This window comes from Hyphomicrobiales bacterium (genome assembly GCA_002869065.1).
Classification (GTDB): domain Bacteria; phylum Pseudomonadota; class Alphaproteobacteria; order Rhizobiales; family Rhodobiaceae; genus Rhodobium.
The window spans coordinates 288,358-345,063 of the sequence record PKTR01000006.1; the positions used below are offsets into that span (position 1 = coordinate 288,358).

Here is a 56,706-nt window from a genome sequence, read left to right on the forward strand (position 1 = left end):
AATTGACCAGCGCGCCCATGCGCGCAAGACCAAGGACAAGCTGGTAGAGCCCCGCAAGCAATGTGAGCGTCAGGGCCATGGAGACGAATTCCGGCGTGCCGACCGTGGCATAGCGGCTGACGGCGGAGAAGACGACGATCGAAATCGCCGTTGTCGGACCGGAGATCAGGTGCAGCGATGAGCCGAACAGTGCGGCGATCACCGGCGTCACCATCGCGGTGTAGAGACCGTATTGCGGTGGCAGGCCGGCAATGGTGGCAAACGCTACGCCTTGCGGCAGCACGATGACCGCGCCCGTGAGGCCCGCAAAGGCGTCCGCTCGCAACGTTTCCCTGTTTACCCTCGGTAACCACGAGAGAAACGGAAACACGCGCTCGAACGGAAACGTCATCGAACTGGCCCTTTATGAGTAGCATTGTACGGACACGCCCGGGCACTGGATGATGCCAAAGGCGATGTCATGATTTTTGTTCGCGCACGAACCGGCGTTGTTGTCACTTACGCAGAAACTTCTGAAAGAACAGAAAATTTTCCACGCTTTCGCCGGTGGCAGCGAAACGGTCTTCTCCCACGCAAGGGAAATAAGTCTGGAACCGGTCAAAAGTCCAGTGGGATTAGCCCTCGTATATGCTTTTTTTCGAATATTAGCGTCGCGGGCGGTTCAAGTGAGGCTTTCTCACGGGTTTTCGCGCGCCAATACAGCCGCGGATGGCTTTGCCGGAAAAAACTCTACGGCGTCTGCCGTCCGCCGAGTCGCAGGCCGGGAGCGGGGCGTTCGCGCAGCACGTCGCGGCGGAAGCGGAACAGCGCGGCAGGTCGACCGCCGGTCTTTGCCGTCGATTGCCCGGTCGGCTCGACGAGCGCGCCGCCTTCGACCAGCCGGCGGAAATTCTGCTTGTGCAGATGCCGTCCCGAAACCGCCTCCACGGTCTTCTGCAGCGCGGTCAGCGTGAAGGTGTCGGGCATCAGCTCAAACACCACCGGGCGGTATTTCAGCTTCGCCCGCAGCCGCGAAATGGCGGTCGCCAGGATGCGCCGGTGGTCGAACCGCATCGGCTTGCCGAGCGTCGGCAGCTTGTTGCGGGCAAGCGCGGCACTGCGCCCGTCGCGCAGCGCTTCCTCGACCAGACCGGCCTCGTAGAGCAATTCATAGCGCTCCAGCACCCGTTCCTCGTCCCAGGGGACGTCGTCGGTGCCGAAGGCGAGATCGATGCGCTCCGGCCGTCCGAGCGCTCGCTGTGGTGCGCCGGCACGCGGCGGTTCGCTTGCCCAGATTGCGAGCAACGGCAGGATCATTTCGTCGAGAACGGCCGGCCGGCCCTCACGCCAGTCTTCCCACGGGAAATAGCCGTACCACGACCGCCACGCGGCGCCCTGGCTGGCAAGCGCCGCATCGGAACGATCGTTCTGCCGGGTGAGCGCGAGGTACCCCACGGAAAGGACATGCGGTCCGGCGTCGCCCGGCGACATATGCCGGCCGCGGTCGCCGAATGTGTAGAGCTGCTCCACATAGCCGAGCGACAACGCCGTCTGTTCTTCCACCCACGATCTGAGGCCGGCCTCCAGCGTGCGGTGCGCCAGCGGATCGAACGGACCGAAGGGCAATCCGTCGGGCTCGCCGGAACGATCATCCGTACCGACGGCAAGGATCAGCGGCGTCGGATCGGCCACCGCGACGATGGCGGCGTTCAGTTCGATCTCGATCGTCGTCTTTACGGGCAGGGAGGGAGCGGACACGCGGTTCATGCCGCAACTGTTACCGCAGTTTTTCCGCTTATGACAGGGAGAGCCCGAAGGGAGAGCCCTCGAAGGCCGATGCACCGCGACCGATGCTGGCGATCGCCTCGCTCATTGCCCCGCCGCGCCCGAGAATGTCGTCGGCGATCTTCACGAACAGCGAGTTTGGCGTTGCCTGCGGGGCAGCGGCGCGCAACTCCGCGGCAATGGCCGCTTCCTGCCCCGCGCCGCGTTTCATGCATGCCACGACATAGGCCCCCGCGGTGGAGCGGCTGATGCCGGCCCAGCAATGCACCACCATCGCACGCTCCTGCGACCAGGCGTCGGCAAAGGCGATGAAGCGGCCGACGATGTCGTGGTTCGGCGGCAGAAAGCCGTCCATCGGTTCTGTGATGTCGTTGAAGCCGAGGAACAGGTGATTCTCGGCGGCAATGCTTGGCGGACGGGCAACCGGCGTGCCGTCGTTGATCAGCGTGACCATGTGGCTGGCGCCGCTGTTTTCGACCGTCTCGTGAAGCCGCGACAGCGGACAGACAAAGAGCATGCGGGTATCTCGTTCTTGTTCCAAAGGCGAGCGAAGGCACTTAAGCCTTTCGGCAGGCCGCTTCAAGGGTCTCGAAACGCGCGAGGAAACGCTCCTGCGCATCGCGCACCGGCCAGCCGGCGAGCCCGAGCCGCAACCGGCCCTCCGCATCGAGCGGGAATCCGCGCGGACGCCCGAAGATTCGCGCTGCCTCCGTTTCGTCGAAGCCGGCAAGTTCCGTCGCCTCGAAATAGGCGGAGATGATATCGGCCCGTTTCGACAGTTTCGTGATCTTCGCCGGCAGTTTCGCCGGCAGTCCGAAGCGGATGTGGATGGCGGCGAGCAGGCGCAGTTCCAGCGCCTTGTAGTCGCCGCCGATGACTGCCTTGAACGGCGAGATCATGTCGCCGATGACGTATTCGGGCGCATCGTGCAGCAGCATCGCAAGCCGCCATTCAGGCGTCAGATCCGGCTCGATACGTCCCGCGATTTCTTCCACCAGCAGCGAGTGTTGCGCGACGGAAAAGGCGTGCTCGCCATAGGTCTGGCCGTTCCAGCGCGCGACGCGGGCAAGCCCGTGCGCGATGTCCTCGATTTCGATGTCGAGCGGCGAGGGGTCGAGAAGGTCGAGCCGGCGGCCGGACAGCATGCGCTGCCAGGCACGCGGCGGTGCGCCCGCGCGATCAGCCATGGTTTTCGGTCTTCACTCGGAAAGGGCGGTGAGGGGACGAACAAATCATTCGGGCGCCTCGTCGCTCGGCCACTCGAATTTCGCCCAGGACGGCAGCGACAGGGTGATGGCGACGCCATCGGCCTCGATCGCCGCACCGCGATCCATCGCCGCCTTCGCCCGGTCGATGCGCACCAGTGCGAGACCTTGTCCGCCGTCCGAGCTGCCGAGCGTACCGATCGCCTTGCCATCGGCCGCAATTTCGGTGCCGGCTGCGGGCAACGCCGCGTCGGCGGTGGCGGCGACGATGCGGCGGCGCGCGGTGCCGCGATGTTGCATCCGCGACACCACTTCCTGGCCGACGTAACAACCCTTGTCGAAAACGACGCCGCTTAACTGATCCATGTCGATGTCGTGCGGGAATACCTCGCCATAGGCGTAGTCCTGGCCGGCTTCGGGGACGGTGAGCGCAATGCGGTGGCTGTTCCACAATGCCGCGTCGCTTTTTCCCGCGGCTTCTTTCGGCACGACACCGCGCCAGCCGAGTTCGGCCAAGCGCGGATCGATCGCGAACGGCCCGTCGGCGGGCATCGGTTCGCCCCAACCGGCGACAACCGCATGGCTTTCGCTGAGATCCTCGACGGTGACCTTGGCGCGCAACTTGTAGAAGGTCAGCCGTTTGGCGAGCGCTGCGGCGGCCTCGGCCAGTGTGTCGAGCAGAAAGTCGTCGCCGTCTTTGAAGACGAGGAAATCGAACAGGATTTTCCCCTGCGGCGAAAGCAGGGCACCGTAGCCGGCGCCTGTTTCTGTCACACGCTCGATATCGGCGGTGATCAATCCTTGCAGGAAGTGGGCGGCTTCCGGCCCGCCGACGCGGACCGCGGCCCGATCGGGAAGATGTACGAAAGTCATGGTTCACCGGGCGTGATTCTTGATGTCGCCACCATATGTAACGCAGATGGGCCGCATTGCCATGGCACGAAGCGCTGTCGCGCCGCCGGTCCGGGCGATGAGTGCGGAACTGGTAAAGCGGCTGGCCGCGCGTCGATGGTCTCGCTATAAGCGGGGTGAAAGATAGGAGAGGGCGATGACTGCAACGTACGATAGGCTTTTCACAAACGGCACAGTCGTCAATCAGGACGGTATCGGACAGGCCGACGTCGCCGTTCGCGACGGGCGCATCGTCGCCATCGGCAAGATCGATCCGGCCTCGGCGGGTGACGTGGTCGACTGCACCGGCCTGCATGTCCTGCCCGGCGTGATCGACAGCCAGGTGCATTTCCGCGAGCCGGGCAACGAGCACAAGGAAGATCTCGAAACGGGGTCGCGCGCTGCCGTGCTCGGCGGCGTCACTGCCGTCTTCGAGATGCCGAACACCAATCCGCTGACCACCACGGCCGAGACGCTCGCCGACAAGGTGCGGCGCGGAACCAACCGCATGCATTGCGACTTCGCCTTCTGGGTCGGCGGCACCCACGACAATGTCGACGATATCCCCGAACTTGAACGCCTGCCCGGCGCCGTCGGCATCAAGGTGTTCATGGGTTCCTCGACCGGCAATCTGCTCGTCGAGGACGATGCCGGCGTCACCGCGATCCTGTCGAAGACCCGCCGTCGCGCGGCCTTCCACTCTGAGGACGAGTACCGGCTGGAACAGCGCAAGGGTGAGCGCGTGCCGAGTGATCCCGCATCACATCCGATCTGGCGCGACGAGGAGACGGCGATGTCGTCGACCCGTCGTCTGGTACGGATCGCCCGCGAGACCGGCGCTGCCATCCACGTGCTCCATGTGTCGACGGAAGAGGAGATGCACTTCCTCGCCGATCACAAGGACGTCGCTTCCGTTGAGGTCACCCCGCAGCATCTGACGTTGACCGCCGACGACTATCAGCGGCTCGGCACCCGGCTGCAGATGAACCCGCCGATCCGCGCCCGCCGTCACCGCGACGGCCTGTGGTGGGGCGTTCAACAGGGTATCGCCGACGTCATCGGGTCGGATCACGCCCCGCACGGCCTTGACGAAAAGGCCAAGCCCTATCCCGAGAGCCCGTCCGGCATGCCGGGTGTGCAGACGCTGGTTCCCGCCATGCTCGACCACGTTGCCGCCGGCCGCATGTCGCTACATCGCTTCGTCGATATGACCTCGGCCGGCCCGGCGCGTCTCTTCGGCATAAAGGCAAAGGGCCGTATCGCCGTCGGCTACGATGCCGACTTCACTATCGTCGATCTCGCGCGTCGCGAAATGGTGCGCGACGAGTGGATCGCCTCGCGCTGCGGTTGGACGCCCTACGACGGCACGACCATGACCGGTTGGCCGGTCGGCACGATCGTGCGCGGCGCGCGGGTGATGTGGGAAGGCGACCTCGTCGAGGATAGCCGCGGCGCCGCCGTCCGCTTCTGGTAGGTGGCGCGAGGGGCAAAGCAAACCCGGACCCGAGCGGGTCCGGGCGTAGTTTGCTATCAGCCTGAGCTAGATCAGGAAATCAGAGCTCGAAATATCGCCCCAGCCGTGACCGACGAAGGTGATCTGATCGCTGCCGATCTGGGCGACCGCATAGCCGTCTGAATCGGTGCTTTTTACGATATCGGCGAAAGACGAAATCGCGTCGTGGTCACGCAGGTCGATCTTGTCGGTGCCGGACAGGAAGCCGCTGACCCTGTCGCTGCCGAAGCCGTCATCGAAAACCATGCGATCGCGACCGCTGCCGCCGCGTAGCGTGTCGTCGCCCGTTCCGCCGATCAGCACGTCCCGTCCGCCCGAACCGATGATCAGATCGTTTCCGCTGCCGCCAAACAACCAGTCATTGCCTGCGCCGCCATCCACCCGGTCGTTGTGGGCGCCGCCGTTCAGGTTGTCGTTGCCGCCCTGGCCGAACAGGCGATCATTGCCGAGCTGGCCGAACAGCTTGTCGTCGCCGTTGCCGCCACGCACCGTGTCGCGCCCGACGCCGCCGCGGATGATGTCCTTGCCGTTGTCGCCGCCACCATTGATCAGATCGTTGCCGCCTTCGCCGAATAGCCGGTCCGGCCCGCCGCCGCCAAGGATGGTGTCGTTGCCGGTACCCCCTCGTACGATATCGCCGCCCTTTCCGGCATCGATCATGTCCTTGCCGGGTCCGGCGAGGATTTCATCCTTGCCGCCGCCCGCATACACGGTGTCGTCGCCGCCGAAGACCTTGAATGTCTGATCGCGGAAGTTGCCGTATTTGGCGTCGTTGCCTTCCGTGCCGAGGAACGGCTGCACCGTCGAAAAGACGTTCGGGCGGAACTCCAGACCATAGTCGAGACTTTGCGCACGGAACGTATCGTCGTCGCCCGCGAAGCTGATCCCGGAAACGCGAACGGTCTGTTCCATGTCGTTGGTGACGGCGTAGTTCTTCACCCAGTCGTCGCCATCGCCCTGGGTCGGATTGCGGACGATGCTGTAGCCGGACGCGTCGGCAAGCGCCTGCACAACAGGCTGGATCATGGCGTTGCCGTTGGCGGTGTTGTACCAGCCGCTCGTCCAGTAGACGACGATGCCGGCCCCGGGGATCGGCGTTTCGCCTTCGCCCATGAAGTCGAGCACGACAATATTGCATTCGCTGTTATCGCCAGTGCCGAAAGCGCTGGCATCGACCCGCACCTGCATCCGCGAGAGATTGTAGGGGGTTACGGAGAACCAGTCCTCCGGGTCGCTGCCGTCGATCTCCAGGCTGTCGAATTCCAGCATCCCGCTGGACGAGGAGATCATGATCGGCCCGTTGCCGGCAAAGGCGAGATAGCCGAGTTGCGTACGCGTCGCGAAGGTGTTGTTGGAAAAAATGTCGGACATGACGCACCTGTATGGTCGGGATTTTAAACCTTTTGTAACGAATGGTTTCTGGTGCGGATTTGATATCCATCAAAATGCGCAGGAAAAGTTCAATAAAAACAATGGTTAATTTCGAAAACCCTGACGTGCATGACGCGGCGTCAGACAATTGTTTCCCACGTTTTGTGCGAGGTCACACGATGACGCCGCGTCGGAGCGCGGTACGTGAGGGGGGGTCTAAATAAACAAGTGTGGACGGCTCAGTCGCCGGCGACGAAATAGTGCCAGGTGCCGTCCGGGCCGATGCCGATACGATAAAAGATGTAGGCGCCGTAGGTCCGCATTTCCTGCACGTCCGCTGCCGTGACGATCCGGTAGAGTTCGACCATCTGTGGCGGCGTCAACGCGTCGAGCGGATACTCGGCGAAGTACGGCCAGACGTATTTTTCCTGCGGCTTGCCGGCGTCGATATGCACCCAGCCTGCCTCGAGCACTTCGGTGAGGATCGCAAGCAGTTCCTGGCCGGCATCGTCGCCCGACGACTTCTTCAGGAACTCGATCGGATCGCCTGTTTCGCCAAACGAGAGCGTTGGCATCACCTCGTTTGATTCCAGAACAGCGCGCAGGTTTTCCGGGTCGCCGCTGCGCGCTGCCTCGAGGATTTCCTGCCGCATCTTTTTGACCCGCTCCGGCAAACCTTCTTCGCCATAGTGGACTTCCGGCAGGGGGCCGAGGTCGGCAGGCGGCGTCGCGGCGTCGACCGGCGGTTCCGCCGCATCGGCGGGCGCATCGTTGATGTCGGCGTTTTCATCCGGCTCCGCCGGGCTCGGCACCGCGGTATCCGACGGCGCGGTTTCCGGTGCCTTGTAATCCTCATTCGGCGTAATCGTGATGCGTTCGGTTCGCACTGCCGTCGCCGCCGATACCGTATCGGCCGGTCCCGCAACGAAGGCGAGGCATAGCAATGAAACAAAGACCAGCGGCCGGGACATAGGATCACTCCGGATCAACTGCGAACACATCGCGGCCATGCTAGCGCAATCGCCGGATTGACCAAACCCGCTTTTGGGGCAATGACAAATTGGCTGGCGCAAGCCGGACGGTAGTGTGTTGGCATTCGCAACGGTGATCGCCGGAAAGGTCGATAAGGTCGGGCACGGCTGTGTGGCCGAAGGGGAGACGATGTTCGCACTGCAATTGATCGTTATCGGCTTTGGCATCGGTATTGCGACGGCCGCCCCGGTCGGTCCGGTCAATATCGTCGCCATCCAGCGCGCGTTTCGCTACGGCTTCACCGCCGGTCTGATTGCCGGTCTCGGCGCGGTGATCGCCGACACCCTGCTTGCCACCGTCGCCGCGTTCGGCATTTCCGCGATTTCCGGTTTCGTGTCCGGCAATCAGGATATGATCCAGATCGTTGGCGGCCTGATCATCGTTGGCTTCGGCTGGCACGTGACCCGCGTGCACCCGCATCTCGATCTGACCAGAACCGGACCGCCCGGGGTGCTCGGCAGTCTCGTGACCACGTTCCTGGTGACGATCACCAATCCGGGGCCAGTGCTCGGTTTTCTCGGGATATTCGGCAGTCTCGGTAAATACGCGCCGGGGCCGGGCGACTATCTCGCCATCGCGCTGCTCGTTGCCGGCGTCGCCGCCGGCGGTGTCGCGTGGTGGATGTTCCTGTCCTGGGCGGTTTCTCACCTGCGCCAGAAGGTCGACGACACCTGGCTCGACCACGTCAATTCCGTCGCCGGCTGGGCGCTCGTCGTCATCGGTCTGGGTGTCGCGGGACGCGCACTCTTGGTCACGCTGACCTGATGGCCGGCGCGCGGTGGAGGTTTGCTCTATGCAGGTGGGCCGTGAGTTCGCGCGCTCGCGCTATTGGACGACGCGCTTGACGGAGAACTCGCCGCTCTGGATGCGGTCCGGCAGCCGCGCCGCAAATTCGCTGACCGCCGTCTCGCCATAGACCTCGACCAGTTCCGACAGCACGACGAACAGGGCCGTGTGGACGAAGACGTCGCTTTCGATGCCTTCCGATGCGGCCTCGTTCCAGGCATCGAAAATCAGGTCCAGAGCAGCCTGCTTCTGTGCCGTGAGGACCTCGTCCTCTTCAATCGCATGTGTTTGCATCGACGTCCCGTACCCTAGTAAGCGCGCCGTTTTGTCCCCGGCGGCCGAAATCCAAGGACGACCCTATCACGGGTTTTGCCGCACGTGAGCCCGAACGTGAAGAAAACGTTAACGCGATCCTAACGTTTCGAGGATTTGCGTTAACTCTTTGTGGAAAAGACCATGCGGTCGCGCCTCAGCGGGAATAGCGCGTCGCGATTTCCTTGGCGAGTTTCGCGCCTTCGTCACGGTAGCGCTGAAGCGCGCTCTCCGCCGATGGCGTGCAGCGCCTGTAGACCTGCGCGAAGCCCTTGTAGCCGCGATTGAAGCGATCGATGTAGAGACGCTTGCGCTCGCGGGCCGGGTCTTCGGCATCCATCAGCTCGCCCATCATGTCGCGCCACGGGCTTTTTTCGTCCGCCTCGCAGACGGCCGACAAATGGTGCATGGCGCCGAGAATTTCCGACAGCCTGAGCATCTGTTCTTCATAAGGCGGCGCCTCGACGCGCGGCGGCGGAGGTGCGGCGGTGTCGGTTTGCGCGAAAACGGAAAGGGGAGCGAGCGTGATGACCATCGCGGCCAATGCGATCACGCGACTGAGGTTCGCCGAAATGCGTCGCCCGGGAAAATACACGCGCCGTCCTTCAAATTGATCGATCGCCCGCCTCCTTCATGGCAAAGAGGCTCACGAGGCGCAAGCGGGGTTTATCCAACAAGATCGCGCGAGCGCAGGATGAGCGCCGCCGTGCCCTCGGTCAGGGCCATGTCGTTGAGTGCCTCCGGCGCGACCCAGGCAACGGCGGCGGCATCGTCGCCGGCGTGGGGTTCGCCTCCCGTGTAACGGCCAGCAAAACAGGCGACCGCATAGTGGCGCTCAACCGCGCCGGTTGGCGTGCGCACGATGATATCCGCAATATCGACGAGTCCGGCGATTTCCGCCGTCACCGCTGTCTCTTCCCGCAACTCGCGCAACGCTGCTTCCGCCGTCGTCTCGCCAAGCTCGACGAGACCGCCGGGCAGACTCCAGAGACCGGCGCGTGGCGGCTTCGCCCGTTCGGCAAGAAGCACCTTGCCGTCGTGCCAGACGGCAATACTGGCGCCCAGAAGCGGATGTCGTGGGAAATGGCGAATGTCGTTGCTGTCGCTGCTGTCGCCTGCGCCGGCCATGATCTGTCGCGTGCCCGCCGTTCGGGTCAGCCGAACAGCAGGTCGATATCGGCCTGCGCGCCGTCGCCGAGTGTGGCGCTGTCGGGCGCCGCGCCGCCATGAATGATGCCGCTCGTCTTGCTGACGGCGGGCTTCAGCGTTTCTTCAAGAGCGCTCGAAAGCAGCAGCTGGACTTCCGGGTTCGCCGGATCGCTTTCGCGCAGCATGGTCTGCAAGGCGGCAAGGCAGGCGTTGAATTCGTCGAGCACCGCTTCAAAGCTCGCCCGCACCATCGGGTCCGCCGCTTGATAAGCCTCGATCGCCAGTTCCTTTTCCTGGAAGTTGGTGTCCTCGAAGTGCTGGGCGTAGGTCTTCGGCTCCCATTCGAGCACCTCGGCCGCGCAATCGGGCATCGCCGGCACCATTTCGATGAGCATGATCGCTTCGTTGAAATGGTTGAGATAATCGGTCGCCAGCCATGTTTCGGGATGAATATTGGCCGCCGCCAGACGTTCCGGCGTCAGCCTGTCCTCATCCATCGTGCCTGCCGGCATGGCGTTCATCCTGTTTCCCCGGCAAAAGCCGTCTCCCTTGAGCCAGACACTATAGACGGGCGCGGTTGCGAAATGCTTACCTTCCCGTAATCATGTACGGGAGATGACGAATGTGTGGACGATTTGCCCTAACGGCGACGCCTGACGAGGTGCGACGCTGGTTCGGCTATCCCGAAACGCCCAATTTCCCTGCCCGCTACAACATCGCCCCGACACAGCCGATCGCGATTGTTCGCACCGAAGGGGGTGGTCGCCACTTCGCGCTCGTGCGCTGGGGTCTCGTTCCCTCCTGGGTGAAGGACCCGAACGAGTTCTCGCTGCTGATCAATGCGCGCTCGGAGACGGCGGCCGAAAAACCGTCCTTCCGCAATGCCATGAAGAATGGCCGCTGCCTGGTGCCGGCGAGCGGCTTCTACGAATGGCGCCGGCCGGATAGCGGCCCGAAGCAGGCCTACTGGATACGCCCGCGCGATGGCGGTCTGGTGGCCTTCGCGGGGCTCTGGGAAAGCTGGGCCGACCGCGACGGTGGTGACGTCGAGACCGGCGCGATCCTGACGACCAACGCGTCGCCGACGATTGCCGCGATCCATCACCGCATGCCCGCCGTCATCGCGCCCGAGGATTTCGATGCCTGGCTCGACACCGCAACGGTGCCGGCGCGCAAGGCCGTCGAGATGCTGAAACCCGCGCCCGACGATCTGTTCGAGGCGATCCCGGTCTCGAACCGCGTCAACGCGGTCCGCAATGACGATCCCGACCTGTTGAGCGAAATCGAGATCGAGGAGGGCAGCGAGCCGGCCCCTGCGCCGAAACGCGCCGCAGCTGGTGGCAAGAAGGCGTCAGCCAAGAAATCCCCGCCCGACGACGGCCAGATGAGCTTGCTTTAGCGCCCGCCGCCGCTACAAAATCCGCCCCGGATTGAGGATGCCGTTCGGGTCGAAGGTCGCCTTGATCCGCCGCATCATCTCGAGTTCGACCGGGCTTTTCACGCCGGGCAGAAGGTCACGCTTCAGGCGGCCGATGCCGTGTTCGGCCGAGATCGAGCCGTCGAGTTCGGCGACGATGGCGTGCACGACGGTGTTCGCCTCGTCCCAGCGGGCGAGGAAAGCTTCCTTGTCCGCGCCGACCGGTTGGGAAATGTTGAAATGGATGTTGCCGTCGCCCATGTGGCCGAACGGCACCGGGCGGCAGCCCGGAATGAGGTCGGTGACGGCGGCGATGCCGCGTTCAAGCAAGGTCGGGATCAGCGCGACGGGCACCGACACATCGTGCTTGATCGATCCGCCTTCGTGTTTCTGCACTTCTGACAGCGCGTGCCGGACTTTCCAGAACGAGGCGGCCTGATCGAGCGACTGGGCGACCGCGGCGTCCTCGACGATGCCGGCCTCGAAGGCCTCGGTGAAGATCTCTTCGAGCAGCGCCTGCGCTTCTTCCGCCGAGCGGCCCGAGGTCAGCTCGGTGAGCACATACCACTCGTGCTCGCCTTCGAGAGGCGAGCGCGCGCCCGGCGCGTGGCGGACCGCGAAAGTGAGGCCGATGCGCGGCATCAACTCGAACGCGGTGAGCTGCCGGCCGGCGCGCTGCTTGGCGATCTGCAACAGCTTCAGCGCATCTTCCGGCGAGGCGAGGCCGGCGAAGGCGACCTCCTGCGATTTCGGCGCGGGTTGGAGCTGCAGCACGGCGGCGGTGATGATGCCGAGCGTGCCTTCCGCGCCGATGAACAGGTGCTTCAGATCGTAGCCCGTATTGTCCTTGTGCAGCTTGCGCAGCCCGTTCCAGATCTCGCCGGTCGGCAGCACGACCTCGAGCCCGAGCGCCAGCGAGCGCGCATTGCCATAGGCGAGCACCGCGGTGCCGCCGGCATTGCTGGAGAGGTTGCCGCCGATCTGGCAGGTGCCCTGCGAGGCGAGCGTGAGGGGAAACATCCGTTCGACTGCGAGCGCTTCCTCATGGATGCGCTCGAGTGTGACGCCGGCCTCCACCGTCATCGTGTCGCTGTTGAGATCGATCTCGCGAACTTTGTCGAGGCGTCCGAGCGAGATGACGATCTCGCGCCCGTCCGGGTCCGGGATCTGGCCGCCGACGAGACCCGTATTGCCGCCTTGCGGCACCACCGCGACGCCAAGCTCGTTGGCGAGTTTGAGGATCGCGGAGACCTCTTCTGTGCTCCCCGGGCGCAGCACGACGGAGGTGCGTCCGGTGAACAGATCGCGCCACTCGCGCAGGTAGGGCACCTGGTCGGTGGGGTCCGTGACGGCGTAGCGCTCGCCGACGATTGCGGCGAAACGGGCAACGATTTCAGCGCCGGGAATGGCCGGCGAAGGGGAGGGCATTTTGTTCATGTCCGCTACTCTAGTCTGCCGCCTGCAATTCGTCGATGGCGGCGCCCGGACGCGGCGCCCGTCGAATCGATTTCTTCACTGCAAAGTGTAACCACCTGATATTGCGCGGTAATATTACGAACCTGAATCAATTTGTGAGCGCCATGTTGAATCGGTTTGCGAACAGCCGAGACTGCGCATGAAGTCGTTGACTCAATCCGTGAAGTGTTGCCGGGAGACCGCTCGCACCGCTTGCCTGACAAAGCGGGTTTCGCAGTGTTTGTCCTGATAATTCAAATGGTAACCCTCCGGCGCGCCGAGCGGAGCGAAATTAGCCGCCAAATGAAAGGCTGCCGCAGCCTTGCTCGCACCCCCTCGCCGTGAAATTGCCTCGCAGTCGCTTCGTGGGCGCTGGCGCTGGCGGATGGGCCCTCCGTCGCCTTGAAGCCCCGGCAAGCCTGTGCGATAGAAGCGCGCCCGCTCGTGAAGCGGGATGAAATTTGCGGCAAGGGGTACGGAATGGCCGAAGCGCATGGATTGATGGCGGGCAAGCGCGGTCTGATCATGGGCGTAGCGAACAACCGTTCGATCGCCTGGGGCATCGCCAAGGCACTCAGCGACAACGGTGCGGAGCTCGCTTTCACCTATCAGGGCGAAGCGCTGAAGAAGCGGGTCGAGCCACTGGCCGCCGATCTGAATGCGATCGTCGCCGGACATTGCGACGTCACCGACGAAGCCTCGATCGACGCGGTCTTCGCCGAGCTCGAGAAGCAGTGGGGATCGATCGACTTCCTCGTCCACGCCGTCGCCTTTTCCGACAAGGGCGAGCTGACCGGTCGCTATGTCGACACCTCGGCGGAGAACTTCGCCTCGACGATGATGATCTCCTGCTATTCGTTCACGGCGGTGGCGCAGCGCGCCGAGAAGCTGATGAAGAATGGCGGGTCGATGCTGACGCTGACCTATTACGGCGCCGAGAAGGTGATGCCGCATTACAATGTGATGGGCGTCGCCAAGGCCGCGCTCGAAGCGAGCGTGCGCTATCTCGCCGTCGATCTTGGCGGCAGCAACATCCGCGTCAACGCCGTCTCGGCCGGGCCGATCAAGACGCTCGCCGCCTCGGGCATCGGCGACTTCCGCTATATCCTGAAGTGGAACGAGTACAACGCACCGATGAAGCGCACCGTCTCGATCGAAGAGGTGGGCGATAGCGCACTCTACCTCTTGTCCGATCTCGGTCGCGGCGTCACCGGCGAGGTGCACCACGTCGATTCCGGCTACCATGTCGTCGGCATGAAGGCCGTCGACGCACCGGACATCTCGGTCGTCAAGGACTGAGCATTTAAAGCAACGCCTGCTTTCAAAACCCGCCGCCATTCGCGGCGGGTTTTTTATTGGGCAGTGAGCGCGTTGACGATAAGTATGAGGAATGTCTCCCGCTCGGCCGGCGGTGCATAGACGTCGGCGCCTTCCGAGATCTGCCGGTCGAGCAGTAGCGACGCATAACCGTGCAGCGATGCCCAGAATGTCGAGGCGAGCATCTCGTCTGCAATGTCCCTGGTGATGATCCCGCCTCCGCGCGCCTTCTCGATGACGGCAACCAGCGCCAGAAACGCCTCGTCGGCAGCATTCGCCAGCGCCGGGAAGGGCGCCCGGTTGCACACGTCGGGCCGAAACAGGATGCGGTAGGTTCCGGCATTGTCGACGGCGAAGGCGATATAGGTGCGCCCGACCTGCAGCAGCAACTCGTGCAGATCGGCATCGGGATCGCTCAGCCGGTCGGCTGAGTCCTCCAGATGCGCCTGCAGCGCGCGGAACCCGCGTAGCGCGATTTCGGCCATCAGCTCCGTCTTTGACGAAAAGTGCCGGTAGGCGGCAGTGTGGCTGACGCCAACCGCTCCTGCGACTTCGCGTAGCGAGAAGTCGGCGGAGGCGCGTTCGGCAATCATCTCGGTTCCGGCGACCACCAGAGCATCGGCGAGGTCGCCATGATGAAAGCTTCCACGCGCTTTGCGTCGGGCCGGCGCGCTCCCGTCCTTGCCATTGCCCGCGCCTGACTTGTCTGCGCCTGACTTACCCGCGCTGGATGTCCCTTCGCTCGGTCTTCGCCGTCCCGCTTCGCCGCCTTCGTCTGTCATCGCGTTTCCGTGTGCTGATTTAATGTTGACAGTGGTAACTTCACTCTCTATGTAAATGTAACCACTGGAAACATCAAGCATTCAAAACGCCGGGCGTCGCCGCTGCACTTTCTGCGGAACGATGTCCGCTCATTTTTCTGACAGGACGCGGGGATGCCTTGGACGGGCCCCGCGCGAAGGAGTTCGCCATGACGAAGATACTGGTTCTGACCGGTCACCCGAAGAACGACAGCCTGTGCGCGGCGCTTGCCGAGCGCTACGCGACGGCCGCCGAAGCGGCCGGCCACTCTGTACGCCGGTTGCGCCTCGGCGATATCGAGATGGATTCCGCCCCGCCCGATTTCAGCAAGTCGGAACGGGAATGGCTTGCCGACTGGGTGAAGGACGCGCAGGACGACATCTCCTGGAGCGAGCATCTGGTGCTCGTCACCCCGATGTGGTGGGGCAGTGTGCCCGCCGCGCTCAAACACTTCTTCGATCGCGTGCTGATGCCGGGTTTCGCGCTGCGCTACACCAAGGGCGGGTCCGGTTGGGCGCAATTGCTGAGCGGCCGCACCGCGCGCGTCATCATCACCGGCGACACGCCCTGGTTTTTCCTGCGCTGGCTTTACGGCAAGCCGATCGTCAAGGAGCTCCGTGCCCAGGTGTTCGAGTTCTGCGGTTTCAAGCCGGTGCGCACGACCTATTTCGGCCCGGTCGTTAAGTCCACGCCCGCGGGGCGCGAAAAATGGCTGACAGAAGTTCAGGGCCTCGCCACCGCCGCACAGTAGCGCTTTTGGGGAATATTTCGCCGCCGCCCTTGCATCCCGACGAACGCCTGTCATCTTTCCTGCGCTAGACAAGAGCGGCGTGTGGGAGGACGACATGAGCATCACGAACAGAACTGTCCGGCTGGCCCGCCGGCCGGTCGGCATGGTGACGGCGGAAGATTTCACCATCGCCGACGAGGCGTTGGAGGAGCCGGGCGAGGGGCAGTTTCGCGTTCGTCTCGACTATGTCTCGCTCGACCCCGCCATGCGCGGCTGGATGAACGACGCCAAGAGCTATGTTCGTCCGGTCCGCCTCGGCGAAGTGATGCGGGCCTATGCGGCGGGTATCGTCGACGTTTCGAACCATCCCGATTTCAAGCCCGGTGATGCGGTCACCGGGCTCTTCGGCGTGCAGCGCTACGCCATTTCCGATGGTCGCGCGGTGGCTCGTGCGGACACTAAGATTGCGCCGCTACAGACCTGGATCGGCGGCCTCGGCATGCCCGGCGTCACCGCCTATTTCGGCCTCCTTGATGTCGGCAAGCCGAAGGCCGGCGAAACCGTCGTCGTCTCGGCGGCGTCCGGTGCCGTCGGCGCCATTGTCGGCCAGATCGCCAAGGTTCTCGGCTGCCGCGCCGTCGGCATCGCCGGCGGGCCGGAGAAGTGCCGCCGCGTCGTCGAGGAATATGGCTTCGACGCCTGTGTCGACTACAAGGGCGGGGCGCTCGCCGAAGATCTGCGTGCCGCCTGCCCGGACGGTATCGACGTCTATTACGAGAATGTCGGCGGCGAGGTGCTCGAAGCCGTGCTCGGCCAGATGAATACCTTCGGGCGTATTCCCGTCTGCGGCATGATTTCCGGTTACAACGCGACCGAACCGTCACCGGCGCCGCGCAATCTGCGCTCCGTTCTGGTCAATCGGCTGACCATGCGCGGTTTCATCGTCTTCGATTTTGCAGAGCGTTACGAAGAGGCAATCACCGCGCTGACCATGTGGTTGGGCGAGGGGCGGCTGAAGATGCCCGAGGACATCCGCGAAGGCGGTGTCGATGCCTATCCGGACGTGCTCAACCTGCTGTTCACCGGTGGCAACCAGGGCAAGCTGATTTTGAAGCTCTAGATCCAACCTAAACCAAGAACGATCGACATAACCCGAGAGCGATGACCAGCATTCCCTTCTATTTCATCCGCCATGGCGAGACCGACTGGAACGCCGAGAAGCGCTATCAGGGCCAGACCGATATCCCGCTGAACGATACGGGAAGAGCCCAAGCGCACCGCAACGGCGTCACGCTGGCCGCCTATTTCGCGGAGAACGGGATCGATACGGCGGAGCTCGATTTCGTCGCCTCGCCGCTTGGGCGCACGCGCGAAACCATGCGGCTGGTACGCGAGGGACTGGGCCTGCCGGTCGACGATTTTGCGCTCGATGCACGGCTGATGGAGATCAGCTACGGGCTTTGGGAGGGCAACACGATTCCCGAGCTTGACGAAAGACTGCCCGGCGAAGTCGCGCGGCGTCGTGCCAGCCGCTGGGCCTATCGCCCGCCCGAGGGCGAGACATACGCTGAACTGACGGCGCGCGTCGAGGAATGGCTTGGCGAATTGCGCCGACCCGCCGTCGTCGTTGCCCACGGCGGCACAAGCCGGGTCTTGCGCGGGCTGCTGCTCGATGTCGAACCGGACGACATCCCGATCCTCGACGTCCCGCAGGACAAGGTCTTCGTCTGGCGCGGCACCGACTACCTCTGGATCTGATCCTGAACGGCGCACTCAGATCGTTCGAGCGGGCGGACCGTGCCGGGCGTCAAGCTGGCGGCACGGCCTTCGTTGGGTCCGGCTATTCCGTGATGGCGACGTCGAGGGCGATCTTTTCGCCTTCCACGACCTCATAGTCGACCAGAACCTTGGTGCCGGGCTCGAGGCCTTCCACGTTGAATTCTTCCGGCAGCAGGAATTCGGTGCCGTCGGTCAGCATTAGGATACCGTCGTCGTTGATGCCGGCGATGATGCCTTCGAGTTCGTCGGCGCTGGCCGCGATCGGGGCAAGGCCGAGCGTTGCGAAGAGGGTGAGCGAAGCGAGGAGCTTGCGCATGGATGTGTCTCCAAAAAAGAAAAGCACCGAACGCCATCGCCGCCGCTGAAATGAGCGTGCCGGATCGAAGGTCGGCAAATCGCTATTGATGGAAAATCCGGCACGGCGCAATTGACTGAAAAATATATTTTTTTGCTCCGAAAAAAGCCGCAATTCTTGCTCGTTCGATGAGCCGTTTCCCGTCGCGACCCCATGCCCGCTTTCAAGGAGACTGCGACATCTTGTGGGTGGTCAGCTCCCGCGAGTTGCTCTTAAAACGTGCTTGAAACTGCAATTTCGGGGGGAAATGACGAGATGTGCGCAACGAAAAAGGCAATTGGCGTCCTTGGGATGCTGATTTCGCTGGCGTTTCTGGCGGCGGGGCCGGCCTATGCCGAGTCGGCCAAGGACGTGACTGTGCGGGCAGGGCGGACGACGGCCGTTCATGGTTTCATCTACTACCTGCTCGGCTCGTGCAGTACGGCTCTGGCAGTTGAACCTTCCATCCGCACGGCGCCGCAGCATGGAACGACGAAGTTCATTCGCAAACAAACCGTCCGCCCGAAAGATGCAACGCACTGTCCCGGCAGGAAAGTGACCGCCCACTACGTCCTGTACACGCCGAAGCGCGGATATCGCGGCCCCGACTCCCTCGTGGTCGACTACCGCTACCACGCGAATGTCGTCACAGCGCGCATGGTCACCCGGTCCTTCGCCGTCAACATCACGGTGAAATGACGGCGCGAAGTCGTCACCGTTCAAGTCGATGTGAAGTTGGATATCCGCTCGTTCGCACTATCTTGGGTCTCATGACGATCCACTGCAAAAGTGGACGTTGAGATGCGCATCAACACGAGGGGAACCGCGATGTGTGACGAAATTGGATGTGGTGCCGACTTTTCCCATATGCCGCCGATCGAGATTCCGGACGCCGACCGGCGCGCCTTTCTCGCCGGCGTCGCCGCATTGCCGCTGGCGGCCGTGCTGTTCGACCCGACGCTCGCCGCCGCCGCCGCCGACGGACTTGAGGAAGTCTCGGTAACGCTTTCCGGCGGCCAGACGGTCAAGGCCTCGCTCGCGATGCCGGCAAAGACGCCGGCGCCGGCCGTTGTGCTGATCCACGAATGGTGGGGCCTCAACGATCAGATCAAGGCGGTTGCCGCCGAATACGCCAAGCAGGGCTACGTTGCCCTTGCCGTCGATCTCTATGGCGGCGGTGTCGGCACCAACCGGGATGAGGCGATGTCTCTGATGAAGGGTCTCGACCCGGCGGTCGCCACCGAGACGATGGTCGTCTGGGTCGACTGGCTGAAGAACAACGACAAGACGACCGGCAAGGTCGGCACCGTCGGCTGGTGCTTCGGCGGTGGCTGGTCGCTCAATACCTCGCTCGCAACGCCGGTCGACGCCACCGTGATCTATTACGGCAACGTCGCCAAGACGGCAGACCAGCTCGCCTCGCTGCAGAGCCCCGTGCTCGGTCATTTCGGCACGCTCGACAAGAACATCAACGAGGAGATGGTCGGCGGTTTTGAAAAGGCGATGGCGGATGCCGGCAAGGCCGGTCAGTTGACGGTGCACTGGTACGAGGCGAACCACGCCTTCGCCAATCCGAGTGGCGCGCGCTACGACGCCGAGGACGCGGCGCTCGCGTGGACACGGACGCTTGAGTTCCTGAAAGCCAATCTGTCCTAAAAAGATCCGGCCGGCGCTCGTTGCCACAAAGTAACGGGCGCCGGTCACTACCGTTTCAGCCTTATTCCGCCGCGGCCATGTCCTGCGTGTCCCGCTGCTGATCCCGGTAGAACTGCCCCCATTCCGACATTGCGACCAGAACAGGTTTGAGCGTCTCGCCAAGCGGGCTCAGCGAATATTCCACGTGTGGCGGCACCACTTCGAAGACCTGGCGCAGGATGAGGCCGTCAGCCTCCAGCTCTCGCAAGCTGAGGGTCAGCATCCGCTGCGTGATGTTCGGCAGGGTCCGACGTAGCGCGTTGAAGCGGGCCGGCTTGTCGTAAAGATGATAGAGGATCAAAGGCTTCCAGCGTCCACCCAGAATTTCCAGCGTCGTCGTCACCGGACAATTCTCGAATTCGTGCTCAACGGCCATGGCATCGCTCCAATTCCGGGCGGTTCATCGAACGCACCCGAGTAGTATACTTTCTGTGCCTACATATCAAAAATGTGCGTAATTGCCAAAAAGATCCTGTCTCCCAACTATGGAGGGCAACGGTTCAACACGATCGCTCGCCCAAACCGGCGGCGGCTTAGAGACAGGAGAAAGTTTACATGGCAAATGGCGTGCAGGCGGAAGTCGCAATCGTCTTCCATAGCGGCTACGGCCACACCCGGGTTCAGGCGGAAGCGGTTCGCCAGGGCATCGATGACGTCGAAGGCGTTACCGCCCACTTCATCCCGGTCGAGGAGGTCGACGACAAGTTCGAGCTGCTCGAAACGGTCGATGGAATCATCTTCGGCGCACCGACCTATATGGGCAGCGCCTCGGCGCCGTTTAAGGAGTTCATGGACAAGAGCTCGAAGGTCTGGTTCGAGCAGAAGTGGAAGGACAAGCTCGCGGCCGGCTTCACTAACTCCGGCAGCCAGTCGGGCGACAAGCTTTCCACCCTCAATCAGTTCGCCATCTTTGCCGCCCAGCACGGCATGAACTGGATCAATCTCGGTCTTATGCCGGGCAACAACTCGTCGAAGGGCAGCCCGGAAGATCTCAACCGCATTGGCGGTTATATCGGCGCGATGGCGCAGTCGGATGTCGATGTCGGCGCCGATGTCGCACCGCCGCTGGCCGACCGCAAGACCGCGCAGCATCTCGGCAAGCGCGTCGCCGAATCGGCACTTCGCTGGAAGGCTGGTGCGAGCGCCGTGAAGGCGGACTAAGTCACGGAAAACAGGTTCCCCGCGCGAGCGGAAGACGCGGCGCGAATTGACGTGACCGCGTCTTCCCCCATAAAAGGTCGATCGCAATGAGAAAGCACCTGATCGACCATGTCGCATAACACCTTCGGCCACCTTTTCCGCGTGACCACCTGGGGCGAGAGCCATGGGCCCGCGATCGGCTGCGTCGTCGACGGCTGTCCGCCGCGCCTTGCCGTGTCCGAAGAAGAAATCCAGGCCTTCCTCGACAAGCGTCGTCCGGGCCAGTCGCGCTTCACCACGCAGCGCCAGGAGCCCGATCAGGTGCGCATTCTGTCGGGCGTCATGCCCGATGCCGAGACAGGTCAGTTGCTGACCACCGGCACGCCGATTTCACTGATGATCGAAAATGTCGATCAGCGCTCGAAGGACTACTCCGAGATTTCCGAGCGCTATCGCCCCGGCCATGCCGATCTCGCCTACGATGCCAAATACGGCATCCGCGACTATCGCGGCGGCGGCCGCTCGTCGGCCCGCGAAACCGCGATGCGGGTCGCTGCCGGCGCCATTGCCCGCAAGGTTGTGCCCGGTATGTCGATCCGCGCCGCGCTGGTTCAGGTCGGCCCGCTCAAGATCGACCGCAGCCGCTGGAACTGGAACGAGGTCGACAACAATCCCTTCTTCTGCCCTGACCCGGTGATGGCGGAAGAGTGGGCGACCTATCTCGATGGTATCCGCAAGGCCGGTTCCTCGATCGGCGCCGTCGTCGAAGTCATCGCCGAAGGCGTCCCGGCGGGGCTTGGCGCGCCGATCTACGCCAAGCTTGATCAGGATATCGCGAGCGCGATGATGTCGATCAACGCCGTCAAGGGCGTTGAGATCGGCGCCGGCTTCGATGCCGCCGCGCTGACGGGCGAAGAAAACGCCGACGAAATCCGTATCGGCAATGACGGTCGGCCGATCTTCCTGTCGAACAATGCCGGCGGCATTCTCGGCGGCATTTCGAGCGGCCAGCCGATTGTCGCCCGTTTTGCGGTTAAGCCGACCTCGTCGATCCTGACCCCGCGCCGCTCGATCACCCGCTCCGGTCAGGAGGTCGAGGTGTTCACCAAGGGGCGCCACGACCCGTGCGTCGGCATTCGCGCCGTGCCGGTTGGCGAGGCGATGATGGCCTGCGTCATCGCCGATCACTATTTGCGTCATCGCGGCCAGGTTGGTCCGGCGGACGCGTGAACAGTCTCCACGATTGAAAGCCCGTTTCCACGATTGAAAGGATGAGCCGATGACGGCCGACATCGCCCAGGTGATTGAAGCGATCCGTGCCTTTGAGCGCGGCGAAATCGTGATCGTGACCGACGACGACGACCGCGAGAACGAGGGTGACCTCATTCTGGCCGCGGCGCACGCGACGCCGGAAAAGCTCGCCTTCATCGTGCGCCACACCTGCGGCATCGTCTGCGCGCCGATGACTCGCGAGGAGGCCCACCGCCTGCATCTGGAGCCGATGGTCGCGACCAACGATTCCGCGCACCGCACCGCCTTCACCGTCACGGTCGATTATCGCCACGGCACCACCACCGGTATTTCGGCGGAGGACCGCACCGCGACCGTGCGTGCGCTCGCCAATCCCAATGTCGGCGCCGATGATTTTGTTCGTCCCGGCCACATCTTTCCGCTGATCGCCCGCGATGGCGGCGTGCTGATGCGCTCTGGCCATACCGAGGCCGCCGTCGATCTGTGCAAGCTCGCCAGCCTGCCGCCGGTCGGCGTGATTTGCGAGCTGGTCAATGACGACGGCACGGTCATGCGTGGTCCCGAGATCGAAGAGTTCGGCAAGAAGCACGGCATTGCCCGCGTGTCCGTTGCCCAGCTCATCGCTTATCGCCAGGGCAAGGAGCGCCTTGTCGAACGGGTCGCCGAATTCCCGATCCAGACCATCGCGGGCCCGGCCAAGGCCTACACCTTCTCGACCCGCTGGGATCCGATGCAGCATCTCGCCGTGGTGTTCGGCGATGTGCGCGATGGCCGCGATGTGCCGGTCCGTCTGCATCTGGAATCGGTCGTCGGCGATGTCTTCGGCAAGGAGCAGGCGCTCGACGACATCATCAACCGCATGGCGACCGGCGGTCGCGGCATCATCGTCTATCTGCGTGAGGGCTCGGTCGGCGTCGCCGCTTCGCCGGAACGGCCGCGCAACGCCATCCCGGAGGCCGAGAGCGAGAACGAAGACCACACCTCGGCACTCGCCCGCATGGAAAACTGGCGCGAAATCGGTCTTGGCGCACAGATCCTGAAAGACCTCGGCGTTTCGTCGATCCGCCTGATCGCCTCGCGCGAGCGGCGCTACATCGGTCTCGAAGGATTCGATATCGAGATCGAGGAAACCGAGATCATCGACGGCTGATCTCGTCGCCGTTCGAAATTTCTGCCGGTACCGGTTTGACGATCGGGCCGACCCGCGGGCGCGTGCGCAGGAGCGTTGCCGCGAAGCGCCCGCCCGTGCGCTTTTCCACCCAGCGAAATACGTTGTCGAGCCAGCGGACTCGCCGCCGCAACAGCCGGACGAAACAGGAGAAGCGGCGGTTCGACGCCATCAGAATGAACAGCGCCAGCGCGATGAGCGGTACGCCTGTCGGCAACGGCAACAGCAGGGTCGCTGCTCCCAGAAGAAAGCAAATTGCCGCAAGGCCTGTGAGAAGAAACGCGCGAATGGTCGTTCCCCGGATTTGGTGGTCGCCGAAATTGCCATAAGCGACCGAAATGACGGTTTGACGACGCAGCGGTCGTCAGGCCGGTGTCGGCGGTTTTCTCATGCGAACAACTTGGGCACTGGTCGGTTCTCGGCCCGATACGCCCGTTGCGGCCGCGGCGCGTTTAATCTTTGTTAATGGTGCGGGAGACTTCCAGACCGGTCGCCGGATCGGGTGCGCAAGAAAAAATCCTGCCGAATGACTTGTAGTCGGGTCGTCGCCGGAGCGCCAAAAATCGTCATGCGCCATCCCGAAATACTTGCTTTTCCACACAAGGAAATTCCTGAAAGGTGAAAAAATTTCTGTTTTGCGTTGGATTTTCGTTGAAGCGAGATTTTGTCAAAGTAATCCGTGAGAGACGCCAGCGAAAGCTGATACGATGAAAGCGAAATCTTTTTATAGCAATGAATACTTGATAATGTAATAATTCGTGATCAGGGCGGTCATTGAATTTCAAGGCATGAAGTATTTTATGCGAGAAACATCTTGGATGTGCCTTGCAACCCCCGATGCCGCAGAGGGGCCGGATATGAAAACCATCGCACGCCTTTTCGGAGCCTCCCGCAAGCCCGGTCACAAATCGGTGCACGCGCCGCAGAGCGCATTGAACAATGACGTTACGCGCCAGTTCGCGCGCGCCGGGGTCATGTTCTGGCGCTAACGGGTGATGGACGCGCCGAGCGTCCGCATTCTGTTTAGACGCGGGAAAAAACAGCCACACATTCGATATGCGGCGACCAGAGAAACTGGTCGACCGGCTGCATGCGCATGATGCGATAGCCTCCATCGACGAGGAGCTTTGCGTCGCGGGCAAGCGTTGCCGGATTGCAGGACACCGCGACCACGGTTGCGACGGGGGATGCGGCCAGCATTTCCGCTTGCGCGCGCGCGCCTGCCCGTGGCGGGTCGAACACCACCGCATCGAAGGTCTCGAGCTCCTTGCCGGCAAGCGGAACTTCGAACAGGTCGCGCCGTTCCATAGTCACCGGTTTCAATCCAGATACGTGTCGCGTCGCGTTTTCGAGCGCAGCGAGCGCTGCGCCATCGCCCTCGACCGCATGCACCGCTGAACGCTTCGCAAGCCGTAGTGCAAATGTCCCGACACCACTGAACAGATCGGCAATTCGGGTCGCTCCGACCGTCGCTTCGTCAATGATTTTCGCCATCGCTCGCTCGGCGTCGGCACTCGCCTGAACGAAGGCGCCGGGCGGCGGCACGACGGCGATGCTGTCGAAATCGAGCACCGGCTCGACCGTTGCGACGAGCAGTTCATCGTCGAGCGAGAGCCGCGCGAAGCCTGCCTTGATCGCGATGTCGATGAGTTTCTGTTCGTCCCGCCGCGAGAGTTTCGCCGCGTCGCCGAGCGCCACATCTAGGCCGGATCCTGTCGCGAGAACCGTCAGCCTGAGGCCACCGCGCTTCGGTGCTGCAATCGCTGCGATCTCTCTCAGCGCCGGCAAGGCGGAAACGATCGCCGGCATCAGCACCGGGCAGAATTTGAGGTCGACGACCTGATGGGTCTGCGCCGCGTGATAGCCGAGCGCGATCCGTTTGCCCGCACGGCGGGCCGTCAGCACCGCGCGCCGCCGCGTACCGGGTTCGGCTGCGGTCAGTGGCGCGATTTCGACATCAAGGCCACGCTGGGCAAAGGCGGCGGCGACCTGTTGGTGCTTCCAGTCGCGATAAAGGGCGCCCGACATGTGCTGCAGCATGCAGCCGCCGCAATGGCCGAAATGCGGGCAGGGCGGATCGGCCCGCTCAGCGCTCGGCGAAACGACCTCGACAAGCCGGAGCCGATTGCCGTCCCGCTCGACCGTGACGGTTTCGCCGGCGAGCGTCAGCGATACATAGGCAGGCCCGTCATCGGTGAAGGCCACACCGTCGCCGCGATGGCCGACGTGGTCGATGGTCAGAGTAATCCGATGATCGGCCATTGGTTTCAGCCCTCCTTGCGGGCGCCGAGAAGATATTCGCGGTTGCCGTCGCCGCCGGAAATAGGCGAGGGAACGAGTCCCTTGACCCGCCAACGATGGCGGCCTTCAAGCCAGGCGGCAATTTCTTCCGCGGCTTCATGCGCACGAACGGGGTCGCGCACGATGCCGCCCTTGCCGATATCGGCCTTGCCGACCTCGAATTGCGGTTTGACGAGGAAAATCCCCCAGGCGCCGGGCGCGGCGAGCGCCAGCGCCGGGTCGAGCGCCAGTTTCAGCGAAATGAAGCTGAGGTCGCTGACGACCACCTGCGGCGCCTCGCCGAGATCCTCAAACGTCAGCGCGCGTGCATTGATGCCCTCGAGCGCATGGACACGCGCATCGTCGGCGAGCAATGCGTGGAGCTGTCCATGGCCGACATCGATCGCGTGGACCCGAAGCGCGCCGCGCTCAAGGAGAACCTGCGTGAAGCCCCCTGTGGACGCGCCAAGATCGAGCGCGATGCAGTTCGTTGGGTCGTAGCCGAAGTGCTCCAGCCCGCCGACCAGCTTCAATGCCGCGCGTGAGACGTAGCTACTTGCCGGATCACTGCAAGAGATCTCGGCATCGTTGGCGACCGGCTGGCCAGGCTTGCTGGCGACCGCGCCATCGACCGTGACATGGCCCCGGGTGATGGCATCTCGCGCCCGCGCCCGGGTTTCGGCCAGACCGCGCGCGACCATGGCCTGATCGAGGCGCTGGCGGGACGAGGTCTGGGCGGTCATCGCGGAGCGGGCAGGGGAGGCCGTCAGGAGCCGGCCACCAGGCGCTTCAGCTTGGGGAGTGCGGTCTTGGCGTCTTCCCGGAAGGCAATGGTGCCGACGAACTCGCCCTTGCGGTTGAGCAGATAGACCGCTGCGGTGTGGTCCATCGTGTAGTCGCCGCCATCGAGCGGGACCTTCTTGCGGTAGACCCGGAAGGCATCGAGCATCGGGTTGAGCTGCTCGAGCGTGCCGGTGAGGCCGACGATCCGCTCGTCGAAAGAAGACAAATAGAGCTTGAGCTGTTCCGGTGTGTCGCGCTCGGGGTCGACCGAGGTGAAGACGACAGCGAGCTCATCGCCGGCCGGCCCGAGTTCCTTCAGGTAGTTGCTCATCTCGAACAGCGTCGTCGGGCAGATGTCCGGGCAATAGGTGAAGCCGAAGAACATCGCCCGCGGCCGGCCTTCGAAGTCCTTGTCGGTGACGGTCTTGCCATTGGTGTCGACCAGCGAGAACGGGCCGCCGATCTCGGCGACCGGCTGGCTGAGGTCGCTCGGCGTTCCGGCGAACTCGCTCTTGTACCAGCCGAAGCCGAGCACCGCCGCGCCAATGAGCGCTATGCCAACGAGACCCCATAGGACGTATTGCAGGATCCTGATCGGGGACATGGCGTTGGCTCCGTCGTTGAGTGTGCAGGGCCGGCGGAACGATTGGGAAGTCCGTTGCCGGCAGGTCGCCGCCGGATTTATCCGGCGAAAAAAGTCGTGCCTGCTAAATGCGCTGTCGCGTTCGGCTATGCAACCCCTTCATTGCCGGATGGGCGCGTCACAGGCTCACACTGGGGTGGGCGGTTGGCTATGACGGAGGATTTGCGGAATCCCGTGAAGCTTGGGATCCGTTCGTCCGCGGAGGTTCCGGTTCGGCCGCTTCCTGCGGTGTTTCTGTGAAGGGCATCGCATCCGCGATGTCCTCGTCGGAGAAGAAGCCGCTCGCTTCCGGGACGTAGACATCCGGGTCCTCGGTATCGAGCGGTTCCGGGGTAATGGCGCCGCCGACCGGTGCCGTCGAGCCGAGATCCCAGTCGGTCTTTTCTTCCGGAGCCTCGCGAATGCCGAGCCGCATTGCGAGATAGGCGATCAGCGAGACCTGGACGACGGCGACCATGACGAAAAGCCAGTTCGGTCCGCCGGCCTTCATCAGCATCGAGGCGATGATCGGGCCGCCGACCGAGCCGGTGGCAAATGCGAGCAGAAGACCGGATGAGGTTTCGACATAGCTGTCCGGCTCGGCATAGTCGAAGGCGTGCGCCACCGCGATCGCATATGCCGGCTGGCTGAAGACGCCGAACAGGCCTGCGATGATGATCAACGCCCACGGCGTACTCGGCGGAATGAACGCGAAGACAAGGCTGACGCCAAGGGCGGCAGCGGTGATGCCCATCAGCACGAAACGGCGATCCATGAAGTCCGACAGGCGTCCGAACGGCCATTGCCCGAGGCCACCGCCGACGATGATGGCGGTCGCGAGAAACACCGCGTCCTGTGTCGACAGCCCGATGCGGGTGCCGAAGATCGGCGCAAGAGTCCACACCGCGCCATTGGCGATGCCGATCATCATTGCGCCGATCATGGCGGTTGGTGACGTCCGGTAGAGATGCCGTGGCCTGAAATGGACCAGCATGATCGGCGCAGGCTGCTGTGAGCGGGTCAGCGCGACGGGAATGACGGCGAGCGACACGGCGATCGAGGCAAGGGCGAACGGCGCGAAGGAGGTCACGTCGACCGTGTTGGTGGCCACCTGCCCAAGCGACAGCGCGGTGAAGTTCACGACGATGTAGATCGACATGACGGTGCCGCGGTTCTTGTTGGTTGCGCGCTCGTTCAGCCAGCTCTCGACGATGATATAGAAACCGGCGACGGCAAACCCGGAAAAGGCGCGCGCGACGATCCACAGGGACGGATCGAGAAACAGGGGATGGGCGAGCGCTGCGGCCGATCCGAGCGAGACGATGGCTGCGAAGGCGCGGATATGTCCGGCGCGCAGAATCGCATGCGGGGTCAGAATACAGCCCGCGATGAAGCCCGCGAAATACGCCGACGAAATCAGGCCGATCTGCAGGTCGCCGAAGCCGATCATGTCGGCGCGGATCGGCAGAACCGTCGTCTGCAGCCCGTGGCCGACCAGCATCATGGCAACGGCAATCAACAGGGCGGTGATGGGGGCGAGTGTCGCGGCCATGGGCGATCCGTCTGGCGGTGTTTACAGGTGGTCGTTCTGGCAACGTTGTCGAACAATGACAACACGTAATTTCGTCCGGAAAAAGGAGCCACGTTTGCGACAGGGCCTGGCAACGACGCTGGCGTCGATGCGCGTTCCGGTTCTGGCTTCTGTCGTTCAATCGGTGCGCGGCAACGCGTCGGATTGCGACGCCCCCTTTGCCAAAGGCGCCATTGGCGGATTTCTGCATGCCGATGCGCATTCGATGGTCTATCGGGCGAGGCTCGGAGGATTAAGGAATATAGTTAATATATTAACAAGTAATATTAATAACATATGAAAATACAGAGTTATTCAAAGACAAATCGCGGTCATGTACAAGAGGGGTGAGTATTGGCGCATGGTCGGGGCGGTAAAAGCGGATTCATGTCCGTTGAGAGGCGTCGGTCGACAGAAGAGGCACAGGACGCGTTATGGCAAAGGCAAAGACCACTTTCGATATCCATGATGAGTTGTATGGCAGCAGCAGCGACGACTGGATGGACGGTCTGGCCGGTAACGACCTGATCGCCGGCCTCGCCGGCAACGATGTGCTCTTTGGCCGTGCCGGCAACGATACGCTCTACGGCGGCGCCGGCCACGACAAGGCACATGGCGGTATCGGCAACGATCTTCTGTTCGGTTACGCCGGCAACGACACCCTGTTCGGCAATGGCGGCGACGATTATATGCGCGGCGGTATCGGTTCGGACCTGATGGCCGGCGGCGATGGCAATGACGGGCTGTATGGCGAGGGCGGCAACGATACGCTGAGAGGCGGCGCCGGCGACGATACCCTCGCCGGCCATTTCGGCAACGACCGTGTTTTCGGCCAGGCCGGCAATGATTTTCTGCGCGGCGATGCCGGCAACGACACCCTGAAGGGCGGTTGGGGCGCAGATCGCCTCGAAGGCGGCAACGACGCGGATTTCCTCGCCGGTAACCAGGGCACCGACGTTCTTTATGGCGGTGCCGGCAACGATACGCTCTATGGCGGTCTGAATTCCGACACGCTGATCGGCGGTGCCGGCGACGACAACATCATCACTGGAGCTGGCTTCGACCGCGTCCGCTTCGACGGCAACAGCGGCCATGATGCCGTGCATGATTTCGAGGATGGCGTCGATCTGATCGACATGACCAAGCTCGGCCTCACCGACAGCAACCTGTTCGACAAGGTCTCGGTTTCCCAGGATGCGAACGGCGCGGTGATTTCCTACGAGGGCGCGACTCTGCTTCTGGCGGGTGTCGATGTGTCTGACGTGGATGCCAGCGACTTCCTGATCTAGAGTGTATTCCCGAAAAGTGGGAACCGGTTTTAGGATAAGAATACGCGTTAAAACAAAAGGGTAGAGCATTTCATGTGACTCGGAATTCACAGGAAATGCTCTAGCTTTTTCTTTCGCCGGACGTTTCCACCGGCAGGGGCAACGACGAAAAAGGGCTTCCTGGAGCGAACCGGGAAGCCCTTTCTTTCGTGCCGGCGATGCCGAAACGGACCTACATCAGGCGCTCCTGCGGCGGCTGTTCGGCGACGTTCTGGCCGACGAAGCCTTCCGTGTGGATCAGCTCGTCCTTGGCGCCAAGTTTTTTGACCGCGACTGTGCAGTCGTCGACGAACTCCGGGCTGCCGGCGATGTAGATGCTGTGGCCGGAGAGATCCGGGAACAGGCCCGGCAGGATATCCGGGATGCGCCCGCTGAGGTCGCCGCCGTCTTCGCGGGTCAGCGTCGTGCGGAAGCGGAAATTTCGATACTTGGTCTCGAGGAAGCGCAGCATGCCTTCCTCATAGACGTCATCCTTGTTGCGGGCCGAGAAGATCATCGTCGCCGGATTGCGGAAGCCGCCGCGCATCAGCGCCGCCGTCGCAAGCGCCAGGATCGGCGCCATGCCCGATCCGGCGGCAAGACAGAGCACTGGCGTCTTCGCGGTCGGATCGCCGATGAAGGTGCCATACGGCCCCGAGACCCGGATCTTGTCGCCGATCTTCAGCGTTTCATGCACCCAGCGGCTGGTCTGCCCGTCGTCGATCCGGCTGATATGCAGGATGATCTCGCCGTCCTGTTGCGGCGGATTGGCGACCGAATAGCAGCGGTTCGGAATGCCGTTGCGCTCGTCGCCGAGCGTCACGTATTGCCCCGGCCAGTAGCGCATCGGATCGCCAACCGGGCGCAGGCGGATCTCCAGGATCCGCGGTGTACGCTGGATACGGTCGGTCAGGACGAAGAACATACCCTCGCGCGGAGGAAACAGTTTCGGCTGCGCGTCTTCCGTGCCCCACTCGATCTCCAGCACCTCGGAGGTCGGCTTGGCCATGCACATCAGGCCGAAACCCTGTTCGCGCTCCTCCGGCGCAAGCGCCATGTCGAGCACCATGCCCTGATCGAACTCGCCGGATTTGACCTTCACCTTGCACTCGCCGCAGGCGCCGGCGCGACAGTTGTTGGGCAGCGCGTAGCCGGCCTTCTCAAGCGCGCCGAGGACGGTATCGCCGTTGGCGCATTCGACTTCCTGGCCGGAGGGCGACAGGCGAATGATGCTCATGATGCACTCTCGTATTGCTGTGTGCGGGGATGGATGCCTCGCAACTGAGCCAGTTTTCCGACAGGAGCGGGGGCAAAGACAAGTCCGGACGGGAAATACCGCGTGGTTTTTCCCCGATTTGCCCCCATGGACGGCAAAACGCGCCGGGTCGGCGCGTTCGCTCGTCTCGCATTGCCGGACACCGCGAGGGCGTCCGGCCTGTCTCCGTTTCGGCTCGATCAGAAGACCGGGATGATCTCGTCCATGTCGACCTCGAGGATTTCGCGGCCACTGATGCCCACTTCCGGGATCGCCGGGAATTCCGTGTCGTACTTGTCGAGGACGGCCTTGAGATTGAGCATCGCCTTCTTCCAGTTTTCCTTCTTCTGCTCGTAAGTCGGAATACCGAAGCCGGCGCCGCGCGCAACTTCCTCGGCCTCGCGCTGCGTGGAGATGAAGTCGGACGGAACGTCCCAGAACTCGGTCGGCGGCTCGAACAGCACGGCCGACAGGAACAGGTAGCCGGCGCGGATCTGCTTGGTGATGATCGGCTTTTCTTCGTCCGTCAGGTTCGGATAGTCGCGCTCCATCAGCGACATGCAGATCGCCATGTGGCGGCCTTCGTCACGGCCGATGTTCTTGAATGCTTCCTGGAAGACCGGCTCGCTGGCCGCGGCTGCCATCTGGTGGAAGATCGTCGCCGCCGCGATTTCGCCCATCAGGAACGAGGAGAACAGGACTGCGAGCGAGTATTTCGGCACCGCCTTCTTGTAGCCGTTCCAGTAGCGGCTGCCATTGTAATAGAGCCACTTGGCATTGCGCTGCAGGCGCCGGCCGAGATCGGTCTTCGGCTCGTAGGTCATCGGATCGTCATGGGCGAGCAGCTTGGTGATGGCCAGGCCGCACATCTGCTCGTGGTTCTGCTCGTCGCGGGTGACGGAGAAGAAGCAGCGCCGGACGGGATCTTCCTCGTGCACTTCGTAGCACTTGATCAGCGCTTCCGCGAAGACCGGCGGGGCGGAGGCGTCAAACACCGAGAGAATGGTCCACCAGTAGGCGATGGCCTCACGCTCTTCCCACGAATAGCGGTCCGCATCGAACGTGTCCCAGGGAAGCTTCTTGGGATCCCAGTTTTCGCGCTGCGCGGCGTCCCAGATTTCTTCCATCTTCTCGGTCTTGGAAACCCAGCTCAGCGGAAACACGTTCGGCTGCTCGATCTCCGGCGGGAATTCCATTTTGTCGGCCAGCTTGTCGTGATGTGCCATGGTCAATTCTCTCCTTGGGACTGTCCGGTGCGGTGGAGACCATTCGCGGGCCTCTCTGCGTCAACTCGCCGCATATCCGTTGGTGAAGGGACGATATGTTACGAAATGTAGGTTGGCAAATGAAATTTCGTAATACGATCTCCAAAAAGTCAGGCGAGTAGATCCGAAAACGGCAAAAAATATGAAGAATAACAGAGATATATAAATTGACCGGTGGGTCGGTAAATTTTTTTGATCCACCTTCATGTCAAGGGGATTCATCCGGCATAATGCGCACGAGGTGCGCTTCTTAGGCCCTTATGGCCGGGTGTCGGGCAAACGAAACAACGCCGGCGGCAAGGCCTCGCCGCCGGGTCCGATCAGCCGGGATTCGCCCTCAGGAGGCGCCGAGCGCGGTCAGCGCCGCAGCCAGCGAGTCGCCATTGGTGACGATATCGTCGATCAGCCAGGTGCCGCTCGCTGGGACGAGTTCATAGTCCAGCTTGAAGGTCTTCTCGCCCTCGGTGATCAGCGCGTTGGTGAACGTCACGGTCACCGTGGCGCGCTCCTTCGAGGTCGCTCCATCCGAAATCTCCAGGTTCTCCAGCTTGTAGTCCTGGCCGGGGACGATCGGATTGAAGTCGAGTTCGTCGAGGGCGTGCTTTTTCTTGTAGCCGGCTTCAGCCCCTTCGATGAGCTTGATCATGCGCGGTGTGAAGAAGGCGTCGCGCCGCTCGCGTGACCACACGCCGAAATCCGGATCGGGCTGGATGTAGATATTGGCGATCAGTTCGCGCGGCGTGTCTTCTGCGGTCGACGGATCGAACCACTCGGTTTCGGCCGCCGCGAGTTCTTCCAGAAAGGCGTCCGTGACTTCGCCGGAGGGCTCTTTGCCCCGCTCGGTCAGAAAATCGCTGATTGCCTGCGCGGTCTTCTTGCCGAAGACACCGTCGATCTCGCCGAGCTCGTAGCCAAGCGCGGTCAGCCGACGCTGCACCATCTCGGTCTGTGTTTCGGCGATGTAATACTGCCCGCTCGGTTCGGCCTCCTGCGCCGGGGAAGGCGAGGTGGCGCCGGTCAAAAGCGCGGCCCCGACGACCAATGCGCCGAACAGACGGGCTGGAAGATCAAGGGATGTCCGCCGCTCGGCGACGGCAACAGGCGCCATCTTGCGCGCCCCCCTCTGGTGTCGTTCGGACAGTGATAGGTTCGGTGTCATGCGTTCCTCCACGGTTCGACGTCGCCCCAAGTCAAACATCTTCATCCGTTCCGATCCCGTGAAAGGCCGGACAAAGGTGCTTCCTGCAAACATGGGGATTGCGGACAAGCGAGGCAAGGCAACAGCGCCGCGACACTCCAGCGCTTCACAAGTCTCGGGAACGGCAGGGGGGGGGTGCGATCAGGCCAGCGCGCCGCCGCTTGCCGCCGACCGCCCGAGAGTCTCAAACACCTTGTCGACGATGGCGCGCGCGTCGAGGCCGGCAGCTGCATAAAGCAGTTCCGGCTTGTCGTGATCGACGAACTGGTCCGGCATCACCATGGAGCGGATCTTCACGCCCCTGTCGAGCAGACCCTCTTCGGCGAGATGCTGCATGACATAGCTGCCGAAGCCGCCGATCGAGCCTTCCTCGACCGTGATGACGACCTCGTGGTCGCGGGCAAGGCGCGACACCAGCTCGGTGTCGAGCGGTTTGGCGAAGCGCGCATCGGCGACCGTCGTCGAAAGGCCGGCGGCTTCCAGCTCTTCCGCGGCCTTCAGACATTCGCCAAGACGCGTGCCGAAGGAAAGCAGCGCGATGGTCGACCCGTCCCGTACAACACGGCCCTTGCCGATTTCGAGCGGCACACCGGCTTCGGGCATTTCCACGCCCTGGCCTTCGCCACGAGGGTAGCGGAAGGCAATCGGACCATCGTCATAGGCCGCCGCCGTCGCCACCATATGCACCAGCTCGGCTTCGTCGGCCGCCGCCATCACCACCATGTTCGGCAGACAGCCGAGATAGGCGACATCGAAGGAACCCGCATGTGTCGCGCCATCGGCGCCGACGAATCCGGCCCGGTCGATGGCAAAGCGCACCGGCAGGTTCTGGATCGCGACGTCGTGCACGATCTGGTCGTAGGCGCGCTGCAGGAAGGTCGAGTAGATCGCTGTGAATGGCTTGAAACCTTCCGCCGCAAGGCCGGCGGCAAAGGTAACGGCGTGCTGTTCGGCAATGCCGACGTCAAAGGTGCGCTCGGGGAACGCTTCCTCGAAAACGTCAAGTCCGGTGCCGCCCGGCATCGCAGCGGTTATGGCGACGACCTTGTCGTCCTTGCGCGCTTCCGCGACCAGGCTGTTGGCGAACACCTTGGTGTATTGCGGTGCGTTGGATTTGGCTTTCACCAGCGTGCCGGTGACGACATCGAACTTGCCGACGCCGTGATACTTGTCGACCGAGTCCTCGGCCGGCGCGTAGCCCTTGCCCTTTTGCGTGACCACATGGATCAGCACCGGGCCTTCCTTGGCATCGCGCACATTGGTGAGGATCGGTAGCAGGTGATCGAGGTTGTGGCCGTCGATCGGGCCGACATAGTAGAAGCCGAGCTCCTCGAACAGCGTGCCGCCCATGGCGAACCCGCGCGCGTATTCCTCCGCCCGCATCGCCTGCTTGTGCAGGAACTTCGGCAGACGGCGGGCAAGCTGCTTGCCGATGTCGCGAAGCTGCAGGAAGGTGCGGCTGGAGACGAGCCGCGCGAGATAGGCGCTCATCGCCCCGACCGGCGGCGCAATCGACATATCGTTGTCGTTGAGGATGACTATCAGCCGCGACTGCATCGCGCCGGCATTGTTCATCGCCTCATAGGCCATGCCCGCCGACATCGCGCCGTCGCCGATGACGCAGATCACGTCATTGTCGCGCTTGTCCATGTCACGCGCGACCGCCATTCCGAGGCCGGCCGAGATCGACGTCGATGAATGACCGGCGCCGAACGGGTCGAATTCCGACTCGGCGCGCTTGGTGAAGCCAGAAAGACCGCCGCCCTGGCGCAGCGTGCGAATGCGCTCGCGCCGCCCGGTGAGGATCTTGTGCGGATAGCATTGATGGCCGACATCCCAGATCAGCTTGTCCGCCGGTGTGTCGAAGACATAGTGCAACGCGACCGACAACTCGACGACGCCGAGCCCGGCACCCAGGTGACCGCCAGTGACCGACACCGCGTCGATGGTTTCCTGACGTACCTCCTCGGCGAGCTGGGGCAACTGCTCCACCTCGAGCCGGCGCAGGTCGTCGACGGAATGAACCGTATCGAGCAGGGGTGTTTTCGAGGACGTCGTCACAAAAGGAAGACCTGTACAGCGAAGGGGTATGGGCTTCTCTACACCACGAAGAACATAGCGCGCAAACGGGCGGAAGCGAGGCAGCGCGGTTCTTCGATCACAAAGCCGGGAAATGAAATCCTCGGCAACCGCCTCACACTATCGCGGAAGGACCCGCCGGCGCGGCCGGCACCTTTCGCATCGTGCCTCACTTAGCACTGTCGGACGGAGCCGGTGTTGTCCTGCGGCAATAGGTGGTGCCGGCGTCAGCCGTCGACGTCGAGCGGCTCGCTGCCCGTCGCGGTGCCGTCGGCGCTGGCGCGGATCTTCTCGACCTTGGCCTCGGCCGTTTTCAGCAAACGGTCGCAGTGATCCTTGAGTTTCTCGCCGCGCTCATAGATCGCCAGCGACTCTTCGAGCGGGACGTCGCCGCGCTCCAGCTTGTCGACGATTCCTTCAAGCTCCTTGAGCGCCTGTTCGAAGCTCATTTTGGCGATGTCGGCGCCGGCCTTGCTGGTTTCGTCTGCCAACGGTCCCTCCAGAGTGTTTTGGCTAATCTCGCCCGCGTCGCCGCTACGGCGCCATGAGCGTCATGACATGTGCGGCAACGGACCGCGCCAGCCCTTCGAGATCATAACCGCCTTCGAGCACGGAAACGACCCGCGAGCCGCATTTCCTGTCGGCGATCTCCATCAGCTTGCGCGTTGCCCAGGCGAAATCGGCCTCGACCAGGTTGAGGTGGCCGAGCGGGTCGCGGGCATGGCCGTCGAAGCCGGCCGAGATGATGATCAGATCCGGCGAGAACTCCTCGATGCGCGGCAGGATCGCGATATCCATCGCCTCGCGGAACTCCGCCCCGCCGGCGCCCGGATCGAGCGGTGCGTTGACGATGGTGCCGGCGCCCGTTTCGTTGGCCGCGCCCGTGCCGGGATAAAGCGGCATCTGGTGCGTCGAGGCATACATCACGGTCTTGTCTTCCCAGAAGATGTCATGGGTGCCGTTGCCGTGGTGCACGTCGAAATCCATGATCGCCACGCGTTCGGCGCCATGTACCTTCTGGGCATGACGCGCCGCGATGGCCGCGTTGTTGAACAGGCAGAAGCCCATCGCCTTATTGTGCTCGGCGTGGTGACCGGGCGGGCGGATCGCGCAAAACGCGTTGCGGACGATGCCGGTCATCACTTCGTCGACGGCAATCGTCGCCGCGCCGACACCGCGCAGCGCCGCATCCCAACTTCCCTGCGACACCGTGGTGTCGTCATCAAGCCGCACCAGCCCTTCTTCTTCCGGCACCGCTTCGGCGACGGCCTGCACATGCGCTTCCGGGTGGGCAAGCAGCAGCGACTCGACCGCGGAACGCGGCGCGGATTCGCGCTGCAGAGACTGGAAGCGTTCGTGTTCGAGGATACGATCGACCGCGCGCAGTCGGTCCGGGCGTTCCGGATGACCGAGCGGCGTGACGTGACCGTAAAACGCAGGATGGGATACGAGCAGGGTAGCCAAGGATGATTCCTGAGACCTGAGTGTTGAACTCTGATCAGACGATGGCGGCACCTTCATTGTCAACGCCTGCATTCGGTGCAGGAGCCGTTTCCTGCATTGCGATGCGTTGGAAATTCCGCAACGTCGTCAAGGGCGCGGCGCGGCTGCCCGGCGCAGCCGGTCGTTGATCGCTTCGCCGAGACCGGTGTCGGGGATCGCCATGACCGCAATTCCCCTGGCGCCGCTTTCGTCGAGCGTTCGCAACGCCGAAAAAAGGCCCTGCGCGGCTTCCGAGAGATCGCTCGCCGGGCTCAGATTGATGACTGCGACGCAGCTTTCCGCACCTTTTACCGGCGCGGGACCGAAGGCGAGCAGGGCTTCGTCTCCCTCGACCTCGGTCGCGCCGAGCCGCACGCTTGCATTCGGTGCGTAGTGCGATGACAGCATGCCGGGCGCGGTGGGGCGTTCGTCGTCGGTCGCTGCGATCCCTGCGAGCGGTTTGCCGAGCACGGCCTCGATTTCAGCCCGCGCGATTCCACCCGGGCGCAGCAGACGCGGCATTTCGTCATTGACGGCGACGATGGTCGATTCGACGCCGACCGGGCAGGGGCCGGCGTCGATCACCATGGCGATCCGCTCTCCCAGTTCGGCGACGGCCGCCTCGGCGCTGGTCGCGCTGATCCGGCCGGACCGGTTGGCGCTTGGCGCGGCCAACGGTGCACCGAGCGCGCGGCTGAGCGCGTGCACGATCGGGGAGGCGGGGACTCTAAGCGCAATCGTGTCGAGGCCGGCCGTTGCGAGATCAGCAACCGGCGAGGTCGCGCGGCGCGGCAGCACCATTGTCAGCGGCCCGGGCCAGAATGTGTTGGCAAGCGCGCGTGCAGCGTCCGAGAAATGACCGTGCGTTTCCGCCGTCGCGAGGCTGTCGACATGGCAGATTAGCGGATTGAAGCGGGGCCGCTCCTTGGCCGCATAGATTGCCGCGACCGCGGCGCCGTTGGTTGCGTCGGCGGCAAGCCCGTAGACCGTTTCTGTCGGAATGGCGACGAGCCGACCGGCGCGCAGGTGCTCTATCGCGTCGGCGAATTCCGGCGCGGAGGCAAGGTCGCTGTCAGTCGGGTCGATCTTCCAGATCTGCATGAAAGCGTGCCTGTTCACTTCTGCCGTTAGGGAAGCATTGACGCGCCCCGGCGCCGCTTTACAGTGGCGAAAAAACGGGCTGTCCGAGTTCGCCGGTTGTCTTCGCTTCTTGTTGTGAGGTCAAGCGCCGCGCGGGGCGGGCGAACATAATCCCGCCGTGTAAATGCCGGCGTGGTCAGGAGGACGCAATGAGCTACAACGCGCCGGTCGCGGATATTTCCTTCACGCTGAAACAGATTGTCGGCCTTTCCGAAGAGCTCCAGAAGGACCGGTTTGGCGATCTGAGCGACGATCTGGTCGACGCCATCATCGAGGAAGCGGGCAAGTTCGCGGGCGAGGAAATCGCGCCGCTGAACCGGGTCGGCGACACGGTCGGCGCCAAATTCGCCGACGGCAAGGTAACCATGCCGGAGGGCTGGAGCCGGGTTTATGATGCTTGGGCCGAGGCTGGCTGGGCGTCGGTGGCAGGGCCGGTCGACTACGGCGGACAGGGCCTGCCGCAGACGCTTGCCATGGCGACGCTGGAGATGTGGAATTCCGCCAGTATGGCTTTCGCGCTCGGCCCGACGCTGACCAGCGGCGCCATCGAGGCGATCGACGCGCATGCGAGCGACGAACTGAAAGACATCTATCTCGCCAAGCTCGTCTCCGGCGAGTGGATGGCGACGATGAACCTGACCGAGCCGCAGGCGGGTTCCGATCTGAACGCGCTGCGCGCCCGCGCCGAACGCGCCGGCGACGGCACCTACCGCATCTTCGGCCAGAAGATCTTCATCTCCTACGGTGAGCACGACCTCACCGACAACATCATCCATCTGGTGCTGGCGCGCCTGCCCGATGCGCCGGCCGGCACCCGCGGCATCTCGCTCTTCCTGGTGCCGAAATTCCTCGTCAACGAGGATGGCTCCATCGGTGCGCGTAACGACGCCGTCTGCGCCAGCGTCGAACACAAGCTCGGCATTCATTCCTCGCCCACCTGCACCATGATCTATGGTGACAATGGCGGCGCCATCGGCTGGCTCGTCGGTGAGGAAAACCGCGGCCTTGCCTGCATGTTCACGATGATGAACAACGCCCGCCTTGCCGTCGGCATCCAGGGCGTGGCACTCGCCGAAGGTGCCTTCCAGAAGGCGTTGACCTTCGCCGAGGAGCGCCGCCAGGGCCGCGCCCTCGGCGCGACCGAGCCGGGCATGAGCGCCATCGTCGATCACCCGGACGTGCGCCGCAATCTCCTGATCATGAAGTCGTTCACCCGCGCCGCGCGGGCGATCTGCTATGCCTGCGCGCATGCCACCGACATGGCCGAAGCGACCGACGGCGACGACAAGAAATACTGGCAGGAACGCGCCAATCTTATCACGCCGATCGCCAAGGCATTCTCGACCGATATCGGCTTCGAGGTCTCCGCGCTCGGCGTCATGGTCCATGGCGGCATGGGCTACGTCGAGGAAACCGGCGCGGCGCAATATCTGCGCGACGCCCGCATCGCCGCGATCTATGAGGGCACCAACGGCATTCAGGCGATCGACCTGGTCAATCGCAAGCTGCCGCAGTCGGGCGGCGAGGCGGTGCGCGCCTATATCGCCGAACTCCGCGCCATCGTCGACGAGGTCAAGGCGACCAACCACTCCGATTTCGGCATCATCGGCGAGCGCCTGTCGGACGCTTTCGACAATCTCACCGATACCACCGAATGGATGCTGACCGCCCTTGGAGAAGGCCGCATCGGCGATGCGCTGGCCGGGGCGACACCCTATCTGCGCATTTTCGGTCTGGCATCGGGCGGTGCCTATCTGGCGAAGGGCGCGCTGGCGTCCGCCCGTGCGGCGTCAGGGTCGGCGGCCGAAACCGCGCGCATCCATGTCGCCCGTTTCTTTGCCGAAACGCTGGTCGGGGAAACCGCCGGTCTCGCCCGCGCCGTGAAGGACAGCAGCCAGAGTGTGCTTGCAGCCGACGCGGCGTTGCTGTCCAATTGACCGAGGGCGGCAAGAGCGAAACGGCCGAAGGTCGCCGGGGGAGGGCGCGATGAGCGAACACATCACCATCACCCGCGTGGGCGGCGTGCAGACCTTGCGCTTCTCCCGGCCGGAAAAGAAGAACGCCATCACCGGCGAGATGTACGATGCGCTTGCCGAAGGGCTGTGCGAAGGCGATGCCGATGACGAGGTGCACGTCCACCTGTTTGCCGGCTCGCCCGGAGCATTTACCGCGGGCAACGACATTCGCGATTTCGTTGGTTTTGCCGAACGCGGCGCGCTCGGCGACAGCGTCATTCGCTTTCTGAAAGCGCTCGCCACCGTCAACAAGCCGATGATCGCCGCCGTCGACGGGCTCGCCATCGGCGTCGGTACGACGATGCTGATGCATTGCGATCTGGTCTATGCCAGCCCGCGCTCGGTTTTCCGCACCCCGTTCCTCGATCTCGGGCTGGTGCCGGAAGCGGCGTCGAGCCTGCTCGCGCCGCGCCTCCTCGGCATGCCGCGCGCCTTCGAGCTTCTGTGTCTGGGTGCCACCTTCGACGCCGAACAGGCGCACATGGCCGGCCTCGTCAACGCGGTGCTGCCGGAAGACGAGGTGGAAATGCAGGCCGAGGGCGTCGCCACCGACCTTGCCGGCAAGCCGCCCGAGGCGCTGCTTGCCGCTCGTCGGCTGCTGCGCGGCGACCCGGACGAACTGATCGCGCGCATCGACGAGGAGGCCGATCTCTTCCGTGAACGCCTTTTGTCCGACGAAGCGCGCACCGCCTTCCACCTTTTCCTCAATGGCCGCAAAGGCTGACGGCAGCGGAGCCGACAATGAGTCTCGAAAACAAGACGCTTTTCATCACCGGCGCCTCGCGCGGGATCGGCCTGGCAATCGCCAAGGCGGCCGCTGCCGAGGGCGCGAATATCGCCATTGCGGCAAAGACCGCCGAACCGCATCCGAAGCTTGAAGGCACCATCTACACGGCTGCTGAAGAGATCGAAGCGGCCGGCGGCAAGGCGCTGCCGCTCGTTTGCGATATCCGCGACGAGGCCGCGGTGTGCTCGGCGCTTGAGGCCACGGCGGAGAAGTTTGGCGGTATCGACATCGTCGTCAACAATGCCAGCGCCATCCAGTTGACCGACAGCCAGGCGACCGAGATGAAGCGGTTCGACCTGATGCACCAGATCAACGCGCGCGGTACCTTCATGGTGTCGAAATTCGCCGTACCCTATCTGGAGAAGGCAGAGAATCCGCACATCCTGATGCTGTCGCCGCCGCTCGACATGGCGCAGAAATGGTTCGCGCCGCATCTCGCCTACACCATGGCGAAATTCGGCATGAGCTTGTGTGTGCTGGGTCTTTCGGGCGAGTTGCGCCGTCGCGGCATTGCCGTCAACGCGCTGTGGCCGCGCACCACCATCGCCACCGCCGCCGTCGCCAATCTGCTCGGCGGCGATGCGATGATGCGGGCATCGCGCACGCCGGACATTCTCTCCGACGCCGCGATGATGATCTTCAAGAAGAACGCGCGCGAATTCTCCGGCAACTTCCTGATCGACGACGTGTTCCTCGCAGAAAACGGCGTTAGCGATTTCGAGCGCTACCGCGTCGACCCGAGCGTCGGCCTGCAGATGGACTTCTTCGTGCCCGACGACACGCCGTTCATCGCCTCGCTCGATCCGGTGAAATAAGCCAGCCTATCGCTATCGCGGCTGAGCCTTACGACGCGGCGTCGAACTCGGCGCCGCGCGGCGTGACGCGCTTTTCATCGCGCCAGCGCTTCATCAGTTCTTCAAGCTCCGCGTCGCCACCTTCGGGCAGAACGATCCGCACCTGCACGAACAGATCGCCGCGCGTATCGCCCGCTTTCGGCAGACCCTTGCCGCGCAGCCGCATGGTGCGTCCGCCATTGGTGTTCGCCGGCAGCGTCAGATCGACGGCGCCTTCCAGCGTCGGCACGCGCACCTTGCCACCGAGCACGGCCTCGTCGAGGCCGATCGGCAGGTCGAGGCGCAGATCGTGGCCTTCGGCCTTGAACAGCTTGTGCGGCGCGAAGCTGATGGTCACCATCGCGTCGCCTGGCTTGCCACCCATCGGCGAGGGCGAGCCCTGGCCCTTCAGGCGGATCTGCTGGCCATTCTCGACGCCCTTCGGCACCGAGACATTGAGCGTCTTGCCGTTCGGCAGGCTGACGCGCGCCTTGGCGCCCGCAGCGATGTCCTCGAGCGTCATCGACGCCGTCACCTGAACGTCTTCGCCGCGCGGCGGCGCGGCATGCGCCTGCTGGCGGCCGAACCCACCGCGCGATCCGGTGTCGCGGCCAAAGCCGCCGAGGATCTGCGAGAGGATGTCGTCCATGCCGACATCGGACATGTCTTCCGCCGACTGACGGAAGCCGCGTGCCGAGCGCCGGCCGCCGAAGCCCTCATGCGCAAAGCCGCCGCCTGGCCCGAAGCCTTCGAAGCCCTGGAAACGCGGCTTGCCCTCGGCGTCGATCTCGCCGCGGTCGAACTGGGCACGCTTGTCCTTGTCGCCAAGGATTTCGTAAGCCGAGTTCACCTCGGAGAACTTTTCCTTGGCCTGTGCATCGTCCTTGTTGCGATCCGGGTGGAATTCTTTCGCCAGCCGACGGAACGCCTTTTTGATGTCTGCTTCGGATGCGGACTTCGCCACCCCGAGAACCTGATAAGGGTCACGCATCGTTTGGTTCATCCCATAAATCGAAGATGCCGCAAGCGGCATGATGTGTTGCAATCTATATGGGGGTATCCGCGTTTGAATGCCAGATCATATGTAACCGGCGTAATTCATTGCTGTTTTTCGAGCGCTCCAAGCGTGCTTCCGGCCTCTATGGCGTTTGCGGCAGATTCCCCATAGAACTCACCCATCCGCCCACCAACCGGGATCGCATCGATGTCCGACTTCTCCAAGCCCTACGATATCACCGCGCCCGCCGGTGACTTCACCGCGGCCAGCGAACCGTTCCGTCTGTTCCAGGAATGGATGGCAGATGCCGGCGAGCACGAACCGAGCGACCCGAACGCGATGGCGCTCGCGACCGTCGACGAGGACGGCATGCCGAATGTCCGTATGGTGCTCCTGAAGGGTGTCGATGAGGGCGGTTTCGTTTTTTATACCAACTTCGAAAGCGCCAAGGGGCGTGAACTTCTGGCAAGCGGCAAGGCCGCGCTGTGCTTTCACTGGAAGTCGCTGCGTCGGCAAATCCGGGTGCGTGGTCCGGTCAGTGTCGTCGCCGACGAGGAGGCCGACGCCTACTACGGGTCGCGCGCCCGGCAGAGCCGTATCGGCGCCTGGGCGTCGAAGCAGTCGCGGCGGCTCGAGAGTCGCTTCGCTTTGGAAAAGGAAGTCGCCAAATTCGCCGCGAAATATGCGATTGGCGACATTCCGCGCCCGCCGCACTGGTCGGGCTTTCGCCTGACGCCGACAGCGATCGAGTTCTGGCACGATCGTCCGTTCAGGCTGCACGACCGGGTGGTCTTTACCCGCGGCGCCGAGGGCGGCTGGGAAAAGACCCGACTCTATCCCTGATCCGTCACCGTTGGATGACAGGTCCCGCGTTTAACAAATGGCGCAGCACACAGGCAGCGCCGTATCCTCAAGGATGCGCGGGAGTGGGATTTGGTCGACCGGGCCGCACGTTTCAGGCCCGGAAGGGCGCTCAGCGGCCGGAGCCGGAAGAGGTCTTGCCCATCTTGCCGCAACAGATTGCGGCGGCAGTCACCGCTGCGATACCAACCGGCTTGAACAGCCGATCCATGTCCGCGTCGGTCTTGCGTGAAGCCGGTGCCGGTTGCGGTTTGGCCTGGGCTTGCGTGGTCATTGATCCCGTCCTGTAACAATACTGGCGATACACGTCGTCGAACTTTGCGAGCACATTTCTTCAGCATATGCCGCATCAACGAGCGTCAGCCTCATCCTCCCCGAATGCGGCATAAACAAGATGCTCACAAACTCACCACGGGAGGGGCAAAACACATTTCATGACGAATTGTTTCACATTTACTTAAGTATAATTCATTTGCCGGCGCAGATTTTCGGACGCAATACATCCGAACCCGCGCCGGCAGCACTTTTTGTGGACCGGTCAGGCCGCCCGCAACCCTTCCTTGGAAACCCAGGCTTCGGTGTCGTCGAGGGCTTTTTCGAACCGGTCGAACAACTCGTTGATCTCGTCCTCGTTGATGATCATCGGCGGACACAATGCCACCGTGTCACCGATTGCGCGCAGAATTGCCCCGCGTTGCTCGAGGAAACGGGTCGCCTGCAGCGCCACGCCCTTCTTTCCGTCGAATGGCCGTTTGGTTGCCTTGTCGGCGACGAGTTCGACGCCGCCCATCAGCCCCTTGAAGCGGGTCTCGCCGACCAGCGGGTGCTCGCGAAGCGCCACCATGCGTTTTTCGAAGGTCGGCATCATTGCCCGGACATGCGACAGGATGTCGCGCTTCTGGTAGATCTCCAGCGCCTTCACGCCGAGCGCGCAGCCAAGAGGATGGCCACCATAGGTGAAGCCGTGACCGAAGGTGCCGATCTTGGCGGTCTCGGCTTCGAAGGCGTCGACCATCTTTTGCGGCACCAGCACCGCACCGAGCGGCGCATAGGCGCCGGTGAGCTGCTTGGCCGTCGACAGCGTGTCGGGTTCGAAGCCGAAGGTTTCCGCGCCCCACCAGTTGCCGGTGCGCCCAAAGCCGTTGATCACTTCGTCGTCGATGAACAGAATGTCGTGCTCGGCGAGGATCGGCCGGATCGCCTTGAAGTAGCCGTCCGGCGGCACGATGACACCGCCGGCGCCCATTACCGGTTCGGCGATGAAGGCGGCGATGGTTTCCGGTCCTTCCTGCTCGATCAGATCGGTCAGGCTCTTCACCAGACGCGCGACGAACTCGTCCTCGCTCTCGCCTTCTTCCGCGAAGCGGTAGTGATGCGGACAGTCGGTGCGGATCACGCGGTCGACCGGCAGGTCAAAGTCCATGTGGTTCGCCGGCAGGCCGGTCAGCGAGGCGGTCATGATGGTGACGCCGTGATAGGCTTTCACCCGCGAGATGATTTTCTTCTTCTCGGGCCGGCCAAGCGCGTTGTTGTAGTACCAGGCAAGTTTGACCTGGGTGTCGTTCGCCTCGGACCCGGATGAGGTGTAGAAAACCTTCGAAACCGGCATCGGTGCCAGTTCCTTCAGCTTTTCGGCAAGCTCGATTGCCGGTTCCATGCCCTTGCCGCCGAACAGATGATAGTAGGGAAGCTTGCGAAGCTGTTCGACGCCGGCTTCGATGAGCTCGGCATCGCCGAAGCCGAGTCCGGCGCACCACAGGCCCGCCATGCCCTCGATATACGGCTTGCCCTGGGTATCCATGACATAGACGCCCTTGCCGCTTTCGAGCACCAGCGGTCCCGTTTCCGCCAGACTGTGCAACGGCGTGTACGGGTGAAGAATGGTGGCGACATCGCGCGCCTGTACATTGGTTAGCGGCATGGTGCTCTCCTGCGGCGAAATATGGGGAAACCCGGTGGGCCGGCCCTGTGGCCGTTTTCCTTCCTGCCCTAAAAAGGGGAAAAGTCGTAGTGTCGCGCCACGTTGCCACCGAATGATGCGAGCGGGAAGACCAGATGTCAGTTCGAGCCGTGATTTTCGACAAGGACGGGACGCTGATCGATTTCAACGAGACGTGGGGCCGCGCGGCCTACCACGTCTTTTCCGATCTGAGCGAAGGTGATGAGGCGCGCTTCGACGCGTTGGTCTCGGTTGCGCGCTACGATCCGGTGACACGGTGCTTCGCTCCCGAATCGAATGTCTTCACCGACGCCACGTCGGTCTACGGGCCATCCTGGGCAAAGGCCGCCCGCGCCGAGGAGGGCCCCGCGTTCAACGCTCATATCGACGTGTTGTTTCAGCGCCATTCGATTGCCTATGTGACGCCGTTCGCCGACACGGTCGCAACGCTCACGGCTTTCGCCGCCGCCGGCATCACCATGGGATGCGTTACCAACGATGCCGAGGCGTGTGCCCGAGAACAACTCGGCTCGGTCGGCATGACATCGCATTTCGTCGAGATCATCGGCTATGACAGCGGCTATGGCCGAAAGCCCGAGCCCGGGCAGATCCTGGCCTTCGCCGAAAAGACCGGACTTCGGCCCGAAGAAATGGCTTTCGTCGGCGACAGCACCCACGATCTGCACGCGGCACGCGCCGCAGGCTGCATGGCAATCGGCGTGACCACCGGCGCCCAGGATGCGGCCGTGCTCGGCCCCCATGCCGATCACGTCATGAGCCGCCTTGGCGAACTGACCGCGCTACTTCTCGAGATCTGATCCAACCTGCTCTGGACAGTCCGGGGCATCTCCCTGTTAAATCGCAAAAAACACCGGCCCGAACCGCCGGACAGAGAGGGGAGAACGCCGATGCTGGGCCTGATGCAGGACTGGCCGCTTCTGTGCACCAAGATACTCGATCACGCCGCGACCTATCACGGTGGGCGCGAGATCGTTTCACGATCGGTCGAGGGACCGATCCATCGCACCACCTATGCCGAGATGCGCCGCCGCTCCTTGCGCGTGGCGAAACGGCTCGAGCGCGAAGGCATCGTGCTTGGCGACCGGGTGGCCACGCTCGCCTGGAACACCTGGCGGCACATGGAGGCGTGGTACGGCCTGCTCGGGCTCGGCGCCATCTACCACACGGTCAATCCGCGCCTGTTCCCCGAGCAGATCGCCTGGATCATCAATCACGCCGAAGACCGCATGATCTTCGTCGATCTCACCTTTGTGCCGATCATCGAGGCCGTCTGGCCCGAGCTGAAAACGGTCGAGAAGGTCGTGGTGCTGACCGATGACGCCAATATGCCGGAAACCAGGCTGCCGAATGCGGTGGCCTATGAGGACTGGCTGGCCGAGGCGGACGACGATTTCGCCTGGAAGAGCTTCGAGGAAAACACCGCCGCCGGCATGTGCTACACCTCGGGCACGACGGGACACCCCAAGGGCGTGGTCTATTCACATCGCTCCAACGTCCTGCATGCGCTTGCCGTCAACCAGCCGGACATGCTCGGCATGTCGAGCCGCGACCGCATCATGCCGGTCGTGCCGTTCTTCCACGCCAATGGCTGGTCGCTCGCCTTCTCCGCGCCGCTCGCCGGTGCCGGTCTGGTCATGCCGGGCGCGCATATGGACGGCGCCTCGATCCATCAACTGCTGAGCGAGGAGCAGGTGACGCTGACGGCGGCTGTTCCGACCGTCTGGCTGATGCTGCTGCAGCATCTGGAAAAGACCGACGGCCGGCTGCCCGATCTCAACCGCGTGGTGATCGGCGGCTCGGCCTGTCCGCGCGCCATGACCGAAGCGTTCCAGAACGTCTATAGCGTCGATGTGGTTCACGCCTGGGGCATGACCGAGATGAGCCCGCTCGGAACCATGTGCACCCTCAAGCCGGAATATGACGACCTTGCCGGCGATGCGCTGCTCGACCTGCAGGAAAAACAGGGGCACCCGCCTTTCACCGTCGAGATGAAGATCACCGACGACGACGGCAATCTGCAGCCCTGGGACGGCAAGACGTTCGGGCGCCTGAAGGTTCGCGGTCCGGCGATTGCCGAAGCCTATTTCAAGGGCGAGGGCGGCGAGATCCTCGATGAGGAGGGCTTCTTCGACACCGGCGACGTCGCCCATGTCGACCCGATCGGCTACATGCAGATCACCGACCGCGCCAAGGACGTCATCAAGTCGGGCGGCGAATGGATTTCCTCGATCGATCTGGAAAATCTCGCGGTCGGTCACCCCGATGTCGCGGAAGCCGCCGTCATTGGCATCGCTCATCCGAAATGGGACGAGCGGCCGCTGCTCGTCGTGGTGCCGCGTGAAGGGCGTGAGATTACCCGGGACAGCCTGCTTTCCTTTATGGAGGGCAAGATCGCCAAGTGGTGGATGCCCGACGATGTGGTCATCGTCGACGAGATCCCCCATACCGCGACCGGCAAGATCAAGAAGACGGCGCTGCGCGATCAATTCGCCGATTTCAGTTTCCTTGACGGGTAGGTCATGGCCTGGTGTCGTCATCCTTGCGGTTTCCACCCATCGCCGATCCGGGTATGACGGAGTGACAGGCGAATCCGGCGGCGGGGAGTGCCCATGACGGCAAGATTGCGGGTGAGTCGCTCCAAAGCGGCCGGCTGGAGCCGGTGGCTCGGTGTCTTTGCCGTGCCCGTTCTGGTCCTGACCGGACTGGCGCGCCGCGTTGACCTGATCGATCCGCTTGCGGCGATCGGTGCGATCGCTGTCGGCTCAGGGCTTGGTCTCAGCGCACTTGTGCTGTCGATTGTTGCTTTCGCAGGCATCTGGCGCGATGGCCGGCGCGGGCTCGGCGATGCCGTGCGCGGCTTCATCCCGGGACTGATCGCCGTTGCCCCGCTCGCCTTTGCAACAGCGATGGTTGTGTTCCATCCGCAGATGGCCGATATCTCGACCGACGTCGACGAGCCGCCGGTCTACCCGGTCGACCTGCGAGGGACGCACTTCGCGGCCAACTCGATGGCGCCGCCGCCGCGTGCCGAGCGCGAACGCCAGCGCACGGCCTATCCCGACATCGTCTCGCGGCGTTTTCCGCTGTCGCCGATCCTGATGTTTGAGACTGTGCGCCTCACGATCCGCGAGGAAGGCTGGCCGGTGATCGCAGAGCGCGCGCCGCGGCCTGAACGCATGGTCGGCGAGTTTCAGGTGACGGCCCGCACGCTGCTGTTCTCGTTCCCCGACGATATCGTCATCCGCGTGCTGCCCGATCCGTACGGCGCGCGCGTCGATATCCGCTCGAGTTCGCGCTACGGCCGGCACGATCTTGGCGCCAATGCCGAACGCATCCGCACGATTTTCGCCGCCATCGACGAAATGCTGGTGGAGACCTTCGGCCAGTCCGCACCGGAAGAACTGGATACAACGGCGCCGGGCGACGACGGGTAGACACCTCGATCATCGAATGGGCGGGGACCAATCCGGTCCCGAAAAATCAGCCTTTGAGCCAGAAGCTGCCATTGATCGCCGGAACGCCTTCCGTCGCCGCGATTTCGCGCGCGACCAGATCTTCCAGATGGGCAAGCACCGAGAGGCCCGCCGCCCCATGCAGGCGCGGATCGGTATCGGCATAGATGGTGCGCACCATGTCTGGAATCTGCCGGTCACCGGCGTGAAGCCGCGCAAGGATGGATGCCTCGCGTTCGAGCCGGTGTTCCTTCAGCCCAAGAAGGAAGGGCACCGGATCGTCGACCGAGGTGCCATGCGCCGGGAACAGCCGTTTGTCGGCGCGCACGATGAGCTTTTCCAAGGATTCCATGAAATCGATCATCGCACCGTCCGGCGGCGCGACGATCGAGGTCGACCAGGCCATCACGTGATCGCCGGTGAAGAGGGCATCTTCCTCGACGAGCGCAAAACACATGTGGTTGGCGGTGTGACCCGGTGTGGCGACCGCCTCCAGCGTGAAGCCTTCGCCGGCAATCCGTTCGCCGTCCTCGAGCACATGGTCGGGCGCGAAATCGGAGTCGGAGCTGGCGTCGAGCGGATTGAGTTCGCCGATGTGGAGCGGCCGCGCGGAGCGATGCGGCCCTTCCGCCAGGATTGGCGCGCCGGTTGCCTCCTTCAACGGCATGGCAGCCGGCGAATGATCGCGGTGGGTGTGGGTGACGAGGATATGGCTGATCGGCCGCTCGCCGACGGCGGCAAGAATCGCGTCCACATGGGCCGGATCGTCGGGCCCTGGATCGATCACGGCAACGGCCTTGTCGCCGACCAGATAGGTGTTGGTGCCATGGAAGGTGAACGGGCCGGGATTGTTCGCGGTCACCCGCGCGATCAGCGGCGAAAGCTGGACGGCTTCTCCATGCCGGGGGTCGAAATCGCGGTTGAAGGTGATCGACGCCACGACGCGGTCCTTTCCATCATTGCCGGCGCCCGCGAGCGGGCGTCATCATACCGGCAATATGGAAAGACCTAGCGCCAAAGCCAAGCCCGACAGCGCATGAAGATGTGCCTGCCGTGGCAACCTGCTCAGCGTTTCAGCCGCACGACTGTCGAACTGCCGCCGGAAGAACTCGGGTTGTCGATCTTCCAATTGGCGGAATTGATGATCATCGTGTTGACCACCAGCGTCGTGTCGTTGGCGTTGACATTGGTCGTCGAGTTGTAGGTCACGTCCCGGTTGGGGAGATAGATCAGCCCTTCGAGATGCTCGCCGTTCGATCCGTTGAAGATGTACTGGGTCTTGTTGGCCATCTTGGCCGTGCTTTCGTACATCAGGATGCCCTTGTAGGCGACTGATTTCGGCGCGGTAGCGGTCATCGTCAAGCCGCCATTGACGCGGATTTCGCTCTTCACATCCGGGAAATAGAAGGTCACGCCATTGGCGATGATGGTGCTGCCGCTGTTGACGATCATCGTGCCGTCGATGACGTGCAGCCCGGGCTGGAAGGTAATCGTCGAACTGCCGTTGAAGATCGGCGCACAATGTTTACCCGGGCTCAGCGTATGGGAACCCGGATTGTAGACGCCCGACGTCGTGCAGGTCGAACTGACGGTCGGCGTCGGCAGCTTGCCGAAATAGGGATCGTTGGCGACCGCGCACGGCGCCTCGAGGTCGGTCACCGTACCGCCATTCTTGATGTAGTCGCTGCCGGCAACGCACAGCTTGTCGATGTTGAGGGTGACACCGGCATTCATGATGAAGGCCGGATTCGCGTCGGAGTGGACATGGATCTGGCACTCAGGGGCATTGATCCAGGCACCCGAATTCAGCAGGAGCGCCTGCTTCTTGTCGGACAGGACGTAGATGCAGGGCGCTGCGCCGGCCTCGAATACGGCATCGGCGACGACGCCGACCTTGAGAGCGCCATCAAAGAACCAACTGCTCATCAATGTCGGGATATCGGCGCCGGCCTCGCCGTGCAGCGTATCGCCGTCGACGACCGAAAATGACGCCGTCGCTGCGGCAAGGGCCGACTTCTCGACCTTGAGTTCGGCGGAAAAGTGATCCTCCGCCGCCTGAACCTTGTCCGTATCGGTGCCGCTGTGTGCCGCGCCGACCAGCGTCGCCGCGTCCAGCAGGTCCTGCAGCTTTGTGCGCGCTCCGCTCTGGTTCGAGTAGTCGATGGCGATCGCCCCGCCAATGAACAGGACGGTGAAGGCGAACAGGAAGATCGCCATCATGCTGCCGGTGTCGTCGCGCGCAAACCGGCGCAGAATGCTGGACTCACAATGTCGGGTGTTGTGTCGTGCCAACGCGTATCGTTTCGGAGTGTTGAAGAGTGCCATTTCGCCCCGCGGGTTATCCCGCCTTATTTCCGGTGCCTCTTGGGACACCTGTATGGCCTGCCGTTGTGGATGTCGCACACCCGCCGGCAAGTCCTTAAAGCCCATGCGCGGGCGAGCATATGAGAAACTGCTGAAGGAACGATAAACGTCTGGTCGGTTCGAAAAGAAGTATGCTCGCCGACAGCGAAGTCATAGCGCCAGCCCGAAGTGCAACGCGACAAAAACGTTCGGCTCGCCACAGGCGGGCAGCCGATACAATAGCGATGTAACGAGAAAGACCGGGCCGGGACCCCGATGTGCAGTAAATGGTCGGAGTGGCAGGATTTGAACCTGCGACCCCCTCGTCCCGAACGAGGTGCGCTACCAGGCTGCGCTACACTCCGACGCTGCGCTGCAGCTTATAGCGTCCGAACTTCGCCGCCGCAAGAGGGAAACAGACGGGAAATTTCTCTTCCTTGGAACGCCCGGAGAATTGCTCCGGCGAAAGAAAAAAATCGATCGGTCCGCAGCGGCTGTGCGTTGCAAGCGCGTAGCGAAATGGATATGACATGGCCTCTCGCGACCGGCATTGCGTGCCGGCCTGGTGGGGCGTCGCCAAGTGGTAAGGCAGCGGCTTTTGGTGCCGCCATTCGCAGGTTCGAATCCTGCCGCCCCAGCCATCCCCCAAAAAACGTCGCTTCATATTGTGTCCGCGCTTTGTCCCGGGCGCGCACTGCTGCCTGCGTCTTTTCAAATGCAGGGCCGTACATGCCGCACAGCGGACCGCACCGGAGCGACGTCGACACGGGGAAATTGTTTTTCAAAAACAAATTGAATGACAAAACGTCATGATTGCTTCGATGGTGGGAAATAAATACGCACATTGGAAAGTATTCTTATCTAGTGAATATTATATATTATTGTTGTTTCACGGAATTTGTGACACGTTTAGACAGTAAATTACGTGTTTTGAACGATATCTCGGCGCAAGGTGCCGACTTGACAGCTGTTTTAGAGTCGAATCGTCAGGGGCAGCGCGGGCACATTGCTGCGCACCGCGGGCAAGCTCCGTTTGCTGTCTAACACATTGCAGGGGCGCGACCAGAACCGGCGGGGTGGTCCGCCGGGCCAAATATCGGAGGGAACGATGACCGAAAGCCGCAAACTCGCCAACGCCAAGGGCCTCTATCTTGAAGGTATCCGCGACGGCCATATGCGCGAGGCGCTCGATAAGTATACCGGCGACCGCTACACCCAGCATTCGACCGGCGTGGCCGACGGCAAGGAAGGCTTTATTACCTTCTTCTCGCCGTTCCTCGAACGCAATCCGAAGCGCGATATCCAGGTCGTACGCGCCATCGAAGACGGCCGCTACGTCTTCTGCCACGTTTATCAGAGCCTCAATGACGGCGAAGCGCAGTGGGTCACCGCCGATCTCTTCGACACCGACGAGAACGACCGCATCGTCGAGCACTGGGACGTGATCGCCGAATATGTCTGGCCGACCGCATCGGGGCGCAGCATGGTCGATGGACCGACCGAGATCGAGGATCTCGACAAGACCGACGAGAACAAGGCGATCGTGCAGGGCTTCGTCGACGATGTGCTGATGGGTGGCAAGGTCGACAAGGTGACCGACTACATCTCGACCGAGCAATACGACCAGCACAATCCGGAAGTGAAGGACGGTCTTGCCGGCTTCGGCGAGCACCTGAAAGAGGTCATGCAGAGCGGCAAGCCGGCGAAATATGTCAAGGTCCACCATCTGGTCGGGCAGGGCAATTTCGTCGTCATCTTCTCGGAAGTGAAACAGGGCGACGACGACTGGGCCTTCTTCGACATCTTCCGTTTGAAGGACGGCAAGATCGTCGAGCACTGGGATGTGCAGGAAAAGATCCTGCCGCCGGACCAGTGGAACAATTCCGGCAAGTTCTGATCCATCTTTCGCCCCGGCCATCGCGCCGGGGCGGCCATTTCGGGAGCTGTCATGGCGCTGCAGATTCACGAAACGACGGCGAAGTCGATCCTCGCGGTGACCAAGGTGCCGAGCGCCGACTACGTCATCAATCCCTACACCGGCTGCCAGTTCTCCTGCATGTACTGCTTCGCCAGCTTTGTCGGCCGCTTCGTCGGCGAGCCGAACGAGAACTGGGGCAACTACGTCTATGTGAAGACCAATGCGGTGGAACTGATGGACAAGCAGATCCACCGTCTGCTGAAGAAGGATCCGCCGCCGCGCATCGCAATGAGCACGGTGACCGACCCCTATCAGGGGGTTGAGCGGAAGTACCGGCTGAGCCGCGGCATCCTCAATGTCTTCGCCGAACATCAGTACAAGGGCCGCGTCAGCGTGCTGACCAAATCGCCCAATGTTCTCGATGACGTCGAAACGTTGAAGCGCATCCCCAAGGCCGAGGTCGGCTTGTCGATCACCACCAGCGACGACACGCTGAGCCGCCAGCTCGATGCCATGGCGCCGTTGGCCCATGCCCGTCTCGAGGCGCTGCGCAAGCTCAATGCCGCCGGCATCGACACCTATGTTTTCGTCGGCCCGTTCCTGCCGCACATGGTGCTGCGCCCCGAGTTGATCGACGCGCTGTTCGCCGAAATCCGCGCCGCCGGCACCAGCCAAGTCAAGGTCGAATATCTCAACCTGCCGAGCTATGTCCGCCCGCGCTTCCGCGAGTTCCTGAACAATCAGCCGGATGAGATCCGGGCGATCTACGCCAAGTCGCAAAAGGCCGACTACCGCGAAACGCTGGAGCCAATGATCCGCGATGCGCTCGACCGTCATGGGCTCGGCCTGCGCTTCGGCGAGATCGTCCATCACGTCAGCAATCAGGATCTGAAGGAAACGACCTGACGAAAGAGGACAGGGCGCGCCCGGTTGGCGCGATGTTTGCGTGGAAGGGAACATCAACCCACGCAAGCGGAGGCCCTGCCCATGGAACAGGCAACTACGGACGCGATTGCCGGGAGCGATGCCGCTTTACCGGTCATCGACGTCGCCGACCTGTCATCATCGGACCCGGAAAAGCGCAAGGCGGTAGGCCGGCAAATTCGCGCGGCCTGCGTTTCGAGCGGCTTCCTCTATTGTGTCGGTCACGGCATTCCGCAGGGCCTGCGCGAGGCTGCCTTTGCCGAAGTCCGCAATTTCTTCGAGCAGCCGCTCGAAACCAAGATGCGCGTCGACAAGGCGAAATCCTTTTGCAATCGCGGTTACGAGACGCTGGGCGGCCAGACACTCCAGCCCGGCGCGAAGCCGGACCTGAAGGAGGGCTACTATATCGGCCTCGAGCTCTCCGACGACGATCAGCGCGTGGTGGCGCGTCGCTTCAACCGCGGCCCCAACCAGTGGCCGGCCGACCTGCCAGGGTTCAAGCCGGTGATGAATGCCTGGTTCGCCGCGCTGCTCGATCTCTCCGAGCGGCTGATGCGCGGCATCGCTCTGTCACTCGATCTGGAGGAGGACCACTTCGCCGGTTTCTGCCGTGATCCGCTCGCCATCCTTCGCCTGCTGCATTATCCCCCGCACCCGCCGGCGGCCGATGAAGGCCTGCTCGGTGCCGGCGCGCACACCGATTTCGGCGGTCTGACGCTGCTCGCCCAGGACGACAGTGGCGGCCTACAGGTCTGGGACAACGACAACGAAGTCTGGCTCGACGCCCCACCGATACCGGGCGCCTTCGTCGTCAATCTCGGCGACATGATCGCCCGCTGGACCAATGACCGCTATCGCTCGACCTTGCATCGCGTCATCAACGTGTCGGGCGGCGACCGCTATTCGATCCCGTTCTTCTTTTCCGGCAATCCCGACTTCGAGGTCGCCTGCATCGAAACCTGCCTCGAACCGGGCAAAGCGCCGAAATACCCCCCGATCAAGGTCGAGGAGCATTTGATGGATATGTACCGCAAGACCTACGTGGCCTAGCCTATGAGCGATCCTGTCATTCTCATCCATGGCGCCTGGCAGGGAAGCTGGGTGTGGAAGAAACTCATCCCGCTGCTGGAAGCTGCGGGCGTGGAAGTGCACGCGGTCGACCTGCCGGGAAATGGCGTCGACGACACGCCCTTTGAGGACGTCTCTCTCGACCTTTATGTCGACCATGTCGGCGCGTTGATCGAGAAGATCGGTCGGCCGGTTTCCCTCGTCGGCCATTCCGGCGGTGGCGTGGTCGCGACGGAGGTTGGCGAGCGCTATGTCGAACAGGTCGCACGCGTTGCCTATGTCGCCGGCATGATGTTGCCGCCGGGTGCAGGCTTTTCCGACCTTCTGTACTGGGAACATGCGGTCAAGCGCGGCCTGCTCGGTATCGGGCCGCATCTCGAGTGGTCGGCCGACGGCTCGCAGAGCAGGGTTCCTCCCGAGGCGGGCGCCCGCATTTTCCTCAATGACGTGCCTTACGACACCGCGCTAATTGGCGCGCGGAACCTGACCCCGCAAGCCGAAGGTGGCCGGTCGATCGTCGCCGAATGGACGCCGGAGCGGTTCGGCACGCTGCCGCGGCTCTATGTCGAATGCGAGCGCGATCTGTCCGTCGTGCCGGCGTTCCAGCGCCGCATGCAGGAACTGGTGCCGGGTGCGGAGCGTGTCGAGCTGGATACCGGCCACGCCCCGCAGATCAGCGCCCCGGAAAAGCTCGCCGGGGCGCTGTTGCCGTTCTTGACGGGGGAATAGGCGGGTATTCCCGAAAAGTGGGAACCGGTTTTCGGACGAGAATTCGCGAAAAAACGCTACTTCGCGAAATTCGCCGCGATCCGCTCCTGCAGGTAGTCGTGCGCGGTGATCGGCGCGTAGACCTTGCCCGGCCCCTGGATGATCGCATCCGTGTTGGCCTGGCAGAAGAAGGGCAGCGAATATCGCGGGCCGAGATATTCGTCCTCGCGCGGCATGCGCACCCGGTGCAGCGTCGATTTGAGCTGGTCGTCGCTCCAGCGCATCAGCATGTCGCCGATATTGCAGGTGATCACGCCTTCCGCCGGCTCCACATCGGTCCAGGCGTGGCTCTCATGATCCTTGCCCGGGCAGACCTGCAGCCCGCCCTGACCGACCTTCTGGTGCAGGATGGTCAGGCAATCGAAGTCGGAATGGGCGCCCGCGCGCCAGCCCGAGAAATCCTCCGGCTTGGCGTTTTCCATCGGCAGATAGTGCAGCAGCCGCAAGGTCGACTGATAGGCCGGCGACAACGGGTCGTGCGCTTCGGTGAAGAAATCCTCGTGGAAGCCGAGCTTCAGCGCGAAACACGACAGCACCTTCATGCCGAGCGCCCAATTGGCGCGCTCGAACGCCAGCATCGTCGCCTTGAAGCCGGGCAGTTCCTCGCCGCTCGGCCACAGTCCGGCCATGCGCGGCAGGGTGATCTGGTAGGATTCCTTGTTGTCCGCCGTGCCCGTCGAGGGACGCAC

The 56,706-nt window shown here is 63.1% G+C and carries 56 protein-coding genes and 2 tRNA genes (2 of these 58 cut by a window edge); 25 read left to right on the plus strand and 33 right to left on the minus strand.

Annotated elements, in window-relative coordinates; all coding sequences use genetic code 11:
• The 5 genes from C0606_16445 to C0606_16465 form a co-directional block, all read right to left on the minus strand.
• Positions 1 to 391, minus strand: partial view of a sodium-independent anion transporter gene (locus C0606_16445; GenBank protein PLX36282.1) — the 5' portion only. Its footprint begins 1,361 nt before the window's first position; the window shows 391 of its 1,752 coding nt (coding positions 1-391); its start codon is at positions 389 to 391; its stop codon lies beyond the left edge, outside the window.
• Between the two features lie 338 nt (positions 392 to 729).
• Positions 730 to 1,746: an NAD regulator gene (locus tag C0606_16450; GenBank protein PLX36283.1), complete on the minus strand. Its 1,017-nt coding sequence runs from the start codon at positions 1,744 to 1,746 to the stop codon at positions 730 to 732.
• A 28-nt stretch (positions 1,747 to 1,774) separates the two neighbouring features.
• Entirely contained in the window at positions 1,775 to 2,281 is a 507-nt protein-coding gene (locus C0606_16455; GenBank protein PLX36284.1) for a protein tyrosine phosphatase, read from the minus strand.
• A 40-nt stretch (positions 2,282 to 2,321) separates the two neighbouring features.
• The gene (locus tag C0606_16460; protein PLX36285.1) at positions 2,322 to 2,951 is read right to left on the minus strand and encodes a hydrolase; all 630 of its coding nucleotides are present in this window, start codon (positions 2,949 to 2,951) and stop codon (positions 2,322 to 2,324) included.
• 45 nt (positions 2,952 to 2,996) lie between these two features.
• Positions 2,997 to 3,842 (minus strand): folate-binding protein, encoded by an 846-nt coding sequence (locus tag C0606_16465; protein PLX36286.1) that lies wholly within the window; start codon positions 3,840 to 3,842, stop codon positions 2,997 to 2,999.
• A gap of 175 nt (positions 3,843 to 4,017) precedes the next feature.
• Here C0606_16465 and C0606_16470 point away from each other — a divergent pair, with 175 nt between their 5' ends.
• Positions 4,018 to 5,334 (plus strand): dihydroorotase, encoded by a 1,317-nt coding sequence (locus C0606_16470; protein PLX36287.1) that lies wholly within the window; start codon positions 4,018 to 4,020, stop codon positions 5,332 to 5,334.
• 66 nt (positions 5,335 to 5,400) lie between these two features.
• Here C0606_16470 and C0606_16475 read toward each other — a convergent pair whose 3' ends face one another.
• Both C0606_16475 and C0606_16480 read right to left on the minus strand, forming a co-directional pair.
• Positions 5,401 to 6,744 (minus strand): hypothetical protein, encoded by a 1,344-nt coding sequence (locus C0606_16475; GenBank protein PLX36288.1) that lies wholly within the window; start codon positions 6,742 to 6,744, stop codon positions 5,401 to 5,403.
• A 239-nt stretch (positions 6,745 to 6,983) separates the two neighbouring features.
• Positions 6,984 to 7,715, minus strand: coding sequence for a hypothetical protein (locus C0606_16480; GenBank protein ID PLX36289.1), 732 nt, complete (start codon positions 7,713 to 7,715; stop codon positions 6,984 to 6,986).
• Between the two features lie 190 nt (positions 7,716 to 7,905).
• Here C0606_16480 and C0606_16485 point away from each other — a divergent pair, with 190 nt between their 5' ends.
• Positions 7,906 to 8,541, plus strand: a complete 636-nt coding sequence (locus C0606_16485) for a lysine transporter LysE (protein PLX36393.1) — start codon at positions 7,906 to 7,908, stop codon at positions 8,539 to 8,541.
• 60 nt (positions 8,542 to 8,601) lie between these two features.
• Here the strand turns inward: C0606_16485 and C0606_16490 are convergent, their stop codons facing one another.
• From C0606_16490 to C0606_16505, 4 genes are all read right to left on the minus strand, one after another.
• Complete coding sequence (locus C0606_16490) at positions 8,602 to 8,856, minus strand: hypothetical protein (GenBank protein ID PLX36290.1); 255 nt, start codon at positions 8,854 to 8,856, stop codon at positions 8,602 to 8,604.
• Positions 8,857 to 9,031: 175 nt separating this feature from the next.
• A complete protein-coding gene (locus tag C0606_16495; protein ID PLX36291.1) occupies positions 9,032 to 9,427 on the minus strand; it encodes a TIGR02301 family protein in 396 nt (131 codons plus the stop codon).
• A 113-nt stretch (positions 9,428 to 9,540) separates the two neighbouring features.
• Positions 9,541 to 10,002: an NUDIX hydrolase gene (locus C0606_16500; GenBank protein PLX36292.1), complete on the minus strand. Its 462-nt coding sequence runs from the start codon at positions 10,000 to 10,002 to the stop codon at positions 9,541 to 9,543.
• 26 nt (positions 10,003 to 10,028) lie between these two features.
• Positions 10,029 to 10,520, minus strand: a complete 492-nt coding sequence (locus tag C0606_16505; protein PLX36394.1) for a hypothetical protein — start codon at positions 10,518 to 10,520, stop codon at positions 10,029 to 10,031.
• A 125-nt stretch (positions 10,521 to 10,645) separates the two neighbouring features.
• On the opposite strand from C0606_16505, the gene C0606_16510 reads away from it, so the two are divergent.
• The gene (locus C0606_16510) at positions 10,646 to 11,422 is read left to right on the plus strand and encodes a DUF159 family protein (GenBank protein ID PLX36293.1); all 777 of its coding nucleotides are present in this window, start codon (positions 10,646 to 10,648) and stop codon (positions 11,420 to 11,422) included.
• Between the two features lie 12 nt (positions 11,423 to 11,434).
• Here the strand turns inward: C0606_16510 and C0606_16515 are convergent, their stop codons facing one another.
• On the minus strand, positions 11,435 to 12,877 hold the full coding sequence (locus C0606_16515; GenBank protein ID PLX36294.1) for a hydroxyacid dehydrogenase: 1,443 nt from the start codon (positions 12,875 to 12,877) through the stop codon (positions 11,435 to 11,437).
• 498 nt (positions 12,878 to 13,375) lie between these two features.
• Between C0606_16515 and C0606_16520 the strand changes: the two genes are divergently transcribed.
• Entirely contained in the window at positions 13,376 to 14,194 is an 819-nt protein-coding gene (locus C0606_16520) for an enoyl-[acyl-carrier-protein] reductase FabI (protein ID PLX36295.1), read from the plus strand.
• 53 nt (positions 14,195 to 14,247) lie between these two features.
• On the opposite strand, the gene C0606_16525 is transcribed toward C0606_16520, so the two are convergent.
• The gene (locus C0606_16525) at positions 14,248 to 15,075 is read right to left on the minus strand and encodes a hypothetical protein (GenBank protein ID PLX36296.1); all 828 of its coding nucleotides are present in this window, start codon (positions 15,073 to 15,075) and stop codon (positions 14,248 to 14,250) included.
• Between the two features lie 107 nt (positions 15,076 to 15,182).
• Between C0606_16525 and C0606_16530 the strand changes: the two genes are divergently transcribed.
• From C0606_16530 to C0606_16540, 3 genes are all read left to right on the plus strand, one after another.
• Positions 15,183 to 15,764 carry an NADPH:quinone reductase gene (locus C0606_16530; protein ID PLX36297.1) on the plus strand — a complete coding sequence of 194 codons (582 nt, stop codon included), beginning with the start codon at positions 15,183 to 15,185 and terminating at the stop codon, positions 15,762 to 15,764.
• 94 nt (positions 15,765 to 15,858) lie between these two features.
• Positions 15,859 to 16,863, plus strand: a complete 1,005-nt coding sequence (locus C0606_16535; protein PLX36298.1) for an NADP-dependent oxidoreductase — start codon at positions 15,859 to 15,861, stop codon at positions 16,861 to 16,863.
• A 41-nt stretch (positions 16,864 to 16,904) separates the two neighbouring features.
• Positions 16,905 to 17,501 carry a histidine phosphatase family protein gene (locus C0606_16540; GenBank protein PLX36299.1) on the plus strand — a complete coding sequence of 199 codons (597 nt, stop codon included), beginning with the start codon at positions 16,905 to 16,907 and terminating at the stop codon, positions 17,499 to 17,501.
• Positions 17,502 to 17,583: 82 nt separating this feature from the next.
• Here the strand turns inward: C0606_16540 and C0606_16545 are convergent, their stop codons facing one another.
• A complete protein-coding gene (locus C0606_16545; protein PLX36300.1) occupies positions 17,584 to 17,949 on the minus strand; it encodes a hypothetical protein in 366 nt (121 codons plus the stop codon).
• Between the two features lie 183 nt (positions 17,950 to 18,132).
• On the opposite strand from C0606_16545, the gene C0606_16550 reads away from it, so the two are divergent.
• On the plus strand, positions 18,133 to 18,555 hold the full coding sequence (locus C0606_16550) for a hypothetical protein (protein ID PLX36301.1): 423 nt from the start codon (positions 18,133 to 18,135) through the stop codon (positions 18,553 to 18,555).
• A 129-nt stretch (positions 18,556 to 18,684) separates the two neighbouring features.
• Positions 18,685 to 19,512 (plus strand): dienelactone hydrolase, encoded by an 828-nt coding sequence (locus C0606_16555; GenBank protein ID PLX36302.1) that lies wholly within the window; start codon positions 18,685 to 18,687, stop codon positions 19,510 to 19,512.
• 61 nt (positions 19,513 to 19,573) lie between these two features.
• Here C0606_16555 and C0606_16560 read toward each other — a convergent pair whose 3' ends face one another.
• A complete protein-coding gene (locus tag C0606_16560; protein ID PLX36303.1) occupies positions 19,574 to 19,927 on the minus strand; it encodes an ArsR family transcriptional regulator in 354 nt (117 codons plus the stop codon).
• 179 nt (positions 19,928 to 20,106) lie between these two features.
• On the opposite strand from C0606_16560, the gene C0606_16565 reads away from it, so the two are divergent.
• The 3 genes from C0606_16565 to ribB all read left to right on the plus strand — a co-directional run bounded on the left by C0606_16565 (position 20,107) and on the right by ribB (position 23,092).
• Positions 20,107 to 20,712, plus strand: a complete 606-nt coding sequence (locus tag C0606_16565; GenBank protein PLX36304.1) for an NADPH-dependent FMN reductase — start codon at positions 20,107 to 20,109, stop codon at positions 20,710 to 20,712.
• Between the two features lie 108 nt (positions 20,713 to 20,820).
• Entirely contained in the window at positions 20,821 to 21,921 is a 1,101-nt protein-coding gene (locus C0606_16570) for a chorismate synthase (GenBank protein PLX36305.1), read from the plus strand.
• Between the two features lie 49 nt (positions 21,922 to 21,970).
• Positions 21,971 to 23,092 (plus strand): 3,4-dihydroxy-2-butanone-4-phosphate synthase, encoded by a 1,122-nt coding sequence (gene ribB, locus C0606_16575; protein ID PLX36306.1) that lies wholly within the window; start codon positions 21,971 to 21,973, stop codon positions 23,090 to 23,092.
• Here ribB and C0606_16580 read toward each other — a convergent pair.
• From C0606_16580 to C0606_16600, 5 genes are all read right to left on the minus strand, one after another.
• Positions 23,079 to 23,333: a hypothetical protein gene (locus C0606_16580; GenBank protein ID PLX36307.1), complete on the minus strand. Its 255-nt coding sequence runs from the start codon at positions 23,331 to 23,333 to the stop codon at positions 23,079 to 23,081. The genes ribB and C0606_16580 overlap by 14 nt on opposite strands.
• An 800-nt stretch (positions 23,334 to 24,133) precedes the next feature.
• Positions 24,134 to 25,372: an RNA methyltransferase gene (locus C0606_16585; protein PLX36308.1), complete on the minus strand. Its 1,239-nt coding sequence runs from the start codon at positions 25,370 to 25,372 to the stop codon at positions 24,134 to 24,136.
• Positions 25,373 to 25,377: 5 nt separating this feature from the next.
• On the minus strand, positions 25,378 to 26,133 hold the full coding sequence (locus C0606_16590) for a TlyA family rRNA (cytidine-2'-O)-methyltransferase (GenBank protein PLX36309.1): 756 nt from the start codon (positions 26,131 to 26,133) through the stop codon (positions 25,378 to 25,380).
• A gap of 23 nt (positions 26,134 to 26,156) precedes the next feature.
• A complete protein-coding gene (locus C0606_16595) occupies positions 26,157 to 26,777 on the minus strand; it encodes an SCO family protein (GenBank protein ID PLX36310.1) in 621 nt (206 codons plus the stop codon).
• A gap of 187 nt (positions 26,778 to 26,964) precedes the next feature.
• Positions 26,965 to 28,347 carry an MFS transporter gene (locus C0606_16600; protein PLX36311.1) on the minus strand — a complete coding sequence of 461 codons (1,383 nt, stop codon included), beginning with the start codon at positions 28,345 to 28,347 and terminating at the stop codon, positions 26,965 to 26,967.
• Positions 28,348 to 28,799: 452 nt separating this feature from the next.
• On the opposite strand from C0606_16600, the gene C0606_16605 reads away from it, so the two are divergent.
• A complete protein-coding gene (locus tag C0606_16605; protein PLX36312.1) occupies positions 28,800 to 29,654 on the plus strand; it encodes a hypothetical protein in 855 nt (284 codons plus the stop codon).
• Positions 29,655 to 29,865: 211 nt separating this feature from the next.
• Here C0606_16605 and C0606_16610 read toward each other — a convergent pair whose 3' ends face one another.
• The 7 genes from C0606_16610 to C0606_16640 all read right to left on the minus strand — a co-directional run bounded on the left by C0606_16610 (position 29,866) and on the right by C0606_16640 (position 38,052).
• Positions 29,866 to 30,909, minus strand: coding sequence for a ferredoxin (locus C0606_16610; GenBank protein PLX36313.1), 1,044 nt, complete (start codon positions 30,907 to 30,909; stop codon positions 29,866 to 29,868).
• 218 nt (positions 30,910 to 31,127) lie between these two features.
• Positions 31,128 to 32,153, minus strand: a complete 1,026-nt coding sequence (locus C0606_16615) for a hypothetical protein (protein ID PLX36314.1) — start codon at positions 32,151 to 32,153, stop codon at positions 31,128 to 31,130.
• Positions 32,154 to 32,529: 376 nt separating this feature from the next.
• Entirely contained in the window at positions 32,530 to 33,444 is a 915-nt protein-coding gene (locus C0606_16620; protein ID PLX36315.1) for a hypothetical protein, read from the minus strand.
• Positions 33,445 to 33,531: 87 nt separating this feature from the next.
• Entirely contained in the window at positions 33,532 to 35,451 is a 1,920-nt protein-coding gene (locus C0606_16625; GenBank protein PLX36316.1) for a 1-deoxy-D-xylulose-5-phosphate synthase, read from the minus strand.
• Positions 35,452 to 35,696: 245 nt separating this feature from the next.
• On the minus strand, positions 35,697 to 35,960 hold the full coding sequence (locus C0606_16630; GenBank protein PLX36317.1) for an exodeoxyribonuclease VII small subunit: 264 nt from the start codon (positions 35,958 to 35,960) through the stop codon (positions 35,697 to 35,699).
• 43 nt (positions 35,961 to 36,003) lie between these two features.
• Positions 36,004 to 36,933, minus strand: a complete 930-nt coding sequence (locus C0606_16635) for an acetoin utilization protein (GenBank protein ID PLX36318.1) — start codon at positions 36,931 to 36,933, stop codon at positions 36,004 to 36,006.
• 126 nt (positions 36,934 to 37,059) lie between these two features.
• The gene (locus C0606_16640; protein PLX36319.1) at positions 37,060 to 38,052 is read right to left on the minus strand and encodes a threonylcarbamoyl-AMP synthase; all 993 of its coding nucleotides are present in this window, start codon (positions 38,050 to 38,052) and stop codon (positions 37,060 to 37,062) included.
• Positions 38,053 to 38,240: 188 nt separating this feature from the next.
• Between C0606_16640 and C0606_16645 the strand changes: the two genes are divergently transcribed.
• The 3 genes from C0606_16645 to C0606_16655 are packed head-to-tail and all read left to right on the plus strand — an operon-like array spanning position 38,241 to position 41,708.
• Positions 38,241 to 40,028: an acyl-CoA dehydrogenase gene (locus C0606_16645; protein PLX36320.1), complete on the plus strand. Its 1,788-nt coding sequence runs from the start codon at positions 38,241 to 38,243 to the stop codon at positions 40,026 to 40,028.
• Between the two features lie 49 nt (positions 40,029 to 40,077).
• Entirely contained in the window at positions 40,078 to 40,830 is a 753-nt protein-coding gene (locus C0606_16650; GenBank protein PLX36321.1) for an enoyl-CoA hydratase, read from the plus strand.
• A gap of 17 nt (positions 40,831 to 40,847) precedes the next feature.
• On the plus strand, positions 40,848 to 41,708 hold the full coding sequence (locus C0606_16655) for a short chain dehydrogenase (protein ID PLX36322.1): 861 nt from the start codon (positions 40,848 to 40,850) through the stop codon (positions 41,706 to 41,708).
• 28 nt (positions 41,709 to 41,736) lie between these two features.
• Here C0606_16655 and C0606_16660 read toward each other — a convergent pair whose 3' ends face one another.
• Positions 41,737 to 42,717: a molecular chaperone DnaJ gene (locus tag C0606_16660; protein ID PLX36395.1), complete on the minus strand. Its 981-nt coding sequence runs from the start codon at positions 42,715 to 42,717 to the stop codon at positions 41,737 to 41,739.
• A 213-nt stretch (positions 42,718 to 42,930) separates the two neighbouring features.
• Between C0606_16660 and pdxH the strand changes: the two genes are divergently transcribed.
• A complete protein-coding gene (gene pdxH, locus C0606_16665; protein ID PLX36323.1) occupies positions 42,931 to 43,566 on the plus strand; it encodes a pyridoxamine 5'-phosphate oxidase in 636 nt (211 codons plus the stop codon).
• 556 nt (positions 43,567 to 44,122) lie between these two features.
• On the opposite strand, the gene C0606_16670 is transcribed toward pdxH, so the two are convergent.
• Entirely contained in the window at positions 44,123 to 45,505 is a 1,383-nt protein-coding gene (locus tag C0606_16670; protein ID PLX36324.1) for an aspartate aminotransferase family protein, read from the minus strand.
• Between the two features lie 134 nt (positions 45,506 to 45,639).
• Between C0606_16670 and C0606_16675 the strand changes: the two genes are divergently transcribed.
• The 3 genes from C0606_16675 (at position 45,640) to C0606_16685 (ending at position 48,978) form a co-directional block, all read left to right on the plus strand.
• Positions 45,640 to 46,341, plus strand: coding sequence for an HAD family hydrolase (locus C0606_16675; GenBank protein PLX36325.1), 702 nt, complete (start codon positions 45,640 to 45,642; stop codon positions 46,339 to 46,341).
• A gap of 90 nt (positions 46,342 to 46,431) precedes the next feature.
• Positions 46,432 to 48,060: a long-chain fatty acid--CoA ligase gene (locus C0606_16680; GenBank protein ID PLX36326.1), complete on the plus strand. Its 1,629-nt coding sequence runs from the start codon at positions 46,432 to 46,434 to the stop codon at positions 48,058 to 48,060.
• Between the two features lie 93 nt (positions 48,061 to 48,153).
• A complete protein-coding gene (locus C0606_16685) occupies positions 48,154 to 48,978 on the plus strand; it encodes a hypothetical protein (protein PLX36327.1) in 825 nt (274 codons plus the stop codon).
• 46 nt (positions 48,979 to 49,024) lie between these two features.
• Here C0606_16685 and C0606_16690 read toward each other — a convergent pair whose 3' ends face one another.
• The 3 genes from C0606_16690 to C0606_16700 form a co-directional block, all read right to left on the minus strand.
• On the minus strand, positions 49,025 to 49,936 hold the full coding sequence (locus C0606_16690) for an MBL fold metallo-hydrolase (protein ID PLX36328.1): 912 nt from the start codon (positions 49,934 to 49,936) through the stop codon (positions 49,025 to 49,027).
• Positions 49,937 to 50,061: 125 nt separating this feature from the next.
• Positions 50,062 to 51,426, minus strand: coding sequence for a pilus assembly protein (locus C0606_16695; protein ID PLX36329.1), 1,365 nt, complete (start codon positions 51,424 to 51,426; stop codon positions 50,062 to 50,064).
• Between the two features lie 201 nt (positions 51,427 to 51,627).
• Positions 51,628 to 51,704 (minus strand) — tRNA-Pro (locus tag C0606_16700).
• 201 nt (positions 51,705 to 51,905) lie between these two features.
• Here C0606_16700 and C0606_16705 point away from each other — a divergent pair.
• The 5 genes from C0606_16705 (at position 51,906) to C0606_16725 (ending at position 55,978) form a co-directional block, all read left to right on the plus strand.
• Positions 51,906 to 51,980: transfer RNA gene (locus C0606_16705), tRNA-Gln, on the plus strand.
• Positions 51,981 to 52,447: 467 nt separating this feature from the next.
• Entirely contained in the window at positions 52,448 to 53,236 is a 789-nt protein-coding gene (locus C0606_16710; GenBank protein ID PLX36330.1) for a hypothetical protein, read from the plus strand.
• A 51-nt stretch (positions 53,237 to 53,287) separates the two neighbouring features.
• Positions 53,288 to 54,163 (plus strand): radical SAM protein, encoded by an 876-nt coding sequence (locus C0606_16715; protein ID PLX36331.1) that lies wholly within the window; start codon positions 53,288 to 53,290, stop codon positions 54,161 to 54,163.
• A gap of 81 nt (positions 54,164 to 54,244) precedes the next feature.
• Positions 54,245 to 55,231 (plus strand): isopenicillin N synthase family oxygenase, encoded by a 987-nt coding sequence (locus C0606_16720; protein ID PLX36332.1) that lies wholly within the window; start codon positions 54,245 to 54,247, stop codon positions 55,229 to 55,231.
• Between the two features lie 3 nt (positions 55,232 to 55,234).
• Positions 55,235 to 55,978 carry an alkyl salicylate esterase gene (locus C0606_16725; GenBank protein ID PLX36333.1) on the plus strand — a complete coding sequence of 248 codons (744 nt, stop codon included), beginning with the start codon at positions 55,235 to 55,237 and terminating at the stop codon, positions 55,976 to 55,978.
• A 56-nt stretch (positions 55,979 to 56,034) separates the two neighbouring features.
• Here the strand turns inward: C0606_16725 and C0606_16730 are convergent, their stop codons facing one another.
• Positions 56,035 to 56,706 carry the 3' portion of a 2OG-Fe(II) oxygenase gene (locus tag C0606_16730; protein PLX36334.1) on the minus strand. It continues 330 nt past the right edge of the window, so only the last 672 of its 1,002 coding nucleotides appear in the window; its start codon lies off the right edge, out of view; it ends in the stop codon at positions 56,035 to 56,037.

Coding starts and splice junctions, on each gene's coding strand:
- C0606_16450 (PLX36283.1), bottom strand. CDS start 1,746: ATGAACCGCGTGTCCGCTCCCTCCCTGCCCGTAAAGACGACGATCGAG.
- C0606_16455 (PLX36284.1), bottom strand. CDS start 2,281: ATGCTCTTTGTCTGTCCGCTGTCGCGGCTTCACGAGACGGTCGAAAAC.
- C0606_16460 (PLX36285.1), bottom strand. CDS start 2,951: ATGGCTGATCGCGCGGGCGCACCGCCGCGTGCCTGGCAGCGCATGCTG.
- C0606_16465 (PLX36286.1), bottom strand. CDS start 3,842: ATGACTTTCGTACATCTTCCCGATCGGGCCGCGGTCCGCGTCGGCGGG.
- C0606_16470 (PLX36287.1), top strand. CDS start 4,018: ATGACTGCAACGTACGATAGGCTTTTCACAAACGGCACAGTCGTCAAT.
- C0606_16475 (PLX36288.1), bottom strand. CDS start 6,744: ATGTCCGACATTTTTTCCAACAACACCTTCGCGACGCGTACGCAACTC.
- C0606_16480 (PLX36289.1), bottom strand. CDS start 7,715: ATGTCCCGGCCGCTGGTCTTTGTTTCATTGCTATGCCTCGCCTTCGTT.
- C0606_16485 (PLX36393.1), top strand. CDS start 7,906: ATGTTCGCACTGCAATTGATCGTTATCGGCTTTGGCATCGGTATTGCG.
- C0606_16490 (PLX36290.1), bottom strand. CDS start 8,856: ATGCAAACACATGCGATTGAAGAGGACGAGGTCCTCACGGCACAGAAG.
- C0606_16500 (PLX36292.1), bottom strand. CDS start 10,002: ATGGCCGGCGCAGGCGACAGCAGCGACAGCAACGACATTCGCCATTTC.
- C0606_16505 (PLX36394.1), bottom strand. CDS start 10,520: ATGGATGAGGACAGGCTGACGCCGGAACGTCTGGCGGCGGCCAATATT.
- C0606_16510 (PLX36293.1), top strand. CDS start 10,646: ATGTGTGGACGATTTGCCCTAACGGCGACGCCTGACGAGGTGCGACGC.
- C0606_16515 (PLX36294.1), bottom strand. CDS start 12,877: ATGAACAAAATGCCCTCCCCTTCGCCGGCCATTCCCGGCGCTGAAATC.
- C0606_16520 (PLX36295.1), top strand. CDS start 13,376: ATGGCCGAAGCGCATGGATTGATGGCGGGCAAGCGCGGTCTGATCATG.
- C0606_16525 (PLX36296.1), bottom strand. CDS start 15,075: ATGCTTGATGTTTCCAGTGGTTACATTTACATAGAGAGTGAAGTTACC.
- C0606_16530 (PLX36297.1), top strand. CDS start 15,183: ATGACGAAGATACTGGTTCTGACCGGTCACCCGAAGAACGACAGCCTG.
- C0606_16535 (PLX36298.1), top strand. CDS start 15,859: ATGAGCATCACGAACAGAACTGTCCGGCTGGCCCGCCGGCCGGTCGGC.
- C0606_16540 (PLX36299.1), top strand. CDS start 16,905: ATGACCAGCATTCCCTTCTATTTCATCCGCCATGGCGAGACCGACTGG.
- C0606_16550 (PLX36301.1), top strand. CDS start 18,133: ATGTGCGCAACGAAAAAGGCAATTGGCGTCCTTGGGATGCTGATTTCG.
- C0606_16555 (PLX36302.1), top strand. CDS start 18,685: ATGTGTGACGAAATTGGATGTGGTGCCGACTTTTCCCATATGCCGCCG.
- C0606_16560 (PLX36303.1), bottom strand. CDS start 19,927: ATGGCCGTTGAGCACGAATTCGAGAATTGTCCGGTGACGACGACGCTG.
- C0606_16565 (PLX36304.1), top strand. CDS start 20,107: ATGGCAAATGGCGTGCAGGCGGAAGTCGCAATCGTCTTCCATAGCGGC.
- C0606_16570 (PLX36305.1), top strand. CDS start 20,821: ATGTCGCATAACACCTTCGGCCACCTTTTCCGCGTGACCACCTGGGGC.
- ribB (PLX36306.1), top strand. CDS start 21,971: ATGACGGCCGACATCGCCCAGGTGATTGAAGCGATCCGTGCCTTTGAG.
- C0606_16585 (PLX36308.1), bottom strand. CDS start 25,372: ATGGCCGATCATCGGATTACTCTGACCATCGACCACGTCGGCCATCGC.
- C0606_16590 (PLX36309.1), bottom strand. CDS start 26,133: ATGACCGCCCAGACCTCGTCCCGCCAGCGCCTCGATCAGGCCATGGTC.
- C0606_16595 (PLX36310.1), bottom strand. CDS start 26,777: ATGTCCCCGATCAGGATCCTGCAATACGTCCTATGGGGTCTCGTTGGC.
- C0606_16600 (PLX36311.1), bottom strand. CDS start 28,347: ATGGCCGCGACACTCGCCCCCATCACCGCCCTGTTGATTGCCGTTGCC.
- C0606_16605 (PLX36312.1), top strand. CDS start 28,800: ATGGCAAAGGCAAAGACCACTTTCGATATCCATGATGAGTTGTATGGC.
- C0606_16610 (PLX36313.1), bottom strand. CDS start 30,909: ATGAGCATCATTCGCCTGTCGCCCTCCGGCCAGGAAGTCGAATGCGCC.
- C0606_16615 (PLX36314.1), bottom strand. CDS start 32,153: ATGGCACATCACGACAAGCTGGCCGACAAAATGGAATTCCCGCCGGAG.
- C0606_16620 (PLX36315.1), bottom strand. CDS start 33,444: ATGTTTGCAGGAAGCACCTTTGTCCGGCCTTTCACGGGATCGGAACGG.
- C0606_16640 (PLX36319.1), bottom strand. CDS start 38,052: ATGCAGATCTGGAAGATCGACCCGACTGACAGCGACCTTGCCTCCGCG.
- C0606_16645 (PLX36320.1), top strand. CDS start 38,241: ATGAGCTACAACGCGCCGGTCGCGGATATTTCCTTCACGCTGAAACAG.
- C0606_16650 (PLX36321.1), top strand. CDS start 40,078: ATGAGCGAACACATCACCATCACCCGCGTGGGCGGCGTGCAGACCTTG.
- C0606_16655 (PLX36322.1), top strand. CDS start 40,848: ATGAGTCTCGAAAACAAGACGCTTTTCATCACCGGCGCCTCGCGCGGG.
- C0606_16660 (PLX36395.1), bottom strand. CDS start 42,717: ATGCGTGACCCTTATCAGGTTCTCGGGGTGGCGAAGTCCGCATCCGAA.
- pdxH (PLX36323.1), top strand. CDS start 42,931: ATGTCCGACTTCTCCAAGCCCTACGATATCACCGCGCCCGCCGGTGAC.
- C0606_16670 (PLX36324.1), bottom strand. CDS start 45,505: ATGCCGCTAACCAATGTACAGGCGCGCGATGTCGCCACCATTCTTCAC.
- C0606_16675 (PLX36325.1), top strand. CDS start 45,640: ATGTCAGTTCGAGCCGTGATTTTCGACAAGGACGGGACGCTGATCGAT.
- C0606_16680 (PLX36326.1), top strand. CDS start 46,432: ATGCTGGGCCTGATGCAGGACTGGCCGCTTCTGTGCACCAAGATACTC.
- C0606_16685 (PLX36327.1), top strand. CDS start 48,154: ATGACGGCAAGATTGCGGGTGAGTCGCTCCAAAGCGGCCGGCTGGAGC.
- C0606_16695 (PLX36329.1), bottom strand. CDS start 51,426: ATGGGCTTTAAGGACTTGCCGGCGGGTGTGCGACATCCACAACGGCAG.
- C0606_16710 (PLX36330.1), top strand. CDS start 52,448: ATGACCGAAAGCCGCAAACTCGCCAACGCCAAGGGCCTCTATCTTGAA.
- C0606_16715 (PLX36331.1), top strand. CDS start 53,288: ATGGCGCTGCAGATTCACGAAACGACGGCGAAGTCGATCCTCGCGGTG.
- C0606_16720 (PLX36332.1), top strand. CDS start 54,245: ATGGAACAGGCAACTACGGACGCGATTGCCGGGAGCGATGCCGCTTTA.
- C0606_16725 (PLX36333.1), top strand. CDS start 55,235: ATGAGCGATCCTGTCATTCTCATCCATGGCGCCTGGCAGGGAAGCTGG.